The organism is Heliomicrobium sulfidophilum (assembly GCF_057715735.1).
The window spans coordinates 802,096-858,641 of the sequence record NZ_JBVTZZ010000004.1; the positions used below are offsets into that span (position 1 = coordinate 802,096).

The window sequence follows — 56,546 nt, forward strand, 5'->3', positions numbered from 1 at the left end:
CTGCCGTTGGAAGGTTTTGCCCAGAACAGCTAATTCGACACAACAATGGAGAGCCCTCCTTTTTTCGAATCTTGCATGAATACAAATAAAATGGCCCATTTGGGCCAATAGATTAAGATTGCGCCGCTTTAATCCTAGATTATGAGTATTTATTCACCGATAATGCCATACAATTAAAAAAAGACCGGCCAAATTTGCCGGTCTTTTTTCTTAAATAATTTTTTCCGCAAGCTCCTCGCCCATCTTCAGACGGACGCCGGTCTCAATGCCAGGCTTCCAGCGGATGGCCCCTGGTTCATAGAGGAGGATTACCGTGGAACCGAACTCAAAGTAGCCCAACTCGTCCCCTTTTTCCAGGCAGGGACCCTCGGTCAGGGAAACGAGCTTCGCCCGTTTGCGGCGGTTGATTTCGGCGTAATCAACGCGGATGCTGCCGACCATCATGGCGCCCACCTTGATCACCGCGACTTGTCCCACATCGCTGTTCATGTAGGTGATCAGGCGCTCGTTGCGGGCGAAGAGATTGGGCACTCCCCGCACGCCTAGGTCGTTGACGGGATAGAGGCGCCCGGGCCAGTAGACGTACCCGGTCACCCTTCCGGAAAGGGGGGCATGGATGCGGTGGTAGTCACGGGGGCTCAGGTAGATGGTGATAAACTCTCCCCCGGTGAATCGCCGGGCTTGTTCAGCGTCGCCCAGGAGTTGTTCCAGCGAGTAGTTGATCCCTTTGGCTTGGATCAGGCGACCGGCCGATACGGTCCCCATCTGGGACACCTGACCATCGACAGGGCTCACGATGGTCCGCTCATCGGGACAGACGGGGCGCATGCCTGGCTTCAGGCGGCGGCAGAAGAAATCGGCCAGTGAGCGATACTCCTGCCAGGATTTTTCCGCTTCCTCCAGGTTCACGCCATAGCGGCGGATAAACCAAGGGATGGCCCTCCGGCTCCAGCGGGAAGCAGCCCACTTCCCGCTTTGGCGGGACAGCCAGGTTTGGGGCAGCATATGTAGAATGGCTAGTTTGACGCGTCGCAACCTTTTCCCTCCTGGCTGATTGTCTACCATCGTTCAGCATAACCGAGGGGAAGCATTCCTGTCAAATCTGATACAATGAATATGACTAAATGTTCGACCGCTTTTCCGCTTAGTGTTCTCCTAAAGGAACTTCATTATGGCGATTTCACCGGGTAAAAACAATGGAAAAGTTCGGCAAGGAGGTTTTTCGCGATGAAGAAGAAGAAAAACTAGCCAATTGACAAAGGCAGCGAAAAAGACCCGCGCATCCCGCGCGGGTCTTTTCTTGTTCCACGAAGCGGTCGATCGGTGACATGATCAATGCGCCGATACATGTCCGCTGTTGATAACAAATCTATTTCTTGACCCCTTTCAGGGCAGCAGCAAAGAGATCCACCGCTTCCTGGGGCACATAGACGGGGCTGTCTTCCTTGCCGCGGACGGTCAGGCCGGTCATCGTCGATGTCTTGTCGTTGATGGTGATGATATCGGTGCTGATGGGCAATTTGGCTTTTACGCCGTCTTTTTCTACGACGACGACGGGGTTTTTGGCGTCGGTGGCGTCGATTTCACACTTGGCGCCCAGTTTGGTGAAGGCTTCTTTGGCGTTGACCATCAGCTTCTTGTTCAGTTCGCCCAAATCGAAGCCTATCGCTTTTGCCATCACTCTGGCTGCGTCAGTGTTGTCCACCAGTCCGGACATGCTGTTAGGTCCGTAGCTGTAAACCATGACATCTTCACCGGTATGGCCGTGGGTCGTCCAGCCGATGCGTGCCCGCTTGCTCAGGATCCTGCCGATGCCATAGTCGCGGTCGCCGTCTTTGACCAGCCATTTTTTCACCTCTGCGAGTTCCTCGTCGGTCACGTCGGTGATGCTGTAGTACTTGGCGATGACTTCCTTGATTTGTTCATCTGTAGCGTCTTTCGGCAGCTCGCGGACGATATAATCGGAGGTGCGGCTCACCTTGAGCAGCGGCGTCATCACCGTATCAAGGGGCATTTTGTCGTATGAATCGTCGGAGAGGCCGTTGCCGATGGTGATGCCGCCGTTGCCATGGTCGGTGGTCACAATCAGCAGGGTGTTCTTGTCCTTTTTCGCGAAGTCAAGGGCCACTTTGACGGCGCGGTCAAAGGCGTTGATGTCGCTGATGAGGCCAACAGGGTCATTGGCGTGGGCAGACCAGTCCACTTCACTGCCTTCGACGAAGAGGAAGAAGCCATCTTTGTCTTCTCTGAGCGTGTCGATGGCTTTTTGGGTCATCTCAGCCAGGCTCGGTTGTTTGGCCGGGTTGCGATCGATATCGCGGTCCAGGGAGACATCGGCGAACATGCCCCAGATCTTGTCAGCAGTGGAGTTCTTCATCTTTTCAGTGTCGGTGACATAATCGTAACCGCGTTCCTTGATGATCTTGATCAGATCCTGTCCGTCAGCACGGTTCGGGCCGAGGTACTTGGCGCCGGCGCCGAGGACAACGTCCATGTCCTGATAGACCTGTTGTTCGGCGATCTCTTCATAGTTGGATCGCTTATACCAATGGGAGGATGTCGCAGCCGGGGAGGCGTGCTGGATCTGGGACGTAGAGACGATGCCGGTGGCCTTCCCCATCAGCTTGGCCCCTTCCAGCACAGTGGCAACCGGTTTGAAGGGTTCGTTGCCGCTGTATTCTTTGGCGCCAGGGATGTTGATCTGGTCGGGGAGGACCGATATGTAGCCGCTGTCGCTCTTGAAGCCCGTTGAAAAGGCGGTGCCGGCCGGCGCGGAGTCGGTGATGATCGAGTTAGAACCGTAGGTTCGCTGCAAGGCCAAATCAAAAGCGGGATCATCGAGGGTCAGACGGGCATTGGGATTCTTAGACTTGGCGATATTGTACCAGCGAGTCAGCGTCGTGCCGCCAATCGAGTTGCCATCGCTCAGCATGAAGATGACGTTTTTCGCTTTGCCTTTGTTAGCCTTCATGTCGGCGGCAAGAGCGGGCGTCAGGGACGTGAGCAGCATCGTCGTCCCCATCATGGCGGCGATCAGATTTTTTGTCGCCTTGTTCATTTTTTGACCTCCTCATCGGTTTTCAGCTTCTAACTTATCATTTAAATGTTAAATAAGGATGATGGAAGATTAAGATACATAGTAATTTTCATGATCGAATTTGTTAAAATTAGGGTCACTTTGCCAGAAGAAGTTAGGGGAACCCATCCGGATGCCGGATCGGCCCCCTAACTTCGTTTTTCTTTGGCTTTTCCATTGGTGGCGCTACGCATCTTCCTCGGATGCGCTGACGGCCGGTTGCAGCTCGATCTCCACGCTAACGCCCTGCCGTGTGCCCAGATTGGTCGCTGCCAGTGTATACCGTCCGGGATAACGGACATCCTGCCCCGTATTGCTAGACTGATTCCACGTCTCCTGGAATGCCTGATACTCAGTCGGCTGCAGGACGATGGTTTCTGCGATGGGATTGAAGGACCGGCCGCGGGACCAGCGCCAGACCTCGATGCCGCTCAATCCCAAATCGATGGACAGATCGTAACGCTGGGAAGAAGGGTAATCGAGGGTGAGTGGCTGTGTGCCTACATTGGTTTTGATGAAGGTGATCAGAACGGGCTCTCCCGGCCGGTAAACGGCCTTGTTCGTGTACAGGGTGTAACGGATGTTGTTGATCACACGGGTGATGCGGTGGCGTGGGGGCCGGGGCAGATCGCCGCAGGATTCCCCCAGGGACAACCAGGTCTCCAGATTGGCCCGCCCCGTTGGGTTGATCCCGACCTCGGCCTGGAACGTTCTCACGGCATTTTCCGTCGCCTGATCATAGACGCCGGTCACAGTGACGAGGTACTCGGCCGCATCAAGCAGCCTTTGCAGGCGCCTGACGGCCTCCCCTGTGCTCCCCCGGGCCAGGTCGGGACAGGTTGGCCCCGCCGGAGGAGTGGGCGCAGGCGGTGTGGGAGGCGTAGGCCGCGGCGTCGGCGGTGTCGGTCGAGGCGCGGGCGGGGCAGGCGGCGCCGGGCGGCGCGGCGGGGTCACTGGTGGTCGCTGTCCCGGCTGCCTTGGAAAAGGCGGAATGGGTGGACGGGCGCAGTTGACACCGAGGGCTTGCCATTCCGCCCTTTCGACCACGCCGGAGAGAGCCAGATTCTGGCGACGTTGCAAGCCGATAACAGCGTTTCTTGTCGCCGTACCGAAGATCCCGTCGACAGGTCCCGGATTGAAACCGGCCCTGGTCAGCAACTGCTGGAGCCGTCTCACCGACGCGCCCCGGGAACCGAGGGACAGCCTTGGACAAAGCCCGCCCGGCGATACCGGCAAGGGGACCATGATCGCCTGCCCAACCTGCAAGACATCGGGGTTAGGCAGCCCGTTAGCCGCCAGCAACTGCTCCAATGTCACGCCATACCTCTGGGCGATGGCGGTCATGGTGTCGCCTGGTCGAACATAATAGACGATCAACCGAGATCACTCCTTTCTATTCGGTTCCATGATATTCCAGTCACACCTGATTGGTCCGTGAAATAAAAAACAGACGCCCAACTGAGCGCCTGCCGCGGAGGCCAGAGATGACAAGAGGCCGCCTTCGAAACGACAGCCTTCGTTAACCTTCTTCGTTAACCTTACATCTTAGCGCCATATCAGCCAAAAAACGCCAATAATCAGGCTCCAAAGCGGCACACTGATCAACACCGCCACGAACAATCCCCTGAAAAAGTTTGCCGGCCATTCATCCACCCTTTTACACCTCGTCGAAAACCTTTTTGAGCGATAGTTTCGCCGAACCTACCGACCCGATAAACGTAGAAGCCCCGTCCTTTTGTTCATAGAAAGACGAGGCCTCTGCGTTATTTTCAATCTGCTCTTTTACAGTTCGCTCCGCCTACAGTTCCCCCCGCCGGAAGGCCTCCTTGATCGCGTCCGCCGTCCGCCAGGCCAGACACATGGCCGTAAGGGTTGGGTTAGAGGCACCGGAGGTGACAAAGAGGGATGTGTCGGCGATGAACAGGTTGGGGTGGTCGTGAGCGCGTCCCCATTTATCCACGACAGAACGTCCGGGATCGTCGCCCATTCGGCAGCCGCCCAGCATATGAGATGTATCGGGCGCCACAAACTCCACCTTGCCCCCGGCGGATTCGAGGATGCCCTTGCACATCTCTACACCGGCGGCGATCACCTTGTGGTCATTGTCGCCATAGGTGAAAGTCACCTGCGGCGCTGGAAGACCGACCTCGTCCTTCTGGTCGGACAGGGTGATCCGGTTGCCTTCGCTAGGCAGGGTCTCGCCGACAATGGACAAGCGGGCGAAATAGTTGTAGTCGCGGCTCACCTCGCGCAGGTTTTTCCCCCACAACTCGGCTGCCTTGGCGACGATGTTCATGAAGGCCAGCGGTCGGGAGCCGTGGGCCAGGATGGAAAAGCCGCGCGCCCGTGAGCCGTCGGCAGGGGTTTCGTAGAATTCCTGGGTCAACGCCAGGATGGGCGTTCCTTTGTAAGGAAGGATCTCCTCGGAAAATCGCGCCATGATCTCGTGGCCAGAGTGGAGCATGAAGCACTTGCCCACCATGCCGCTGCTGTTGGCAAGGCCCTGAGGGTGGCGGGCATCGGTCGACATCAACAAGAGTCTGGGCGTCTCGATGGCCGAAGCGCAGAGGATGACGGCCCGCGCGCGCTGGCGGTACTCCTGGCCGTTGAAAAGGAAGGCGACCCCTTCCACCCGGTCATCGGACCGGCAGATCACCCGGCTGACCATGCAGCCATGGCGCAGTTCCACGCCGGCGTCAAGGGCCTGGGGGATATGGTGGATCAGGGTGGAGAACTTGGAGTTGGGCAGGCAGCCCTGGGCGCAGAAGCCCCGGTTGATGCAGGGCGGACGGCCCCGGTAGGGAGCTGACAGGATGGCCAGGGGCGCTACGGAACTGCGGATGCCCAGTTTTTCGCAGCCGATGCGCAGGACCTGATGGGTTCCTGCGATGGGCTCCCGCTCCGGGTAGGGATAGGGGCCCTGAAAGGCGCCCCAAGGGTAGTGCTTCGGGCCGGAGACGGGGATCTCAGCCTCCATCTTGCTGTAATAAGGCGCCACATCCTCATAGGCGATGGGCCAGTCCTCCCCCACCCCGTCGGTGGAGCGGGTGCGAAAATCAGAGGGGAAGAAACGGGGCACGACGGCGGTGAAGTGGAGCGTGCCGCCGCCGACGCCCGAGCCGGAGGTGTTGTGGCCCAGTTCAGGCGGGTTCGTCCCGGCGGTCAGCCGCTTGTAGCGCCAGGCAGTCCGCCGCATGTGCAATTCGTCGCTGACGAAGTCGCGGCTCACTTCCCAGTAGGGTCCCGCTTCGATCAGCACGACACGCAAGCCCGCCTGGCCCAACTCACGGGCCACAACAGCGCCTGTCGCCCCAGCCCCGACGATGACGGCGTCCACCTCTTCATCAAGCCACTTCCAGGCCAGGCCTGTTTCATGGTTCATCGGTCAACCCTCCGCACCGGTCCCGGCCCGAAGCCATCCTTGGCCCGCTCCTCCACCCGCTCCGGAACGAGCCGCGGTTCCCAGGGGTCTTTCAAGCCGTATTCAATCCGGTAGTAACCGCGCGGGTAAGCCGGACCGCCGTAACCGATCTCGGACCAGATCTCCGGCTGGGAGTAGAAAAAGTCGATGGCTGTGCGGAGCATTTTTTTAAAGAAATCTTTCGAAGCCAGGCCCGTCCAGGTTACTTCCCCCCGCTGGGCCTTGCCAAGGACATCATCCATCTCCCAGGACGAGAGTTGCAGAAAAGAACGCTGGTAAAGCTGCAGGGCCGTGGCGTCCAGCCAGGCCAAACCGCCGCGCAGCAGTTGCTCCTCCGGCGGCTGGGTGACGGGATGATACCCCTGCCCCTGTTTTTCGGCCAGGTGGCGATCCAACTGCCCTACCACCCGGGCGAGCAGGTTTTCATCGCCCTCATCGACAAGCCGGCCGATGACCGCCTTCAGGATGGAAAACTCCAGAGGCGTGAACACCTGGGGAATGGCCGGCGGCTGCAACCTTTTTTCCACCAGGACGCGCGTGTTCTCGTCCCAATGGGGGCTCTCTCGCATCACATCATAATCGGGATAAATCGTCTTTACCGTCATGGCGCCCCCTCCTTACAGGTACAGGGCGAGCAGCCCCAGCAGCGACAGGGCCGACACCATGATCGGCAGCACTGGCGGCGGTCCCACCATGACGTTGTTCACACCCCAGCCGCCGACACGCTGACCGATCCCTTTGGCATGGTAGTAGAAACCGGCCAGACCGCTGACCAGTTCGCCGATGAGGGCGAAGAGAAAGAGCCAGCGCCAGATGGGGGCGTCGCGGATGGTCAGCGCCAAGCCGATCAAGGCGGCCACAGGCAGGCCGATGACCGGTCCCCACATGGCATAGTGGCGAAAATTCTGCCGGTAGTGAAAGAGGGTCACCTGGATGGCGACGAGGGCAAACGCCAGGGACGTGAACAGGATCAGGATCCGATCGATAGGCCATCCCAGCCAGCGATCCATATCGGCAAGCCTCCTTGCGCATCCACATTTTCACGTAGAAAACAGTTTGGCCGCGGCTTCTTCAGGCGTCTACATTGCCCCCGTAGGAGGCCAGCAATCCCTTGGCCTCCTCTTGCTTTTCGCCTTCGCAGACGACGGTGACCAGATAGTTCTCGCCGGTGACAAAGGTGGCGCCGTCGGACATCCCTGACGCCGTCGGCATGGCGGCGGCCATCACACGGGTGTCGTTGTCGCGCTCGATCCCTTCCACCAGCGAGGTCAGGCTGCGCCGCTCATCACCGGTCAGGGGACTGAAGTAGCGCTCCGCCGAATCAGGGTTGGGCATGTGGCTGACCCGGTCCACCTGAACCGTCTCATAGCCCTGTCCCGTGAGTTGACGTTTGGCCGCTTCAGCCGCCTCAGGCGAGCTGAAAAAGGCAAGAATCGTCTTTTCGCCCATAAAAAAACCCCCTTCTCTCGGCTAGTCTGCCGAAAAGAAGGGGGCCTTATCCTGTGTTGCAGGCGTTGCGGACAACTCGCCATGGTGTTGCGGACGAGACGCTGGCAACGGTTTCGGAAGCCCATGCCGGAGTCCCTACAAAACCGGGGCTGACGGTCAGCAACAGGGCCATCACGAAGCCAGTGAAAGCAGGTGTCCATTGCGAGCCTGCGCAACAGGCCGAGTCCCTTCACTTTGAGTGAACTGATTCAATTCACTCGTTATGTAGCGCAGCACAGCATCCCCTCCCTTGATCATGCATCCATATAGAATTGGCTGCCGGTGACACTGTTTTGACTGGGGCGCATCGTTCACCAGGAGCGTCTTCATCGCCAGGGGCGCCTCTCACCGTCTCTCCGGGGCCAGAGAGTCGATGAACTGTCGCGCCGTCCGGCCGGAACGGCCGTTGTGACGCATCTCCCAGCGCAGCGACCGTTGTCTCAGTTCTTCCGGATCCATGTCGATGCCCTGCTGCCGGGCCAACGTCTCGACGATCTCCAGATAAGCTTCTTGCCCAGGCGCGAGAAAAGTGACGGTAATCCCGAAGCGGTCGGCGAGAGACATCTTCTCTTGGTAGGTGTCGCCGGGGCGCAGTTCTCCATCATCGGTGAACTCCGGCCGGCGGTCGGCCGTCACCTCCCGGATGAGGTGGCGGCGGTTCGATGTGGCATAGATGGCCACATTGTCCGGGCGGACGGCGATGCCCCCTTCGAGGACAGCTTTCAGTTCTTTGTAGGAATCCTCTCCCTCCTCGAAAGAGAGGTCATCAATGAAGAGAATGAACTTCTGCGGCCGTTCCTTGAGCATGTCGACGATGAACGGGAAATCGGCGAGGCGGCTTTTGGGGACCTCCACCAGGCGCAGGCCCCGGTCGCCGAAACGGTGGATCAGCGCCTTCACCGTCGATGACTTGCCGGTGCCGCGATCACCGTAGAGCAGGACGTTGTTGGCCCGATATCCGGCCAGCAGCCGCTCCGTATTGCCGGTCACCTCGGCCCGCTGGCGCTCGTAGCCGACCAGTTCCTCCAGACGGATCGGGTCGGGACGGGTGAGGCCTGTCAGCCGCCCCTCCCAGCGAAAGGCGAGAAAATGGGCGAAGACGCCGGAACCAAATTGGCGGTGGTAACGGGCAAGGGATGGCGCCGCCTCGCGCCAGTCGGGGCAAGCGGCGAGCGCCTGTTTCATCTCCAACCGCGCCTTTTCAGGCAACGAATCGGTCGCTTCGGCAAGGGGACGGACCTCTTTCCAAGCTGGAACGAAACGTCCGCAAGCGGCTTGGGTTTGCGCCTGCCACCAGTCGGCAGACAGGCGGAAAAGGGTTTGCAGATTGGCCAGTTCCAGGGCGACCCCCTCCCGCATGGCCTCGCCCAGGCCTTCGTCGCCGAACTGGGCCTTCTTAGAAAAACTCGTCTCCATAACAAGCATGCGATCGAGGAGGTAGTTCTGCCAGGCGTCGCCGACAACCGGCGCCCGGCTCAACTCGCCGTAGCCGACGAGCCGCTCGAAGAGGTTCCAGTAGAGGCTTTGCGGCGAGGCCTCCCCGGCCCCCTGGGCGGAGATGCCGTAAAAGAGCTGACACAACCGCCGGGCCAGACGGATGGTCTCGTCCTCCAGCATGGGGCGGAAAAAGCCGAAGGCCTCCCAGGCCAGCAGGGCTTCCTGCAGGCTGGGCGCCGGCTGCTGGTCTGATCGCATCGGGATGGCCGAATGGGGGTTCTGCTGTTCCTTCGTTTCTCGCTGCTCCATTGTCATGTAGCGTCACCTTCCTTGTGTCGTTCCCTCCCATTGTACTCCATCGACGGCTTTCGACCAACGCCTACCGCTTCCAAATTGGCCTATCTTTGGGCATGGTTCCTGCCGGGGCATGGATGACCCCCTGCCTCCATATCTTCTAGCAGGTGAGGTGGTCGCCGTGGAAGCGCTGATCATGGGCTTTTTCCTGGGCGTCGCCATCTCCGCTTCCCCCGATCTGCCCAACCTGTACATCCTCGAATCGGGCCTCAGTTACTCCCGCAAGGAAGCGGTCAAGATGGCCCTGGCAACCCTGGTGACTGACAACCTGATCTTTCTCTGCCTGAGCGCCCTGTCGCTCGGCTTCAACCTTGAATGGAACCCCGGCGCCGTCTTCAAGCAGTTTTCCGGTCTCTTTCTCATCGTCATGGGACTGGCTTCCACGCTGAAAGCGAACCCCTTTGGCTTTCACACAGGCGGGTGCTGGCTCGGCGTCATCGGTTCCCTGATCAATCCCCTGGGCTACTTCCCCATCCTCCTGTTCATGTCATCCCTGCCTGAGGTCCACCAGAAAATCGCCGCCTATCTGGGCGCGTTGCTGGGCACCACCCTCTGGTTCGCCTTCCTGATTCTCTTTCTGTATTACCTGTCCCGCAGGCTGCGCTTGATCACCCGGCAGACCCTCTCGCGGGCGCTGTCGGTCCTCATCATCCTCGTTGGGGTATTTTTTGTCCTCTCGGGATAAAGCTAGAAAAAACGGCTCCGGGAGGCGCCAAGATGATGGAGTCAGAACCCCTATTTGAGGTAACCATCGACGGGCAACGCTTTAAAGGCCGCCTGGGAATGACCCTCTTTGAAATGGCCCGGGAAGTGGGCATCCCTATCCCTCACCTTTGTCATGAAGACAGCCTGCACCGTGAAGGCGGCTGCGGGCTCTGTGTCGTCGAGGAGGAACAGACAGGGCAGTTGCTCAAAGCCTGCGCCCTGCCGCTTCGGGACGGACTGGCAGTTAGAAATGACAGCGCTGTAGTCCGCGAGGAGCGCCGCGCCGCCCTGCAGCGAATGCTCCAGGGTCACCGGGTGGAATGCCCCGACTGCGAGAAGGAAGAGACCTGCCTGCTGCGCAGCTACGCCAATGCTTATGATGTGGAAATGGCCGGAGAACTGGCTTCTCTGCCGGAGCATTCGTCGCCGGGACCATCGTCCCTTCCGGCATCGCCAGCCGTCAGCATCCCGCCCCTTCCCCTTGCGCCGGACAACCCTTTTCTAAAACGGGATGAGCAAAAATGCACCGGTTGCGGATCCTGTGAACGGCTCTGCCCAGCCAACGAACTGATGTCCCATACCGTCGCAACTGGATTGTCCGGCGCACCGGGATTGCGCAGCGGCATTGTCGATGGGACAACCGCCTGTGACCACTGCGGAATCTGCCTGAACGTCTGCCCCACAGCGGCGCTGCTGGAACATTCGACCGCCCCCTCCGCCGCAAACGCTGCCGACGCAACGAAGGCCGCAAGCGCAACAAAGGCTGCAAAAGTTCCCGCAACTTTCGCCTCTGGAGATAGAATTGACGACGGGCTGGAAGAATGCCATGTCCCCTTGCCTGATGAAAAACGAGTCGCCAATCCGCAGGCGCAGGCAGGCAACCCCCCCAAACGCTCGCCGTCCATCCATCTGAAAAAGCCGGTCGTTCCCCGCAAGGGTCCCGTCGCCCTCAAGATCGCCAAGTCCAAGATTCCCGCCGACGCCCAGGGCGTCCGAACGACCTGCCCCTACTGCGGTGTCGGCTGCCAGCTACAACTGAAGGTGCACCAAGGCAGGGTGGTCGGTGTCGGCCGCGACAACTCGGGCGCCAACCGGGGACAACTCTGCGTGAAAGGCCAGTTTGGCTGGGAGTTTGTTCACCACCCGGACCGCCTTACAGACCCGCTGATCCGGCGCAACGGCCGCCTCGAACCGGCCAGTTGGGACGAGGCCCTCGATCTGATCAGCCAGCGCTTCCAATCGCTCCTCGACCAACAGGGCGGACATGCACTGGCCGGGTTCAGTTCCGCCAAGTGTACCAACGAGGAGAACTACCTCTTCCAAAAGTTCCTGCGCATCGCTCTCCAGTCCAATCATGTGGACCACTGCGCCCGCCTCTGCCACAGTTCCACCGTGGCCGGCCTGGCGACGGCCTTCGGCAGCGGCGCCATGACCAATGGCCTCAATGAGTTGCCTTTGGCTGACGTGATCCTGATCATCGGGGCCAATGTGACGGAGACACAGCCTGTGACCGGCTACCGCCTGCGTGAAGCCGCCAAAAAAGGCGCCAAGCTGATCGTCATCGACCCGCGCCGCATCGACCTGGTCAAAGACGCCCACCTCTGGCTCCGCCTCCGGCCCGGCACGAATACGGCCCTTCTCAATGGAATGGCCCATGTGATCCTCCGCGAAGGCTGGTGGAACCGAGACTTTGTGGCCACCCGCACCGAGGGCTTTGACGAATGGCGCGAGGGCCTTACGGACTATACGCCCGAGCGGGTCGAGGAACTCACCGGCGTCGCCGCCGCCGATCTCATCGAGGCCGCCCGCCTGTACGCCCAGGCCGAGCGTGGCTCCATCGTCTACGCCATGGGCATTACCCAGCACACGTCGGGAACGAACAATGTCTTCGCCGTGGCCAACCTGTCGGTCCTGTGCGGACAACTGGGCCGTGAAGGGACAGGCGTCAATCCCCTGCGCGGCCAGAACAACGTCCAGGGCGCCTGTGACATGGCCAACCTGCCCAACTACTTCCCAGGGTACCGCCACATCCTGGAAGAGGAAGACCGCCGGTTTTTCGCATCCTTCTGGGGAGTGGAGGCCCTGCCCGACTGGGTAGGCAAGACCGTGCCCGAGGTTTTTCACGGCATCCACAAGGGCGAAATCCGAGGGCTCTTCATCATGGGGGAAAACCCCATCCTGGCCGACCCGGACAGCAGTTATGTCGAAGAAGCCCTGCGCCATCTCGATTTCTTCGTCGTCCAGGACATCTTCCTCACCGAGACGGCCCGGCTGGCCCATGTCGTTTTGCCGGCAGCCTGCTTCGCTGAAAAGGATGGCACCTTCACCAACACGGAACGGCGGGTCCAGTTGATCCGCAAGGCCGTTGCGCCGCCCGGCAGCGCCCGCCCTGACTGGGAAATTCTCACGGCGCTGGCGAACCGCATGGGATTGTCCTGGCGGTATGACCACCCAAATGAGATCATGGAGGAGATCGCCGGCTGCACTCCCATCTACGGCGGTATCCGCCATGAGCGGTTGCAGGAGGGCGGGTTGCAGTGGCCATGTCCGGACATCGATCACCCAGGGACGCCCTTTTTGCACGAGGAACGCTTCACTCGCGGCAAAGGCAAGTTCCACCGGGTGGAACACCTGGCGCCCGACGAGAGCCCGGACCAGGAATACCCCTTGCTCCTGACGACAGGCCGCATCCTCTACCAGTACCACACGGGCAGCATGTCCCGCCGCGCCTCCAAGCTGTCCGAGATGGCCCCCGAAGAAAAAGCCCTCATCCATCCCGACGACGCCAGCCGTTCCGGCCTGAAAGACGGCGACCGCGCTTTCGTCGAGTCGCGGCGGGGGCGAGTCGTCACCTCTGTCCAGGTGACCGACGGTGTTCCGCCAGGCGTCGTCTTCATGACCTTCCACTACGCCGAAACGCCAACCAACCGCTTAACCAATGACGCTACCGATCCTATCTGCCGCATTCCCGAACTAAAGGGTTGCGCCATCCGGCTAGCGCCTGCCGGGGAACAGGAGGTTAGGCATTGATAAAACGATAAACAGCCCCTAAGCACAATGAACAGAAATCTCCTTTCGGATGCCCAAGCCTCTCTGTCCATCAAAAACAGAGAGGCTTTTTCTTTTCCTATATCTGACAAATATTTTTTCAAAGGAAAACACATCTTTTTGTCGAAAAACTCCATAAATCAATTATCTTTATATCACCGCTTGTGCTATTGATGTTTTTCTCATGAAGAAAGCACTACGTTTTTTATTGAAGAAGGGAGTTGCAATGGAATGAAATTAACTGTCGGCAAAAAGATCAATCTCGGCTTCATTATCATGCTGTCTCTCGTGTTGCTCCTGGGCGGAAGCTCCTACTACTCGCTCCAATCGTCTTCCAGCCATCTCGATGAGATGACGATTGCCAACGAGCGGCAGGTTCTCGTCCTGACCATCGAGGCCGAGTACCAGGGCGCAGTGGCCGATGTGCGCGGCTACATGACTTATGGCGACCAGAAGTACCGCATCCAGTATGAAGAGAAGATCGCCAAGGTCCTCGCCATGGAGGATAAACTCCACGAGATGGCCCTGGTTGAACGGAAAGAAAAGGTTGTCCAGTTGAAGGCGGCCACGACCGACTGGCGCAACGGCGTGCTCAACGAACTGATGCCCTCCGTCCAAGAGGAGCACGCCGCCCTCAGCCGCGGTGACATCGAGGGGTACCGGACCCATCATGATCGCTCCCAGGCAATCGCCAAAACGCTGGTGCCGAAAGCAACCCAGATCATGGCAACCCTTCGCGATTTTGTCCAGTTCAATCAGGATCTTTTCAATCAGAGCGTGACTGGCACAAAGACTGACGCCAGCCGCATGGAGACCATCTCCATCACCCTGGCCGTGATCGCCATGATCACCGGCGCCGCCTCCCTCATCCTCTTCCCTCGCATGATCCGCCGCCCCATCGAGCAGATGGTGGCAGGGGCCGACAAGTTCGCCGCCGGCGATCTGCGCGCCGCCATCGACATCCATTCGGACGATGAGTTCGGCCAGCTCGCCTCCGCCCTAAACCGGATGCAGGGGAATCTGAAGGAACTGATCGGCAAGATCAAAGTTTCCTCGACCGACCTGGCCGAGTCATCTTCGCAGTTGTCTGACGCGGCGGAGCAGTCGGCCCAAGCGTCGGCCCAGGTGGCGGAAGCGATCTCCTCTGTGGCGGGAGGAAATGATGCTCAACTACAGGCGATGACGGAAACGGCATCGGTGATGGAGCAGATCGGCACCCGCACCGACAAGGCCGTTGTCATCACCCATGAGGTGTCAGCTTTGACTGGCGAAACGTCGCAGGCCGCCGAAGAAGGCCGGACAGCCATCGGCGCCGCCACGAATCAGATGAACCGGATTGAAGCGACGGTTACCGGTCTGGCCAAGGTCGTCGCCAACCTGGATGAACGCTCCCAGGCCATCGGCCAGATCGTCGACCTGATCGCCGGCATCGCCGGGCAGACGAACCTGCTGGCCCTGAACGCTGCCATCGAAGCGGCCCGGGCCGGTGAACAGGGCCGCGGCTTCGCCGTCGTCGCCGAGGAGGTCCGCAAGCTGGCTGAGCAGTCACAGGACTCGGCCAGCCAGATCGCCGTCCTGATCGAAGAGATCCGCCGGGAGATCGATGCCGCAGTCAAATCGATGAATGACGGCTCCCGGGAGGTCACCGAGGGCGCCCAGGTCGTTCACCGGGCGGGAGAAGCCTTCATGACCATCTCCGATCGGGTTGTCCTAGTAGCCGCCCAGGTGAAGGAGATCACGATTGCTGTGGAGCAACTGGCCGCAGGCGGCAAGCAGATCGCAGCCATGGTGCATAAAGCCGACGGCATCAGCAAGGACATCGCTGAACAGTCCCAGTCGGTCTCTGCCGCCACAGAGGAGCAGAGCGCATCGATGGAGCAGATCTCGGCTTCCAGCCATAGCCTGTTGAAGATGGCCGATAATCTTCGCGAAGCTGTGGAACGGTTCCAGGTCTGATCTCCATCCCCGCAAAAAGACTCATGATCCGATGACACACCGGATACGATCACGCCGGCCTGACTTAACCGACCGATGGCACCGGACCGCCGCCAGAATCAAGAGGCGGCGGTTTTTTACGCCAATTAGCACTCTAGTCCGACACCATTATCTCCTGCTATACTGAATCGATAGTGTAAAAAGGGGGGGAGCCGCCTGAAACTGCTCATTCCAATCCTGCGCTTTTTATTTTCACGCCTCTTTCGCCTGCGACTGCTGCATTTTGAACGCCTCCGCACGGAAGGGCCGCTCATCGTCATGCCCAACCATGTCTCCTTTCTCGACGCCCTGATTTTAGGTTTGTTCCTGCCGGAGGACATCGTCTTCGTTGTCAACACCGACATCGCCGCCAAGATCTCCTTCGCGCTCCGCTTTCGCAAGCATATCCCCATCGACCCCTTAAATCCCTACTCCATACGAGATATCGTTGCCGCCGTCAAGGGCGGCATGAGCGTCGTCCTCTTCCCGGAGGGGCGGATTACGATGACAAACAGCATCATGAAGATCTATGACGGCATCGCCTTCATCGCCCAGAAGACGGGCGTTCCCGTTTACCCTGTCGGCATCAACGGCCCCCAGCACTCGCGCTTTTCCCGCCTGGAAGGCAAGATGCCGCTGCGCTGGTTCCCGCAGATCACCATCTATGTCGATGAGCCCTTCACCCTTCGCACGGTTAAGGGGCAGAATCAAAAAGACCAAAAGACCGCCGGAAGCGACCGGATCCTGAAAGCCCTGGAACAGGCGCTCTTTCGCAGCCGCCACCGCAAAGAGGTCAATCTCTTCAATGAGTTGCTCGACGCGGCCCAGTTGTACGGAATGAACAAGGATACGATCGAAGATATCAACCAGAAGCTGACCTACCGCAAACTGCTCCTGGGGATCTACGCCCTGAGTGAACCCCTTGCGCGGCGACTCGCCGGCGAGCAACGGGTCGGTGTCATGCTGCCCAACGCCGCCGCCCATGTGGTCACCCTCTTCGCCCTCTTTCGCGTCAACATCACCCCGGCCATCCTGAATTTTACGAGCGGCCCCCAGGGGATCGTCGACAGCTGTGAGACGGCGGAACTGAAGACAGTGATCACCTCCCGCCAGTTCATCGAAAAAGCGGGCCTGCAGGCCCATGTGGAGAAAGCGGCTGAGAAGGCACGCATCCTGTACCTGGAGGATGTGCGGGAAGAGGTGACTTCCTTCGGAAAACTGAAGGCCCTCCTGAACGTGGTTCTGAAGCGCCGGACGCCGCCGGGACAGGAGCGGCTCATCCTCTTTACCTCGGGAAGCGAAAGCAAACCGAAAGGCGTCATCCTCCGCCACGACAACATCCAGGCCAATGTGATGCAGGCCTGCACCGTCGTCGCCCTGACGGCGAAGGACAAACTGCTCAACGCCCTGCCCATGTTCCACAGCTTCGGGCTCCAGGGCGTCTTCATCCCCCTCCTCTGCGGCTTTGAAGTCTTCCTCTACCCCACACCGCTGCACTACAAGGTCATCCCGGAGATCGCCTATGACCGCAACGCCACCATCATCTTCGGAACAGGCACCTTCTTGCAAGGGTATGGCAAACATGCCCATCCCTACGACTTTTACTCCATCCGCTACGTTGTCACCGGCGGGGAAAAATTGAAAGAAGAAACGCGCCGCCTGTGGCTGGACAAATTCGGCCTGCGCTCCCTGGAAGGCTACGGTTGCACAGAGGCCTCCCCCTTCCTGGCCATCAACTCCCCCCTCTGCTACAAGGCGGGCAGCGTCGGTCGCATCTTCCCCGATGTGGAACACCGCATCGAACCGGTGCCAGGGATCGAACGGGGCGGCAACCTTTTCGTCAAAGGGCCCAACGTGATGGAAGGCTACCTGATCCATGGCAAGGGCTTCGTCCCTGCCGGCGAGTGGTATGACTGCGGCGATCTGGTGGAAGAAGACGCCCGGGGATTCATCACCGTCCTCTCGCGGCTCAAGCGCTTCGCCAAGCTCGGCGGCGAGATGGTCTCCCTGAACCTGATTGAGGAACTGGCCGCCCGCTGTTTCCACTCGACAGAGGTGGCCGCCGTCAACGTTTCCGGCGGAAAAAAGGGCGAGCAGGTGGTGCTCTTTACGACCGTAAAAAATGCTTCCCGGCAGGCCCTCCGCGATTTTATCGCCAGTTCGGGCCAGTCGCCCCTGCTCGTTCCGGCGCGGCTCTGCCACCTCGACAGCCTGCCCCTGCTGGGCAGCGGCAAGACAGACTATGTGACACTGAAGACGGTTTACGCTGAAACCATGGCCGGCGTTGGCGCCGATGAAGACGACGATGAGGACGCCGACGGGAGGGAGGGCGGACAGATTGCCTGACCTGCCGGAAAATGCACTTAGACAAGGGCCGGGAGGCCCTGAAGGGTCACGAGGTTCTGGAGGGCCAGCGATGCCCAGGCTTCGCCCGCTGACGGCGCTCCTGGCGGCCCAGTTTTTTTCCGCCTTTGCCGACAACATGATCCTCTTCATCACCCTGGCCATTATCAAAGTGAAGGGACTGCCTGACTACTACCTCCCCCTCGTCCAGGTGGCTTTTCTCTTCGCCTATGTCATCCTGGCGCCCTGGGTTGGCCGGCTGGCTGACCGGGAGGCCAAGTCGCGGATCCTGCTCATCGGCAACGCCGTCAAGCTGGCCGGGATCGCCCTGCTCTTGGCCGGCGTCGATCCCGTCATCAGCTACGCCATCGTCGGTGTCGGCGCTGTCACCTACTCGCCGGCGAAATACGGGATCCTGCCTGAACTGACCGATTCGGAAGCGAAACTCCTGAAGGCGAACTCGCTCATCGAGAGCTTCACCATCCTGGCCATCCTGACAGGCTCTGTCGCTGGCGGCATCCTGTCCGACCGTTCGATCCCCCTCGCCCTGCTGGCTTGCGCCGCCCTCTACGGCACATCGATGGCCCTGACCTTTTTCATCCCGTCCAAAGCCGGCAACCGCGCCATCACCATCGATTTCCGCGCCATTCCAGCCTTTTTCAGCGACATCGCTCAGCTCTGGCGGCTGTCGGCCTGCCGGTTTTCCCTGATCGGCACCGGCGCCTTCTGGCTCTCCTCGGCGGTGCTGCGACTCGTCGTCATTCAATGGATCCCGGTCACCTTGGGGATCGTGACGAACACCTCCATCTCTCTGCTGATCTCGGTCACCGGTGTGGGCATCGTCCTCGGCGCCGCCGTGACGCCAAAGCTGATCCGCTTCCAGGATTATGAGAAGTCGCGGCTCTACGGCGTCGTGATGGTCGCCATCATCTTTACCTTTCTGCTCATCAAGACAGTGCCCTTTACTATCGCAGCGTTGCTGGCCGTCGGCTTCACCGGCGGCGTCTTCATCGTGCCGATGAACGCCGTGCTCCAGCATGAGGGACATGGTTCCATCGGCGCCGGCAAGACGATCGCCATCCAGAACTTTGTGGAAAACACGCTCATGTTCTCCGGTGTGGCCCTCTTGACAGTCGCCACAAAGGCGCAGGTTCCCTTGACGGCCATCATCACGGCCACCGGAACGATCATGGCCCTCTTGGTCGGGCTCCTCTTTACCGCCTCTTCCGGCGCGCTCAAACGCTCCCTCTAACACTGTTTTTCAACGAAATCTTGAACTGAGTCTTGCATCTTGCAACGAGATGAGCGCAACAACAAAGGATCGGCCTTGCAAAAACTTTGTCGAACGAGGCGAGGCACATGTACGTTCATTGCCGGAACAACTGCTTTATCTGGGCGAGTGGCTGGACGAAGCTGCCAAGCTCCACCACTTCGAAATCTATGTGCAGATGCGCCATGTCTCCGGTTTGCCCCAACCTGGGTTTGACCCTGAAGAACCAGCGCAGATGATCGTGGACTGCCGATTCTGGTGTCCCGAGGAGGTGCGGACCGCACCGTTGCCGGTCTACCCCCTGATCCTCCGCGACCGCTTCTGGGATGACCTTGCTGCCGGTTTTTACGGTCATCCGGTCTACCTGGGCCGGGAAGAGCACATTTAAACCACGCCTTATTCGCATAGGTATAGTAAAGCCGACCCCTGTTTAAGGCGGTCGGCTTTTGCTTTAGGATTTCCCTTGACTTATGGATTTTTTAAGGTTACTTTTTGCCCTTTTTGCTGATCGCCTGTTGCGGGCAGATGCGGATACAGAGCCCGCAGCCCGTGCATTTGCTTTCGTCGATTTCCCACCGGTCCACCTTGCGCTTGAAGAAGCCTTCCCCGCCGACAGGAATGATCGCTTGCACCGGGCAGCGCCGCGCAGGCGGGCAACCTTTCATCCGGTCACATATGCTGTGATCAATCGTCACCATCATTAATACCCCCTGCCGGTATTATACGCGTCTCTGCGGCGATACGTCAACAGGCAGAAATCTCCCCCCTCTTTCTTTCGGGGATAGGCATCCGGCAATAGGGCGAAAATGACAGGGACGGCATTTTCCTGAGAAAGGAATGGGTCGATGAAGCTCCTTACCTGGGCATTCTGGCTGGTGGCTGTCCTGGCGGCCCTCCTGATGTTGCTTTTAGCCCTTGACTATCCGCCTATCCTGCGTGTGATCGTCCGCAATCTGAAATATGAATTATCTCATCCGATGCTGAAAGCGCCCAGTCCACTTACATTGCCGTTGGGGCCGGCAAGCGACATCCACTGCGGCTGGATCGGTCATTCCACATGGATCATCGAATTTCAGGGCGTCCGACTGATCACCGACCCCGTTTTTTCTGACCGTGTGGCCTTGATGCGGAGACGTACTGCCGCCGCCATCACGCCTGAACAGATCGAGCAACTGGATGGTGTCCTGGTTACGCACGCCCACGTTGACCATCTTGACCCGAAGAGCCTGCGCCAGCTTCCCAAGGGAACGCTGCTGCTGCTTCCGGAAGGGGACGACCCTTCTGTGTCCGGCATCCCGCTCACCCTCGCGCCGATGCGCGGCGACGACACTTATCTGTTAAAAGATGTCAAGGTGACCGCCTTTTCCTCCAACCACGCCGGTCGACGCCACTCCCTGACAACGCCGCGAGAAACCCTCCTCTACCTGTTGCAAAAAGACGGTCACAGCATCGCCTTCTTCGGAGATACCGCCTTTGCCCCTGGCCTTGCCGAGGCAGTCCGCTCGGCCTGCCCCGGCGGTGTCGACGCGGCCTTTGTTCCCATCGCCGGTTACGCCCCCGAGGCCTTCCACCGGGAGCACGCCACACCGGAGGAAGCCTTGCAAATGGCCCTGGCCATGGGCGCACGCACGATCATCCCCATGCACTACGAGACCTTTATCCTCTCGCAGGAACCGATCGATGAGCCGCTGCGGCGGCTGCTGGCGGCGGCCAAGGAGGCCGGTGTCGTCGACCGTGTGAAGCCTGTGCCTGTCGGCGGCGTGTTGCGCCTGACCGGCGCCGGATGACCCTGATGCAACAATAGAACCTTATGAGATGATAAACCCTGATGTGACGATACACATCTATGTAACAATGAGCGGCTTGGCTGGGTGATGGGCGGCAGCCTCTTTGACCAGTCGGTTAAGCAGTTCCTCTGTGAGGTCTTCTTCCGAATAAACGGGAATCCCCTCCTGGCGCAGCAGCGCTGCTGCCACCCCCTGCCCGGCGATCCGCTTTCCGGCAAAAGCGCCGTCATAGATGATGTTCACGCCGCAGGAGGGGCTCCGTTCCTTAAGGATGGCCGCTGTGGCCCCAAAGAGTTGGGCCATGCGGAGTGTTTGTCGGGCGCCTTCGATAAAACCGGCCGTCACGTCGACGCCGTCACCGTTGACGGCGATGGCCTGCCCATCCAGCACCGCCTCTCCGCCTCCCTCCCCTTGCAATTCAACAGGCGGGCGAGGGGTGGAAAAGCCGCCTAGTTGCTCCGGACAGACAGGGATGACAAGGCCTTGGCTGCACAAATCGAGGAGGCTCTGGACGGTGTTTTGGGAACCGTCATACTTCGCTCGGATGCCGAGCAAGCAGGAACTGACGAGAATCATCAATGATCAGCCACCTTCGTTTTATTTGGAACGATATTTTTTACTAAAACCACCGCTTGCGGCGGAAGTACGCCAGCAGCAACCCGGCGATGAGGGCCATCACAACCATAACAGCGTAGTAGCCGTAAGGCCAACGCAGTTCCGGCATGACCTCAAAGTTCATGCCATAGACGCCGACGATAAAGGTGAGCGGTAAAAAGACGGAGGTCACCACGGTCAGCTTTTGCATGACCTGGTTGCCTCGCTGTCCCTGGAGGGTGACCCGGAGTTCCATCAGGCCCTGCAATGCCTCACGGAGGCCTTGCATCTCGAAGGACAGTTCGTTAATATCTTCTAAGAGATCCCGTAGTTGCTGCAGCATTTCGGAACCGCTCTGTCCGCGCAGGTGGAGGTGCTCAATGAGCTTATTCACCAGACGTCGCTTGGCGAAGGTGTCGTGATGGAGCGCCAGGATACGCTTGCGCAACCCAAACAGCCGGTCTAAGGAGATGGTCGTTCCCTGAAGGGCGATGCGTTCCTCCAGCGAGTCCAACTCTTCTTCGATCCGCCCGTACGCTTGCAGATTCCGGTCAAACAGTTCTGACAGGAAAAAGAATACGATGCGGTGAGCCGGGTGAAATTCTCCCGCATCGGCCACAGTCAAACGCCGCTCGATCACGGGAAGGGTGATCTTCGAGTACAGGATAACCCGTTCTTCATCCCAAGCGATGAAGACGGGCACAGCCTCGTCGCCTTCCTTCACCAGGCAAGAAAGCGTTAACGCCAGCATCCCCCCGTCATCAGACAGCAAGCGGTTGCCCCGGAGATTCGGCCTCACGAAACCCTGCGCCTCTGGCGGAAGTTCCGCCGGTTCGGTAGTATACATCAACGCAATTCCGCCGGAATCAACCTGTCGCAACCATGCTCGCCTCCCTGCATAAGGCTTGCCCACGGCGTCACTTATAAGGGTATTGTACTTCTTTTTCGGAGGCTTTTTCCATGATTCTTCCCTTTTCCCCTCGTTTTTCTTCCATACCAGTCGGTCGCTACGCGCCGAGCCCGACAGGGCAACTGCACCTGGGCAACGCCAGAACAGCTTTGCTGGCCTGGCTGCAAATCCGCCGGCTCGGCGGCATCTTTATCTTGCGCATGGAGGACCTCGACCCCGCTCGCTCCATCCCCGCCTATGCCCGCCAGATTCTTGAGGATCTGCGCTGGCTCGGCCTCGACTGGGACGAGGGACCTGATGTAGGCGGCCCTTGCGGCCCTTATACGCAAAGTGAGCGCCAAGGTTTTTATGATGCCGTTATCGATCATTTCCGGCGGTCGGGGCGCATTTTTCCCTGCGCCTGCAGCCGTAAAGACCTGTCCGAACTGGCCCGCGCGCCCCATGGCTTGAACGAGGAAGGCCCCCCCTACCCGGGGCTCTGCCGCGACCTGTCCCCGGAGGCCTGGGAGGCGAAGGTTCGCAAAAAAGGTCAATGTGCCTACCGGTTTCACGTACCGGAAGGCGAGCTGTCCTTCACCGATGCTGTGGCTGGCCTTGTCAGCCAGGATGTGCGCCAGGCCGTCGGTGATTTCGTCGTTCGCCGCGCCGACGGCGTCACCGCCTATCAGTTGGCTGTTGTCGTCGATGACGCCCTCATGGGGGTCACCCATGTGCTGCGCGGCGATGACCTGCTCTCCTCGACACCCCGCCAGATCCTGCTCTTTCAGGCCCTGGACATGCCGCTCCCCCTCTTTTGCCATGTTCCGCTCGTTCTCGGCCCTGATGGCGCCCGCCTGTCCAAACGGCACGGGGGCACAGCCATTGCCGCCCTTCGGGAACAGGGGGTTTCGCCGGAGAAGGTAGTCGGCTTTCTGGCCTCCACAGCCGGCCTGCTGCCGTCGCCTGAACCGGCCCGACCGCAGGAGTTGGTCCCCCTCTTTGCAGAAACAAAACTCCCGCGCCAGCCCTTCCAGGTTAGCGACTTGGCGCTGGCTGAACTGGGCCTCGCTTCCGAAAAAAACCATTGACCGCTGGCTTTTTTTCGCAGTAACATATGAGTAGTTATTCATATGTTCTTCGAAAGAAGGTCACGTCATGGCAAACACATGCAACGGCAGTTGCGCCTGCTCATGCAGTTCTTCCCCAGGGGCAGAAGTTGGCGACTCAACCTCTGCGAATCCGGCATCGGCAGCCCCTGCGCCGAAGGTCGGTGTGCCAGCAGAGGGCGCGCAAGCGGCGGCTGGCATCATCAACTCCGTTGTCGCTGAAGCGGCAGCCTCAGTCGCTCCAGGGACAGCATTCACCCCGGCAAAAAGGGCTGCTTCGGGAACAGCGGCTGCGGAGCCAATACTTCGCTACTATATCGACGGCCTCGATTGCGCCGACTGCGCGGCCAAAGCCGAAAAGATCCTCTCTCAACAAGCGGGCGTCCGCTGGGTCCGCATCGATTTCGGGGCTGGCGCGCTGACCCTTTCGCCCGTCGAACCGGCTTTTTCCCTAGAAAAGATTACATCGGTCGTCTCCAGCCTCGGCTACCGCTTGCGGCTGCCCGAAGTCACCGGTGGACAGGCGACGGGACAGGCAGCCAGCCAGGGGCCGGGAACGTCTATAGGTGACGAGCCACTCTGGCGCCGCATCAACCTCCGCGCCGCCGGACCAGTCCTCTCCGGCCTCGGCCTGGCTACGGGCCTCCTCCTTGACCAGACCGCCCTGACCGCCGTCTCTCCGATCGCCTACACCTTCGCGATCCTTGCCGGAGGCTGGCCCATCGCACGCGCCGCCTGGACCGCCTTGAAAACGTTGACGCTGGATATGAACGTGCTGATGACCCTGGCCGTGATTGGCGCCATCGCCATTAACGAATGGTCTGAAGCGGCGGCCGTTGTCTTCCTCTTCAGCCTGGGGGCGGCGTTGCAAGCGTCGACGCTGGACAAGACGCGCCGTTCCATCCGCTCCCTCCTCTCGCTGACGCCGCCGGTCGCCACCGTCTCCCACGCTGGCGCCGAATCGACCGTCCCGGTGGAACAGGTCGTTCCCGGCGACGTGATCATCGTCCGCCCCGGCGACCGGATCCCCCTGGACGGTCAGGTCCTGCGCGGCGCATCATCGGTCAACCAGGCGCCGGTGACCGGCGAATCAACGCCAGTGGAGAAAGAGCCCGGCGATGTCGTATTTGCCGGGACTGTCAACGAAAACGGCCTCCTGGAAATCCAGGTCACCCGGCCAGCCACAGACAGCGCCGTGGCGCGCATCATCCGCCTCGTCGAGGAGGCCCAGTCCCGCCGCGCCCCCTCCCAGCAGTTTGTGGACCGCTTCGCCGCCATCTACACGCCGGCCGTGATTGTTCTGGCCGCGCTGGTGGCTGTCGTGCCGCCACTCTTCGGCGCTCCCTGGGAGGAATGGTTCTACCGGGCCCTGGAACTGCTGGTCGTGTCTTGTCCCTGCGCGCTGGTCATCTCTACGCCGGTGGCCATCGTGGCCGCTATCGGCAACGGCGCCAAGCGGGGCGTCCTGATCAAAGGCGGCGCCCACCTGGAAGAACTGGGCCGGATCAATACGGTCGCCTTCGACAAGACAGGGACCCTCACCATGGGCCGGCCCGAAGTGACCGGCTTCCTCAACCTATCGCCGGCAGGTCAGCGTGACGACCGGGAACTGCTTGCGATCGCCCACCACCTGGAGCGCCGCTCAACTCATCCGCTGGCAGCAGCTATTGTCCGCTTCGCCGAGGCACAACTCCCGGCGTCCTCAGATACAACAGCCGGCCCGGAAGGCTATATGGCCCTGCCGGGGGCTGGTGTGGCCGGGAGCATCGACGGAATTCGCTACTCCCTCACATCACCAGGCCGCAGCCCGGTCGCGCCGGTACTTCCGGAAACCCTGCTTGCGCAGATCGATTCATGGCAGCGCGACGGCGTTACAGTCAGCCTGCTCGCCGATGAGAACCAGCCGCTGGCCCTCTTCGCCCTCTCCGACGCTTGCCGTTCCGAAAGCGGACACACCCTGGCGCGCCTGAAAGCGGCCGGTGTCAACCACATCGCCATGCTCACCGGCGATAACGGTCACACGGCCCGCCGCATCGCTGCCGAACTGGCTGTTGACGAGGTGCGGGCCGAACTGCTGCCGGCGGAAAAAGCGGAGATCGTCCAATCGTTGATGCGCCCTGGGCGGCGCGTCGCCATGGTGGGCGACGGGATCAACGACGCGCCGGCGTTAGCGGCGGCCAATCTCGGCGTCGCTATGGGCGGCTACGGTTCTGACATGGCGATGGAGACGGCCGATGTGATCCTCGCCAGCAGCAGCCTCGAACAACTTCCCTTTGCCATACGCCTTGGTCGATCAGCCCTGGCGATCATCCGGCAAAACATCATCTTCGCCCTCGTCGTCAAGGCTGTGGCGCTGCTCTTAATCCTCCCCAACTGGCTCAACCTGTGGCTGGCTGTCCTAAGCGACACTGGCGCAGCGCTGATCGTCATCGTGAACGCCGTCCGCCTGATGGGCGTGCGTCCAGAAAGCGAGTAAGACAGTGTAACGGCACATCCATCACCGTAAGCGCAGCCTTGCTGGAAAAACGAAGGGCTGCCTCATTCATGGGAATGGGGCAGCCCTTTTTTCTTTCCGCCGGATTTATCCGCTATCACTTATACCTTTATTTATTGACCAGTTCGTGAATGACCCTGGCCCGTTCGACCAACTCGCCAATGGGCAGTTACCGATTGGAACGGGAAACATTCCCCGATCAATACCCCTTTTCCAGATCAACCACGTTCAGCGGCAATGGTTTTTCCGCCAAGAAGGCTTCTAGGTTCGTTTCGAAGATCTCCAGCGCCCTGTCGAGGTAGCGTGGGGAGCGCCCGGCCACATGGGGCGTGATGATCACGTTGTGCATTTTCCACAAGGGGCTCGCGGCGGAAAGGGGCTCTTCCACAAAGACATCGAGGGCAGCGCCGGCGATCTGTCCCTCTTCCAGCGCTCGCACCAGGGCCGGCTCATCGATCACCTTGCCGCGGGCGATGTTGATCAGGATGGACGACCGTTTCATCACAGAGAACTCCTGAGCGCCGAAGCGCCGTTCCGACGCCGCCGTCAGCGGCATCGATAAGACGACAAAGTCAGCCTCGGCGATGGCCAGGTCGATCTGGTCGCGAGGGTACGTTTTATGTACGCCCTCTACACTCCGACCGTCACTGTTCACCCCGGTGACACGCATCCCGAAGGCGAGGGCGCGCGCAGCGATCTCCATGCCCATGGCGCCGAGCCCGACGATGCAGACCGTCTTCTGATGAATCTCATCGAGCTTGACATGGTCCTCCCAGCGACCTTGCTCCTGCATGCGGACGAAGAAGGGCAACTGGCGGACAAAGGCCAGCATGACGCCCAGGGTGTGTTCAGCTGCTTGAATCGCATGGACACCCTTGGCATTGGTCAGCGTAATCTCCCGCTCTTTCAGCACATCGAAGGGGATATGTTCGAGACCGCCGGCGAAGGATTGAATCCAGCGCAGCTTCGGCGCCCGCCGCAACAGCTCCGCCGTCAGCCCGTCGCCATAGGTGACAAGGACATCCGCCCCTGGCAGGAATTCAAGGGCCTCGCCGGTGGAGCGGCAAATCCGCCACAGTATGCCGGGGTATGTTCGTTCAAGACGTTCGCGGTGCCATTCGGGAAAAGGCATCGTTGTGAGGATCTTCATTCTGTTTCCTCCCCTGTCTCTTGTTTCAGCCCTGTATGTTCCCGGCATTGTTCGGCCAACCGGCAGTCACCGCAGGCCGGTTGGCGGGCGTGGCAAACCTGGCGGCCATGAAAAATCAGCCAGTGGTGGGCCTTCGCCCAGAGGTTCCGGGGAATGTTGTTCATCAGTTCCTGTTCCGTCTTGACCACATCTTTACCCCGGGCCAGTCCCAGGCGATTGGAGACGCGAAAGACGTGGGTGTCCACGGCGATGGCTGGCTCCTGAAAAGCCTCTGCCAGCACCACGTTGGCCGTTTTTCTCCCGACCCCCGGCAGCGCTTCGAGACCCTCCCGGTAACCGGGCACCTGTCCGCCGTGTTTTTCCACCAAGGCCCGGCAGGCTGATAAGATATTGCGGGCTTTGTTCCGGTAGAGGCCGATGCTTTTGATCAGGTCCTCTAACTCCTCCTGGCTGAGCAGGAGCATCGCCTCCGGTGTAGGGGCTTTGGCGAAAAGCGCCGGGGTGACACGGTTGACAGACTTGTCCGTCGCTTGGGCAGCGAGCATCGTGGCGATGAGCAGTTCGAAAGGGTTATGAAAGTTCAAGGCACAGCAGGCGTCGGGGTACATATCGGCGAGGGTTGCCAGGATTTGCGAATGCCTGTCCAGTCTGAGCCACCTCCGGTGGAATCGTCCGGAAAAAGGTAATTTTCAGATTCTTAGTTTACCACATTCAGCGCTTTTGAAAAAGCGGGAGACGCTCTGGGAATTGGCCCCTTTCCACTGTCACCAAATCTTAACGGCTGTGAAAGGGAGGCGCTCGAAACCATACTAACGATGGACCGTTCTTCAAGAGGGAGCCAAGAAAAAGGAGGTCACTTACGGTGACGGATCAACAGCAGTACAGTCAAGGACAATATCAAACCGCAACGGGCGCGACAGGAATGACGAATCAACCGGTAAAAATTCGTCCCCTGCTGGGAGACGGCCGCGATGTGACGATCGTCTATGACGGGATCCTGAGCAAGTCCGGCGCCCAGCAGGTCTACCTCCATGCGGGGTACGGCAAAAACTGGAGCAATGTCTACGACCACCGGATGGAGCCCACCGGTTCCGGTTGGCAGTGTACAATCAACATGGAACAGAATGAGCTCTTATTCTGCTTCAAAGATTCGGCCAACAACTGGGATAACAACAGCGGAAAGAACTGGAGCTACAATTCCCAGGGGACGAACCCTCGCCATTGATCGAAAAGCGGCGGCAGGAAGCCGCCGCTTTTCCGTGAAAACACGATCCGCCTGGTAGAGAAGCCTGATTGCTGCATTTACGGCATGCGCTGGAGCATTGAGGTATTCTTTAAGTCCACGATATTGGCTGATCTAAGGTGCCAAGTTTGAGTTTGTAAGAAAAGAAAATGAGGCTATTGTTGTCATTTTGTTGTATGATTCATCTATGTAAGGCGACAGCGATGCCATAAACCCTTATTCATGAAGGAGGAAGGAACTTTGTCCATCACCAAGGAACTCATCGAGCGGATCAACTACCTGTCGCGTAAAAGCCGGACCCCGGAGGGGCTGACGGAAGAAGAAAAGGCGGAGCAGGCCCATGTGCGCCGTGAATATGTGGACGCTATCAAGGCTCGTGTCAAAGACACCCTTGATCGGGTTGAAATTGTCGACGCCGATCAATTAACCAAGACAGAAGCCCCCCAAGGGCCTAACGGGCAAGGGAACGCTGGTGCACCCGTCACCGCCCAGGGAAATGGCTGCGGATGTCCGACCTGCAGCACAAAGGGCACAACGCCCCATCACTAGACAATCTCTTTACGTAAGGAGCAGAGAAGCCACCGAAAGGGTTTCCTCATCGGCAGCTTCTCTGTCATTCCGGCAAGATATCGCCGGGCAGGAATCCTCCAGGAATCAGTGCAGGGCCTGTTTTCCGTAACGAAGCAGGATGTTGGCCAGCACTTTTTTTTCGTCTTCCGTGCTCACTTCCCATAGTTCTTTCATGAGCTTTTCCTCAGGTTTGTCCGCCTTGAAAAAATGCACGGCAATGTCGCCTAGGTTGACGATGCCTTCTCGCATGACCTCATCAGAGATCCCGTGCTGTTTCCCCTCTTCGATCCGCTGGGCCAGTCGTTCTCGAAAACCTTCCATATCGACCATCGGTCATTCCCTCCTCAACAGTGCATTCAGCTCTAGCATTTCCCGGCGCCCCCCGGCCTATGCCGGATAGATCGGCTGCTGCTCTAGCCGTTCCTAATCCTTTTTGTCCTTCAGATTGAGGTTTGCTTTGCGCTCCCCTTCCTCTGCCAAGGCTCGTTCAGCCGTCTCCACCATCTGTTGGCGCACATAGGTTTCGAGACCGTCGCGGGCCATACCCAACTCCACATTGTTGTCCAGCGGCTCGTTGGTCCCCATTTCCTTGGCCGTCTCCCATTTCAGGCGGTCGATCTGGCGATGGGTGCGCAGATCCTCATTCTGCTTCTTGTGGCTCATCGAAATGCCTCACCTCAACGCTAGCTTCCCTCACCAGAAACAAGTTATGTGTAAAAAAAGAACCCTCTGCGCGCTCTTCCCTTTTCCAGATAGAGCGACAGGGGGTTCTCTTGTTCGAGCCAGGCGCCGATTCAGCAAAAACAGTCAGATGTCGACTGAATCTTTAGCCCCATTTGCCTTTGTTCATATGGCCCTGGAGCTCGGCCTTGATCGACTGGCGATACTCGACAGCCGACTGGCGAAGCCGGTCAAAGAGCTTGTTGCAGCCGGGATCAAGGTCTTCCTCACGGCCTTCCTCGGCCAAGAACTGGATGTTCTCCAGCAGGCTCAGCAGTTGGACATGGATGTCATTGGTGATCCGAGAGCGTTCGACCAGGTTGGCTGCCTCTTCCGAGAGGGCCGCGAATTTTTCCTTGGGCGCCCCGCATTTGGGGCACTGGTCCGGCGCCGCTTCTCCCTCGTGGATGTAACCGCATAGGCCACACTTGAACATAGGAAGATACCACCTTTCTTTCGATCACATCATCTTTACAATCCTTCGCTTGAGCAAGATGTTGCGATCCCTTATCCCCTTTTCTTTACTCCATCAGATCTCGTCATCTCTAGTGCTATTCATTCGCCATTCTACCCTATTTTTCCTCCTTTACGCCAGGATCGTCCAAATGGGCATGGGCCTCTTTGAGCATGTCCCGGATGGGCAGGTCATAGGGGCAACGGGCCTCACAAACACCGCATTCTCGACAGGCGTCGGCCTTGACCCCCACGGCCCTATACCGCTCTTGCGCCCAGCCTTGCAGGTTGTAACGGGTCCAATAGCCATGGAGGAGGAAGGTCAGGGGGATATTAACGCCGTGGGGACAGGGCATACAGTACTCGCAGCGCCGGCAAAAGCGCTCGCCCATGGAGCGAAGCGCCTCCCGCACCTGGGCCGTCTCTTGCGCAGTCAGGGGATGCCCCTCATTGCCAACGCGACAATTGGCTCTCACCTGGTCAAAGGAATCCATGCCAGGGATGACGACCGACACGGGTTTGTCGAGGAAAAAGCGCAGCGATTGTTCCGCCCAATCGGGACCGAGAGCGCCTCCGGCGAGGGGCTTCATGACGATGATGCCCAACTCCTGTTCGGAGCAAGCCGGCAGCAGGCGTTCCTCCACCCCTGTTTCGATGATATTATAGGGGAACTGGCAGGTGACAAAACGGCCGGTGGCTATGGCCTTTTCCAGGACTGCCGTCACATGGCCAGTGATGCCAATTTCTTTGATCCAACCGCGCCGGCGGGCTTCCTCAGCTCCTTCCAGGGCGCCGCCCGGCCCGAGCACTTGTTCCAAGGAGCCATCGTCCTTGACATTGTGCAGCTGATATAGGTCGATGGTCTCAACTCCGAGATTGGAGCGGCTTTTTTCGATATCCGCCAGCATCCCTTCGGCCGTCCGCTCCATGCTTTTTGTGGCGAGGAAAAAGGAATCCCGGGGGATGCCTCGGATCCCCAGGCCGATCTTCTTCTCACTGTCTGAATAGCCGCGGGCGGTATCGATGAAATTGACGCCTGCCGCCAAAGCGGCGACGACGACGTCTACCGCCGCGGCGTCGTCAAGCCGTTGGATGGCGATGCCGCCAAGGCCGATGAAAGAAACAGGCCAGCCGAGCCGGCCTAGTGCGCGCTTTTTCATGCTTCGATCCCTTCTTCTTCAATAGATGTGAGATAGGCTTCCTCATTGAGCAATCGTCGGCTGCCGACCAGGCCGGTCTGCTTGATCAGCCGGACAACGCCGAAGAGAAAGCGCAACTCTGCTTCGTTTAAATCGTAGATCATGCGCAACGTCTGTTGGATCGGCGGTTCCCCCAGCAAACGGATCAGGTCGTCGCCGAGCACCGGCAACAGGTTTTCCAGGGAAGGCTGGGGCACCAGGAAGTAGCAAGGCGTCACACCGACCGCCTCCGCCACCCGTTCGATTGTGCGCAAGGACGGCTGCACCTTCCCCTGTTCGATCTGTCCGATCAGACCGGGCGAGACACCAGCCCGCTCCGCCACCTCGGCCTGAGTCAAGCCGAGTTGTTCCCGGATGCTGCGCAAGCGGGTGGCGATGGCGGTTAACGATCCCATCAACTGCGGGATGGAGACATTCAGGTGATCGGCCAGTGACCGCAAGGTGTCGACGCCGGGGCGCAGGCTCTCCTCTTCGATCTCTTTCAGCATTTCGGCGGTGATGCCGGCTAACCGGGCCAGTTCCTGCAGTGAAAGCCCTCGTTCCTCCCGGAGCAAACGCAATTTTTGACCGAGGCCGATCTCCCCCCCTTCAGGGTTCCCCTCCTCTCGTTTGAAGCCGAAGGCGGCAGCGATTTTTTCTATGATCCGAGGCGCCGGTTGCTTGGCGCCCCGCTCGATCTCGCTCAGATAAGATACGGAGACGCCGGAGAGGCGGGAAAGCTCCTGCAGCGACAGTCCTTTTTCCTCCCGGGCATGACGAATCCAGCTATGGTCCATGAGTGGCCCCCTTGCCGGTTGATGATTTGCTATGTACTCATGTCCTTTCAACTACCAGGTCGATTCCTATTCTATTATCCTCCTCGGTCACCCTCATCTGCGCGATTTAAACCCCGTTGCCATTTCAGACAACGGGGCTTTGTCTTAATATCTCGCCGCCACCGGCATCCGGCGGCCCACGCCGAAGGCCTTGGTGGTCACCTTCAGTCCCGGCGCCGCCTGGCGGCGCTTGTACTCGCTGCGGTTGACCGTCTTGATCACCCAGTCGACCGTTTCAGCGTCAAAGCCGCGCGCCACGATTTCTTCGCCGGCTAACCCCTCTTCAATGTAGAACTGCAAAATCGCGTCGAGCGTCGGATAAGGCGGCAATGTGTCCTGGTCCTTCTGGCCGGGACGCAATTCCGCCGATGGGGCTTTCTCGATGATCTCCCGAGGGATAACCGCTCGCTCCCGGTTGATGTACTCGGCCAGTTCATAGACGAGCGTCTTGGGCACGTCGGAGAGGACACTCAAGCCGCCGCTCATATCGCCGTAGAGGGTGCAGTAGCCGGTGGCCAACTCGCTCTTGTTGCCTGTCGAGAGGAGCAGGTGGCCGAACTTATTCGAGAAGGCCATGAGCGTGTTGCCGCGGATGCGGGCTTGCAGGTTTTCCTCGGTGACATCAGCCTTCCGTCCCTCGAAATGCTCCTCCATGGTGAAGATATAGGCGTGATAGATATCGGCGATAGGGATCACCTTGAAGGGCACGCCCAGGTTGGCGGCCAACAGCCGTGAGTCCTCGACGCTGCCGATGGAGGAGTAGGGCGACGGCATGGAGATGCCGAGCACGTTCTCCGCCCCCAGCGCCTCCGCGGCGAGGCAGCAGGTGACGGCTGAATCGATGCCGCCGGAGAGGCCGACGACGGCCTTCGTGAAACCGCACTTGCGCAGGTAATCGCCAATGCCCAGGACGAGGGCGTCATGGACCGACGCCACCCGGTCCCGGGGAGCGAAGGCCGCCGGCGCCCCCGCTGTTTCCTGCGCGCTCTTTTTCACGTCGACGATGGTGAAATCCTCCTGGAAGGCGGGGCTGAGCGCCAGCGGCGCCCCTTGAACATCCAGGGCGATGCTGCCGCCGTCGAAAATCAGTTCATCATTGGCGCCCACCTGATTCACATAGATGAACGGAGTTCCATACCGGACAGCATGGTTGCGGAGCAGCCGGTAGCGCGTCTCTTCCTTGCCCATCTCAAAAGGAGAGGCCGAGATATTGATCAGCACCGTAGCGCCCTGCCGGGCCAATTCTTCGATAGGGTCCCGGTCATATCGCCGGCGCTGGGGCCAAAAGTCGGAGTCGTTCCAGGCATCCTCGCAGACGGAGATGCCCAGCACCTCGCCGCCGAAGGCGACAGGCTTGGCGACGGTAGCCGGATCAAAATAGCGCGCCTCATCAAAGACATCATAGGTCGGCAGAAGCGATTTCGCCTGCCGGTGCAACACCTCCCCTCCACCGATAAGCACGGCGGCATTGGCCAAGCCCTTGCCGGCAGGGTTGTCCCCGCGGAGGGGCGCGCCGATGAGGATGGCCGTATTCTTGAAGTCAGCGGAACGCCGGACCAGTTCGTCCAGGGCCGCCTCGATCCGGTCGATGAACCAGGGCTTTTCCAGCAGGTCCTTCGGCGGGTAGCCCGTCAGATACAGTTCCGAAAAAACGATCAGGGAAGCCCCTTCCCGGGCCGCCCGGGTCCAGGCGTCGACGGCTTTGGCCAGGTTGACTTCAATGTCTCCCACGACGGGGTTGAGTTGAGCGATAGCGATTTTCACGGTTCCCCACTCCCGGCTGATGTATGATAGGTAGTAAGTCCTTATTATGGTATCATCCCTCCGGGGCGTTGCGCAAACCTTTGTCGCTATTGCCCGATCAAAAGGGAGACGCCGGCGCCGACGGCGGCCAGAAAAACAGCCCAAGGGGCGATCGCCACCGCCTGGGTCCAGAGATAGCGACGAAAAGGCACATGGTAGAGCGGCGCCAGATATTTTACGATATCCCCACCGATGAAGGGAATCAAGCGGACACCGATGAGAAACACCGGTGAGGCGACGGGAAAGTCGCGCAGCCAGCGGGGCAGCTTGGCGAAGTGCTCCGGCAGGGAGACCTCTTCAGCGCTCCGGCGAATCAGCCAGTAGCCGGTCACAGCGCCCCCCATGGAGCCGAGCCAGTTGGCCACAGCGCCAAGGGCCGTCCCGTAGATGAAGCCATTGGTGAGGGCCACCGGGTCGGAGCTCATCGGCGAGATGCTGAGAAGAATATGGGCTGGAATGGTGAAGAAAAAGGCCCAGGGGCCTTGGGCGCGCATCCAGTCGACGGCGCCTTTAAGATCAAAGCCGAGCGCCGTCACAGCCAAAGGCAACGCCATCAGCGCAACGAACAGCACCAGTGTCTTGTAACGCATTTTCTCCCCTCGTTCCCTACTCCCCAAAAGTCATAACCGGTTCAACATATCCCGCAAGGCGGCTGTCCAGGCGCTACCGGAAACTTCTGTCGGCGCGGCGGCGATGACGGCTTCCGCCGGCCTGCCCATCGGGTAATAACGTGACTCGGGCATGTGAATCTGGAAGACAGAGGCGCCCATGAACCAGGGCTGATGCCAAAAGACGCGAAAGAAGGCGGCGAAGCAATCCCGCTGCTCTTGCAGGTTCTCCTTTTCGGATGGGATGGCGCTCCAGGGCATGCAGTTCGTGCCGGCCCGATCCACATAGCCCACTTCCCCAAAAAAGATCGGTTTTTGCCACTGTCGATGCATCTCTTTCACCTGTTCCAGGATGGGCTGCCGGCGCAGGTAGCGGGTCGAATAGCGCCAGGCGTCGACCAGTTCCTTCTCCGGCGGCCCCTCCCGGTTCGTCAGTTCAAAGTAGGCCGATATGGAGATAAAGTCCAGCTTGCCGAAGAGCGGGTTTTGCAGCTTGCGCCGGTATTCGAGGAAAGAGACGGGATTGGCCCAAGAGGTATACCACCACTGGGTCCGGTAGGTGATCTGCCCCCGGTAAATCTTGCGGATATCGTCGATCAGCGCGATCCATCGCTCGGGGTAGGGCTCCAGGTGGCTGATGCCGTCAGAGATGACGAGCGTGTCGATCCCTTCCTGGTGGGCAAAGTAGGCGGCTTGGAAGCAGATCTTGCCCCATTCCTCGAACCAGGCATCCACATCGCCGGGATTCCAGGCTGTCTCGGCCAGGCCGCCGGCCTGCACCCAGGGAAAGGGTTCGAGAAAGGCCGCCAAGCCGGCCCGGCGGATCTCCTCCATGGCCTTGGCGGCCTGATCAAAGGCCTGACCGTGCAGCGTCATCGCGGCCGCCCGGGGATCCGGCACATCAACCCGGAGGGGGACGTTGAGCCGGTTCAGCTTCAAACGGCGGGCATTTTCCAGCGGCAGGCGGATATCATCCATCCGGTCCGGCAGCAGGTTCCCCGATTTGATTTTTCTTGTCACACCCAACGGCCCCACTCCCCCGCCGCCAAGCGGCTGAATTCTCATTGTCTGTCACTTTCTTTTAACATTCTATTCAAGAAGACGCGACGTCCACCCTATCCCGCCTGGGCGCAGTATGGTATTCTCTTGGTAAACAGCGAAGCGGACAGCCCTTTTTTCGTTGTCCGGCAGGAAGGAGATCACCCATGGCAAACCAAAAAAAAGCCCGGCCGCAAAGCGAGCCGGAAAAGAGCAGCTTCATGACGATGATCCCCGGCTTCCGTTCCCAAACCCCCTGGAAGATGGGCGCGGCAGGCGCCTTTTATCTGACCATGCTCCTCTACATCCTCGTTTTAACAGGAATCATCCCCAACCCGCCGCGCTAGGGTAAAAGGGCGCTATTCTTTGATGTCCACTCCTGCTGCTTTCACTTTGGCGAAGACAAAGTCGATAGCGCGATCGATCAACACAACCGCCTCTTCTCGCGTCAGCGGGTCAGCAGGGCGGAAACGGCTGTCGCCGTCGCCGCGAATGAGGCCGCGCTGCAAGGCTTTGGCGATGGCCGCTGCTGTCGGACGGTCTGAGGGAACGTCGGCAAAAGGACCCGACGCCGGCTTAGGCGAACCGGAACCGGGTTTTTCCACAGGAGCGTCAATGCTGAGGAACGCACCGATCCCCCGGGCGATGGCTTCTGCCGCTTTCGCTTGAAAATCCGGTGAACGCAGCAGCGCTTCTTCGGCTGCATTGGTGATAAAGGCCAGTTCGATCAGGACAGCCGGCATGGCGGTCCGGCGAAGAACATAGAAGTTGGCTTCCTTGACCCCGCGATCACGCAACCCCGAGGCAGGAACCAGAAAGCTGGCGATCGATCTCGCCAGTCGCTCCCCTTGACCGCCGAACTTGTAACAATAGACCTCTGCACCGTTAGCCGCCGGACTGTCGGCGGCGTTGCTGTGGATGCTGACAAAGTAATCAGCGCCGGCGTTATTGGCGAAGGTCGCCCGTGCCTGCAGATCGCTGTTGACGTCTGTGCCCGGAGAAGTATCACCCTCTCTCGTCAGGATGACTTCGATCGACGGCGCCAGCAGGCTGGCGACGCCTTTCGCCACAGCGAGATTAACATCGGCCTCCCGCAAGCCTGTCGGCCCTAACGCCCCCGGATCAAACCCGCCATGACCCGGATCGATGACCAATTTCACCAAGGAAGATTCCCCCTTTCGGTCCCTGGTTTCCAGTGTATGCCGCCTTTTTCGATAGGGGAACTCTGCCGCTCAGGCTCGCTTCGACGCAAAAAAATCACCCGCCGGGGCGATTTTTTTCAACATAAATTTAATGTTTGCTTCGTAACCGTTGACTTCTCGGCGATGGCGTTGATTTTGCCAGCAACTGACTTTTCATATGTCCGCGAGCATCCACCACAGGAAAAGATTCATCGCGCCGTAGAGCAGCAAGAAATATCCGATTCCTCCGGCGATCCACAACAGCTTGATTCGCATGGGCTCACACTCCTGGGTCTCACTTTACTGCCAGTTTGCCCAGGAAAGGCAGCCCCTTATCAGGGGCGCTCATCCGGCGGGAGGTTGGGCCGGGCAGCGGCCGCCGTGGCCAGCTTGTCACAGCGCTCGTTCTCCGGGTGACCAGCATGTCCCTTCACCCAGCGAAATTCGACTTGATGCCGGTCGAGCAGATGGAGCAATCGCTCCCAGAGATCGACATTCAAGGCTGGTTCCTTTTTATTGCGCATCCAGCCGTTAGCCTTCCATCGCTTCGCCCAGCCCTTGGTGACAGAATCGACAAGATAACGGGAGTCGCTGTGCAAGACGACCTGGCAGGGCTCCTTCAATGCCTCCAGCGCCTTGATGGCCGCCAGCATCTCCATGCGGTTGTTGGTGGTGTCTCGAAACCCCTCGGAGAGTTCTTTGCGGTGCTCCCCGTAGATCAGCACCGCGCCATACCCGCCCGGTCCCGGGTTGCCTGAACAGGCGCCGTCAGTGTAGATGGTGACGGCCTTTCTCTTATCTTGCGTCATGGCTATGAATGACATCCCGTCGCTATGCACTCCTTACCCTGGCGGAAGACCCGCTTGTAATGTTCGAGGATGACTTCCATAGTGCAGATGCGGGCCCACTTCTTCTGCTCGCCGGAGATGATGTGCCAGGGGGCGAGGGCCGTATGGGTCTTTTCCAGCATCTCTTCAATGGCTTCCTTGTATTCCTCCCACTTGTCGCGGTTGCGCCAGTCCTCTTTCGTGATCTTCCATCGTTTGTAGGGGTTCGACTCACGGTCGCGAAAACGGCGAAGCTGCTCCTCCGGGGAGATGTGCAGGAAAACCTTGATCAACAGCGTGCCGTCGCTGACGAGCATCTTTTCAAACTCATTGATCTCGGCGTAGGCGCGCTTCCAGGCCTCTTTCGGGCAGAGCTTCTCCACCCGCTCCACCATCACCCTGCCGTACCAACTGCGGTCAAAGATCCCCATCTCGCCAGCTTTGGGCAGGCGAAGCCAGAAGCGGCGCAGGTAGTGATGACGCATCTCTTCCGGGCTCGGGGCGCCGATGGGGTGGACATGATAGGTCCGGGGGTCCATCTGCTCGGTGATGCGCCGGATGACGCCTCCCTTGCCCGAGGCATCCCAGCCTTCGAAAACGAGGAGGACGGGGACTTTTTCCTCGATCATGCGAAACTGGTATTTCAAAAGGTCCAACTGCAGTTTCCGCAACCGTTCCTCATACTCCCGCTCGGGAATGCGGGCTTTCAAATCCACATCAACGAGACGCATGGCGCTTCCTCCTCCAAAACCTTCCTTTTTCATCAGTATACCATGGGCGCGCAACCCTGAGGAACAACCTTGGGAAAATTGCCGAAGGATGGAATTTCAGAAAGGATAACGAGAAAAACAAAGAAAGACCGGCTACCTGAAAAAGCCGGTCCTTTGTTCGGATTGATTATTTTTTTATCGGGCCGATGAACACTGCACGCCGACGCGCTTGCGTTCATTCTCGCACAAGGCAGTGACGACAGGCTTGAGCATCTGTAAGCCTTCCACGATCTTGCGTTCCGTCAATTCATTGTATTTTTTCTCTGCATAGGAATAGGCCGCCGCCCCGGAAAGCAGTGTCACTACGAGCTTGCCAATCATCTGTCTCCACCTCGATTCACATAGGGGCTCATCTCTATTTTAAGTGTTTGTGAGAACAAATACAATTTAGACGGACTATGATCATTCCTGCCACAAAACACCTACATTTTCCAGCCCCTCTATCGGCAACGGCGCCCGCCCACGAGACCAGCCCTCGTTACGACAACTGTAACAAAACTGTCACAAGGTCGTTACCGCTTCGTCATTTTAAAGGGGTATACTAGGATCAAAGCAAAGGATCGCACAGCGGTCCGGAGGGTATCTGTCTTAGATTGCGAGGAGGTGCGACAGTGATGAAACGAAAATGGATCATCGCCGTAGCGATCATGCTGGCGCTGACGGTGGCCCTGCCGACAGCCTATGCGGCGCTGACTGAGGCGCAACAGCAGGAGGTCAGCAAATTGCACCAGCAGATGCTGGAAGTCCGCAAGCAGATGATCGACAAGTATGTCGAGTTCGGTCAACTGACGCCGGAACAAGGCCAGCAGATGAAGGACCGCATGGACCAGATGTCTGAATACCGTATGAAAAATGGCCTTGGCAGCGGCGGCCCCGGGATGGGAAGACGGGGCGGATTCGGCCCCGGCGCCGGCGGATGCCTCGGCAGCGGCTTCGGACCTGGCAACTTCGGTTCGGGACCGGCGGCAACACAACCGTCCAATTAAATCCACGGAAAAAGCGGAAGGTCACCCTTCCGCTTTTTGCTTCCTATCGCTTTTTCCATCATGCAGTTCGGTCTGTCCTGGCCGTGTCACTGAGGCAGTTGGGCCAGCGTTGTCTCCAGTGTCAATGCCTCGCCATAGCGGTGAACGCCCAGGCTGATCCCATCGCCGACAGCATGGTCGGCGATCAGGTTGGAGAACTCGCGAGCGCTCCCAAAGCGAGTGCCATCGATGGACTCGATGATATCGCCCTGCCGGAGACCGGCGGCGGCAGCGGGACTTCCCGGCGAGACCCTCCGTATGTAGAAGCCCTGTGGCACTTGGTAATACTGGGCGGCCCTTTCGGTGATGAAGACGCCCTCCACACCGAGCCAGGGGCGCGTCACATGGCCTTGCTCGATCAACTGCTGTACGATCGGCTTCGCCACATTCACTGGGATGGCAAAGCCCATCCCTTCGACACCTTCGATGGAGATTTTTGCGCTGTTGATGCCGATCAGTTCGCCTCGGGTGTTGAAAAGGCCGCCGCCGGAGTTGCCAGGATTGATGGCGGCGTCCGTCTGGATCACCTTCAAATGGACGTCGTCCACATCCAGGGTCCGGTCCAAGGCGCTCACGATCCCGTGGGTGACGGTGCGGGCGAACTCTTTGCCCAATGGGTTGCCGATGGCCACCACCAGTTCCCCCACCTCCAGGGTATCTGAATTCCCCATTGCAACGGCGGTCAGGTTGTCTGCATCGATTTTGACGACAGCCAGATCGGAACGGGCGTCGCGCCCGACGATGCTGCCTTTGACGGCCCGTCCATCGGCCAGTTCAACTTGGAGGGAACGGGCTCCTTCCACAACATGGTTGTTGGTGACGATGTATCCTTTTTCAGCATCGATGATCACGCCTGAGCCGGATGACTGCTCCACCATCTTTTCAAAGATGCTTTCGCTTACATTGGTGATGGAGACAATGGCCGGTCCGGCTGATTTAGCGATGCGCGGCACAGGCCAGTTGAAGACGCCTGGATAAGGCGAATCATTGGCCCAGGCGCCGGGAAGGCCGGCGGTGCCCGGCGGTATAAATCCGAGCAGGGCCGCGACAAAAAGCAATGGGAGAACCATGCTATGAAGGCTTCGTCTGCTCAATTCTGACACCCCTTATTGTATTTTTTCGTAAAAATTATAATACCAGAGGAAGATCGCATCAAGGCCATCGCATGGAAGCGGGAAAATTTGTAGAATAAAGGCAAGAGGAGGTGTTCCCCCTGAAGGCGGACACAACGGTGTTAATCGTAGAAGACGAGGAGAAGATCCGGCGCATGCTGCGCCTCTTTCTGGAACAGGAGGAGTTTATCGTCCTCGAGGCGGAAGAAGGTCGTCCTGCATTGGACATCCTGCGGCGTCAGGTCGTCGATCTGGTCATCCTGGATCTGATGATGCCCGGCCTAGACGGTTGGACCACCTGCCGCAAGATCCGAGAGATATCGGAACTGCCGATCCTGATCCTGACCGCCCGGGGTGAAGAAGCGGACCGCGTCCTGGGCTTTGAGTTGGGCGCTGACGACTATGTGATCAAGCCCTTCAGCCCCCGCGAGATCGTCCTCCGCGTCAAAGCGTTGCTTCGCCGACGCGCGCCGGCCGCCCCGTCGAAGGCGGAGACAACGCCATCGACGGAGAAGAGTCTCCACTTCCCAGATCTCCGCCTCTATCCGGAAGGGCGCAAAGCGGTGATCAAAGGAGAAACGCTCTCCCTTTCGCCGCTGGAGTATGACCTGCTGCTCTACCTCGCCCAAAATGCGGGCAGGGTGTTAAGCCGCGATCTGCTTTTAGAGCGGGTCTGGGGCTATGATTTTGCCGGCGACAGCCGGACAGTGGACACTCATGTGCGCCGGTTGAGGGAAAAACTGTCCCGCCTCTCCCCCGCCGCCGCCGGCTACATTGGCACTGTTCGCGGCGCTGGCTATAAATTCGAGGTCGATCCATGAAGATCACCCGAAGCATCGTCGGCAAGTTTTGGCTCACCCTGGCCGGATTTTCGCTGGTCCTTCTGCTGCTGGCGGCGTGGCTCTTCTCCACTTTCTTCGCCAATTATTACATCCAAAGGGAAACGGATGAACTGGTCAGCCAAGTCACTCTAATCGCGATGGAAGAGGATCCAGCCTTAGCGAGACGGCTGGCTATCGCCATCGCCGCTGATTCGGAGGCCCTTATCGTCCAATGTGATCGAGAGGGAAACGTGACCGATGTGCTCAGCCCCTATGGGGGCCCACCGTGGTTGTCGGCCTCTCCTTCGACCCCTTCGACGACCCCATCTCCCCGAGGCGGCCCTCGCTTCCGCTGGGGCGCTTGGCGGTTTTGGAGCAATTCATCAGAGGAATACTGCCCTCCCTCAACGGGAACGGACGCAAACCCCTCTGACAATGCAGATTCCGGAACCGGACGCGGTCCCAAGATGGGCGCCGGAATGGGACCGATGCGCGGTCCCATGTGGGGCCAAAGCGCTATTGTTCAACCGGAAGCGCAAAATCAACCGAAGAACCTCTCCCTTGACTTTCCAAAAATAGAGTTGACACACCCGGACAAAGAACGCTTGCAACGCGGCGAAATCATCGTTCGCCAAGGGCCCTTCGCTGCTTCTGGAACCTCTGCCGGCGCCGATGGTGAAGGCGCTAAAGATTCCCCGGCAGAGGGCACTACCGGAACCTCGTCCAGCGTCGCCAGCAAAATTTCCGCCCTTTCCGTAGCCGTTCCCCACCGAGCAGGGAACGATGTGGACAAGGTCATCTTCGCTTTTCGGCCCTTGCAGCCGATCAACGAGACCATTCAGGACGTTCGCCTCTGGTTGTTCGGCGCCGGCGCCTTGACCCTGCTGTTTTCTACCCTTGTCGCCTACCTGCTTTCTAAAAAAGTCGCCCGGCCCTTAACGACGCTCCATGCGGCGGCGGAGCAGATGCGCCGCGGCCAATTCAACGAGCGGGCGCCGGTGGAAGGCGACGATGAACTCGGCCGACTGGGGGAAACATTGAACTCCTTGTCGAGCGAACTGGCGATCAGCCTACGCCAGTTGGAAGATAAAAATGACCAGTTGGCTCGAGGGATGCAGAGCATGCGTGACTTGGCGGCCAATGTCTCCCATGACCTGCGCACTCCCCTGTTTCTGATCCAGGGCTACGCCGAAGCGCTCCGGGATGATATGGCCAAGACGCCCGACGATCGCCGTCAGATGGCCGAGATTATCCTGGAGGAAACAGACCGGATGCAGCGGCTTGTCCAGGATATGCTACAGTTGGCCCAATTGGAATCAGGATACTTCGCTTTGCAGCGAGAAGCAATTGCTCCAGAGGCTTTGATCAGCCGCGTGGCTCGCAAGCTCGCCGGAGCGGCGGAAGAACGACAAGTACGGTTGACGTGCCCGGTTTGCCATAGCGAACTCGCGCTCCCTGTCATCGATGCCGACCCCGACCGGCTCACCCAGGCTTTGGTCAACCTTGTCGACAACGCGCTGCGCCATACGCCAGCTGGCGGAGAGGTTACATTAGGTCTGGCGGCACAGGCCCATGCGGTGCGTTTTTCCGTAGACGATACCGGTCCAGGATTAGCCGAAGAAGATTTCAGCCGTGTCTGGGAGCGCTTTTACCGGGGAGAAAAATCGCGGAGCCGCAAAACGCCCGGCACAGGATTGGGTCTGGCCATCGTCAAGGCGATCGTGGAAAGCCATGGCGGCCAGATCGGCGTGGAAAACCGGCAAGGCGGAGGCGCCTCCTTCTTCTTTACGATCCCCGTCAGTCCCGCCCAGTGAACTCAAAAAACGTCCAAATAAAAACTAGGCAACATGGCGAGGCGGCAAATCCAAAAACACAAAAAAAAGACCCGACACAAGTCGGGCTACGCAGATGGGTATTGAAAGAAGGCACCTTCATCATAATCGCATTTAAGCGGAAAAGCATCGGACCCAGGACCCGGTTTTTGCCGGGACTTGTGTCCCATTTTTTAGCAAAAACCACTGACATTGAAAGCCTAGTTGAGGTAGCGCAACCAAAGGTAGATATGGGATATGACGATGCTGACGAGCATCAGCGGAAAGGCCACCTTCATAAAGCGGAGGAAAGAGATGGCGACGCCGTTTTTCTCGGCCATGCCGGCGACGATGACATTGGCCGAAGCCCCGATGATGGTGCCGTTGCCGCCTAGACAAGCGCCGAGGGCGAGGCTCCACCAAAGGGGCATCGTATCCATGCCGCCCATCTCCCCCATGGCTTTGATCAGCGGTATCATCGTAGCCACGAAGGGGATGTTGTCGACAAAAGCCGAAGCGATGGCCGAGAGCCAGAGGATCAGGATGGTCGTCGGTCCCACAGCGCCGCCGGTCAGGCGCAACCCCGCCTCGGCGATCCAGCGGATGACGCCCACATGTTCGAGAGCGCCGACGATGACGAACAGACCGATGAAGAAAAAGAGAGTCGGCCACTCGACGGCCAGCAGGATATCTTCTGGCTCCTCTCGCGTGAACAGGAGCAGGAAGGCGGCGCCAGCCAGGGCGATGGTGGCGGATTCAAGATGAAGCAGACCGTGAAGCATGAAGCCGAGGATGGTCAGAGCGAGCACAAAGGCCGCCTTGCGCAGCAGGGCTCGGTCTTTGATCGCCTGCGACTCGTCGAGGGCCATGATCCGGGCTTTGCTGGCATCGTCCGCTTGCAGTTCCCGGCGGTAGATCCACTTGAGGAGCAGCAAGGTGACGGCCATGATCGGTACAACGATCGGCGCTAGATTGAAAACGAAGTCGTTGAAACTAAGCCCGACAGCGCCGCCGATCATGATGTTCGGCGGGTCGCCGATCAACGTCGCCGTGCCGCCGATGTTGGCCGCCAGAACCTCAGAGATGAGAAAGGGCACAGGGTCCACATCGAGGGTATCTGTAATCGAAAGGGTGACTGGAACGATCAAGAGCACCGTCGTCACATTGTCCAGGAGGGCCGAGGCCACCGCCGTGACGATGGATAGCAGGATCAGGATACCGGTAGGGCTACCTTTCGCCGCTTTGGCGGCTTTGACGGCAAAGTACTCAAAGACACCTGTACGCCGTAAAATGCCGACGATGATCATCATGCCGATCAACAGGCCCAGGGTGTTAAAGTCGACAGCATGGACCGCCTCCTCCTGGGAGAGGATGCCGAGGAGCAGCATGACGACGGCGCCGAGCAGGGCCACCGTCATACGGTGGATTTTTTCAGAGATGATCAGGCCGTAGGAAAGCAAGAAAATCGCGATGGCCGTCATCACCTGCCATTCATGGGGCATGGAAAAGAGTCCCTCCTAGCGGATTGGTTTTCCTCAATGCTATCACGAAAATCGTTGAAAAAGCATTTTCATGAATTGAATAACTACTCCTTCACACTACCATTGTCTCCAAAAGCGCCCCGTCTTCCTCTTACTTCCCTGGTTCTCTTATTCGGGGGGAAGCCCCGCATCCTCCAGCAACTGCTGAACAGTGGGGTAGCGCCGGTCCGGATCCTTTTCCAGGCAGCGGAGGATGAGGGACTCCAGCTTTTCGGAGAGCAATGGGTTCAAACCCCGCGGTGTGACGGCCGCCCGGCCGCTCTGATGGAGTTCGCGCAAGCGCGACAGATCGCCTGCCGCATCGAGGGACAAAGCCAGTTCCTCGGGCCGCTGAAAGGTCGTCGTGATCACCCTGTCCATGAGCGCCTGGATGTTCTCTTCGCTGTCATCGCCAGTGGTAAAAGGCGGGTAGCCGGTGACCGCCTCGAAGAGGGTGGCGCCGAAAGAAAACAGATCAGCTCGTTGGTCATGGCGCCCGTCGCCCCAACCGGTCTGACAGCGAATCACCTCCGGCGCCGTGTAGGGGGGTGTTCCCAGGTTTCCCAAAGTCTCGATGGGCGTAAAGCCGGGGTTGCGGGGGAGTTTGTCTGATAAGACCGGTTTTTCCCGGAAAGGCCTTTCGCGCAACGGCTCCTCTTCATTGTACAACTCCCTGGAGATGCGCAGCGTGCCCAGGTCGGCCAGGCGGATCTTCCCGAGGTCTTCGGTGATGAGAATATTGTCCGGCTTGATATCGCGGTGGATGTATTCAGGACCGAGTCCATGCACATAGGCGAGCGCCGCGCCGACAGCCCCAATGAGCCGGAACGCCTCCCGCTCAGAGAGGGGACGCCGTTCGACGATCTTACCCTCCTGATCATAACGGTAGAGGCGATTTTTGAGGGAACTGTCGAGCAGTTCGACGACAAAGCTGAATCGGGTGAAATCGACGCTATCAGGAAAACCTTGGATCAAATTATGGACACCGCCCAGGCTCATCGTCAGGATGGCCTCGTTTTTGAAGCGCTTGCGAGCCTTCTCTCTACCGAGCAGGTTGGCCTTCAGCATCTTCAAGGCGCCCAGTTGACCGGTCACCCGGTGGCGAACTTTCCAGACCTCAGCAAAGCCCCCCTCCCCCAGTTTGAGCAACCGCTCCCAGTCACCGCGCAGGTGATCGCCGGCGAGGGGATCCCAGGTGAGCGCCTGTCGCTGAATCGTTTCTGCCTGGAAAAGGTTTTCCCGGCGCCGGTAGACCTCGCCGAGGTAGAAGAGGGCACGCGCCAAGTGGGTGCGGTTCTCATCACTGTCGGGGACGATCCGGGAAGCCGCCTCGGCCAGCAGTTGTTCAGCCTCAGCAAGTTGACCGCCCCGAAAGAGCAACCGACCGAGCTTGGCCGACGCGAGACCAGCGACCGGGTTGCGCGTCGGCTCTTCCTGTGCTTTTTCCTTAGTTTTTACCTTTTGCGGCGTTTTTTCACTGCCGGCGAGAACATTCACATAAAATTCCTTCGCCTCGCTAAGGGCGCCTTCTTCCTCGGCCATCTCCCCCAACGCCAACAGAGCCATCCCGTTGGAGGGTTCCATTTCCAACACCTTCAGCCAGGCTTTTCTGGCGTCGAAGCGCACCCTGCGGTATCCCGACGATGTCGTTTGTTCGTGCTGCCAAGCGGTCAAGGATCGCGCCAACTGGATCTGAAGGGGCAGATCCCTTTTTTTCCTCAAGGCGGAGCGCTGGAGCCAGAAGACCGCCTTCCCCCACTGTCTCTGCTCAAAATAGAACTGGCCGAGCTTTTGTTCCGCCTCTAGCTTCTCGCGCAGGCTGAGGTAACGGATAGCCTCCTCCAACAGGGCCAGGTGAGATTCGTCTGGTTTTTTTTTGGCTAACACCCAGCGGGCCAGGAAACGCTGGATGCGGATTCCCATCTCTTCATCATGATCTCCGCGATGGCGAAGGTAGCGCCGCAGCCAGGCCACATCCCCTTCGTCTGGTTCGCTCTTGCGCAAGCGCGCCGTGACGAGACGGTCGTCCCAGAGCCGCCGCAATTCCCATTCGGGGGGGAATCGCCCGGCTTCCCACAGGTCGGCGCCGAGCACCCGGCGCAGTTCCCTCGACAAACGGGGAAAGTGAGTGAAAAGGGGATCGCCGCTCAGGAGGTCGCCTGGGTCGTACTGAGCCAGCATCTCACCGGTGACCGCCAACGCCCGCTCATAGAGGTCGAGCGCCTCAGTGTCGGTCCGGTTGCGGTCGGCGCAGCCGACAGCGGCCGCCCAGAGGGCGAAGGGGTTTTCCGGAAGGTGGCGAGCGGCTGTCACGAAGATAGGCAGAGAGCGGGGGTGCAAGCCCCGGTATCCCAGTTCACCGTGACAGCGCAACAACAGCCAGGCTGTATCTATCGTTTTCGTCTCATCATCCCGGCCTGCATTCGCCATCCGCTTTTGCTGCGCAGGATTTCCGTATTCCTCATCCCACAGGTCGGCCGCCTCATAAAAAGCGATATAATCTCCATTGAGAACAGCCAGAGCCAAGGCGAGCTTGCCCTCTTCGGGCCCCTCCTCCGGCGCAATCGCCTTCGCTGCCGCGCCGTAACGGCCCGTGGAAATCAACAGCTTGAGGTACACCTTTTTGCTTTCCGTCAACATCGTCTCTTATGGTCCCCCATCACGGCGAAATGAAAAAAACCGGGTCTCCCCGGTTTTTGGCGCCTCCGGCGTGCCCGCCGACCAGCGATATAGAATCAAAGACAAGTTATGATTGTCCACCGCCGAATCCCATGGCGCCGCTGCGCAGGAGTTCCTGCTGACGGTTGGTGAATTGCGATACCTGATCAGGATTCATGATGTTGCTGCCCACCAGTTGACTTTGCAGTTCACCGACAGGCAATTCCCGCCACTGATCAAACTGGGATTGATTGATCAGACCGTTGTGGAGCAGGTTCTTCAGAATGACACCAGCCAAAGGGTCCTTCGAAACGTCAGGGCTGTTGAAACCGCCGGCAAGCTCACAAGCCGCTCCCTGCGGCCCCGCCATGATATGCCCCGGAGGAACCGTCGGAGGGATATAGGTTCCTCCCGGCCCAGGAGAGTTCAGCAACCGTTCGGAAAGGTTCGCCCTGTAGATATAATAACCAATGGCTGCGCTGATGACCAGAAGAATCAACCATACCATTCCCATTCCCATTCCTTGAACTGTCCCCTTTCTCGAAGTCTGTAAAAAACTTCGGCCTTTCCTGTAATAATCTCATTATACAAACCGAAGCGGCGCTTGTCGATGTGATTATGCAATCTCTTGGGATGGACGTTTTTATGCTTGAAGACAATTTCTCATCCTGGTACAATCTTTATGTAATTACTTCTATTGCCAGGAGGTCTATCGCGATGCAATTTGCGGAAGAATGCAGCGATCTTTTTTCCATCGAACCGGACGCGCGACAGTATATCCTGGACCGAGGCGGTGTCATCCATATCACGATAGCCAGCGCCACCGTCACCCCCTCCCAGGCGACGACGCTCCTGATCGATATCGGTGTCCCGCGGGGCGCGGGAACAAAATACCTACGCTTCGACCAAGATGGCCTGATCATCTACCTCTCAAAAAACCTGTCCGGCGCCGACGGTCCCTACCGCATCACCCTTGATACCTTATGGCGTTTGAAAAAATTAGCCGTCCAGGTGACCGACCAGCCGGGGCAGTAATGTTCCAACTTTTTTGAAAGACAAAGTGCAAAAAAGGCTTGACCCGAACAGAGCGGGCAAGCCCTTTTTTCATTTCTTTGCAGTTCTTATCTTCATTCACTTGGCGATTCACTTCGTTAATGCCCTTCACGCCGTCCCTTCAGACGGTAAGGGTTAGGCCACAACGCAAATATTAATGTCCTCGGCCATCCGGCGGCCGATGGCCAACTCCTGATGCCGCTTTCGCACGATCACCGGACCAGCGGGGATAACCTCTTGTACGGTCACCGTCTCGCCCTCGGAGATGCCGAAGCGGATCGCCTGAGCACGCACGAGGGGGTGGCGAATAGCCATAATGCAGACCGTCTGCCCTTTCAAACCGCAATCGAGCGTCATCACAATTCCTCCCTTTTTTCGTTTACCCTTTCATCTGTTTACGCTTTTTCTTTCGTTATCGCCTTTTTGCACGTTTCCTTATTTCGAACAGCTCCCGCAATTGCCGCAACCGCCGCAACCCATGGCGGGCCGGAGCAGGGTGTTGCAGCGAGGGCATCGATCACTTGGCAGGTGCTTTCCGTCTCCCTGACCTTGCTGCCATGCCCGCACATCGAGACCGCAGCCAGGGCAGGCATCCACATACGGTCCGGAAGCGCAAGCGCTGGCTGTCTTTTGTTTCGAGGAAAACCATCCCACGGCAGCGCCCTCCCTTAAGAAGCCAAGTATAGCCGATGCGCCCCCTTTTGCCGGAACGCATCTTGAGCATCCGGGTCAATCGGGATTAAGTCGAGGTTTAATCGGTCTGGCAACAGGCGTCGGCGCTGGCGCAGTCGTCCCGCTTTTTCGGCGCGAAGAGGAGCACAGCGCCCACCAGTAAGCCCATCAAACCGGCGAAAGCGGCGACAGTCAGGTAGACCTCTTCCAGACGGGCGTACAGTTGAGCCACGATCCCGCCGACCAGGAAGGCGATGACCCAGGTGGAGAGCCACATGACGAGGGCTTCCTTCTTGGAACGCTCCTTGAAGAGGATCAGCACGGTGGCGATGCAAGGGACAAAGAGGGTGATGACGGCCAGGGCCACAACGGCCTGGTGGGGTGCGAGGGTCATGTCAGCCAGGCCGGCAGCGCCGAAGTCGCGGCGGACGAGGCCCATGATGAAGACGGTGGCCGTCTCCTTCGGCAAGCCGAGCCAGCCAACGGTGAGCGGCGCTAAAGCGTCCTGGAGCGCTTCCAGGGCGCCCGTCACCTGGAGGACACTGATAATCAGCGAGCCCAGGGCGAAAAGCGGGAGCGCCTCTTTGACGAAGGCGTAGGACTTGATGCCCGTCTTTTTCAGCACGTTGACCACGCGAGGCAAGCGGATGGGCGGCAGTTCGATCAGCAGGTCAGAGGAGCGGCCGGGGATGACCCGGTCCATGATCATCCCTACGCCGATGAGGATAGAGAGGATGATCAGCACATACATGAAGACGAAGGCCGGTTCGATGGCAGCCAGAATGCCGGTGATGACACCCAACTGGGCCGAACAGGGGATGGCCAGGCCGAGCAAGAAGATGGCGATGCGTTTTTCCCGCTCTGAGGCGAGCAGCCGGGTGGTGATGGTGGCCAGGGTGACACAGCCGAAGCCGAGGATCAGAGGGATGACGGCCCGGCCGTTCAAGCCCAGGTAGGTGAGCACGCGGTCGGTCAGTGCGGCCACCCGGGGCAGGTACCCCGAATCTTCCAGGGTGGACAAAGAAAGATAGAAGGCCACGACAAGCGGCAGCAGCAGGCCGAAGACATAGGTGACGGTCATCGTCACGAGGCCGAACTCGCCGAAGAGGATCATTCCGACGGCCGATTCGGGGTCAATCATCGGTGACAGCAGATCGCGCACAAAGGGCTCATAGTAGGCGAGGAAGATGCCTTCTTCGGTCAGTCCAACGATGTCGCCGGCGACCCAGACGCCGATCAGTTGGTACATGAAGTAGAGAACTGCCGCGAGGATGGGGATCCCGGTGATGGGGCGGACCATCCAGTAGCCGAGCTTGACGGAGAAGTTCGCCCCCTGGGTCGTCTCAGTGACGACGGCCTGGCAGACTTCGTTGACGCGCTGGCGCCGCTCCAGGTAGATCTCTTCCCTGCGGGAGGATGTCGTAATATGGTAGGTCTGCCGGATGCCTTCGTCTCCTTCCAGGGCCAACAGCGCCTCGCCCCGATTGACCGTCACGGCGGCCACTGCGTCTATCTCTCTGGCGAGGGACGCGCTGGTGCGGCCCGGTCGGGCGTCGGCGAGGGTCTTTTCCACTTCCTTAAGCCCTTGTCCTTCGATAGCCACCGACGGGACGACAGGAACGCCCAGCTCCTGCGAGAGGCCTTCAAAATCGATGTGAATCCCCCGCCGCTTCGCCTCGTCGACCATGTTGACGGCGATGACAACAGGAACGCCGGTGTCGATGATTTGCAAGGAGAGGAAGAGGTCCCGCTCCAGGTGCAAGGCGTTGACAATGTTCAGGACCATGTCAGCCTGGAGGATCACGTCACGGGCGATGCGCTCCTCATCGTTAAAAGAAGAGAGACCGTAGATACCGGGGGTGTCCATGACCACCCAGTCCTTGTAACGGCCGTGAGAAATGTCGAGAGTGGTGCCGGGGTAGTTGGACACATCGACATACATCCCGGTCAAGTGATTGAAAAAGACTGATTTGCCTACATTGGGGTTGCCGGCGAGAACCAGCTTCTTTTCCCCTTTGCCAATATCAAGTTTAATCGGTGCGCCGTGACAGGTCGCCGCCATGGTGTCTCCCTCCTTGTGGGTCTGAGCAATAAGGCTAAGTCCCCACTAATCCCAAATGAGAATGAATTTCTTTTTTATCTGCGACTTCATATTAATTGAATTTCATTCTCAACGCAATACCCAATTTGTCGATTCACGCCAAAAAAAATCCGCCCTAGAAAAGAGCGGCAAAAGCGTGAGAAAAAGAACCAACGTAACGCAGGATTTTTTAATGATATGGATAATTATTACGAATAGTCCGCTATACTACCTGATCCCGCAATGGGTTATCTCAACGCTCCTTATCCCGTCATCCGATTTTCCTTTATCTCGTTTTCCCTTATTCCGTTTTACTTATCGCATGACAACTGATAATCTTTTCAAACAAGGGAGCTTCGCCATGATCATTCTCGAATCACTGACAAAAGCCTTTGAAAAGCGCACCGTCGTGGACAACCTCTCCCTCGTCATTGAGACGGGCGAGTTTTTTGGCCTGCTGGGACCCAACGGCGCGGGAAAGACGACGACGATCCGCATGCTGATGACGCTGGCCAAACCGACATCTGGCCGGATCATCATCGACAGCCGGGACATGACCCGCGATTCCATGGCCATGAAGTCCATGATCGGCCTCGTGCCTCAGCACATCAACCTGGACGGCGAACTGACGGCTAGGGAAAACTTAGAGATGCATGGACGCCTCTTCGGATTGACCGCCCGTGCGCGCAAGGAGCGCATGGAAGAACTGCTGACCTTCGTCGAAATGGCCGACCGAGCCGACGAGCCGGTGCGACGCCTCTCGGGCGGCATGAAACGGCGCATCCTCATCGCCCGCGCCCTCATGCACCGGCCATCGATCCTGCTCCTCGACGAGCCGACGATCGGCCTCGATCCGATCAGCCGACGCCGCATGTGGGATCTGGTCCGCAAGCTGAATACAGGCGGCCAGACGATCCTGTTGACGACCCACTATTTAGAGGAAGCCGACGCCCTCTGCAACCGCGTGGGGCTCTTGAACCGCGGCAAACTGGTCGAACTGGGCACGCCGGCGGAACTGAAATCGCGCATCGGCGCCTTCGTCGTCGAGGTCGATAACGGCGGCAAACGAGACAGCCATTTTTTCCCGACCCGCGAAGCGGCCACAGGTTTTATCAGCGAAATCCAGGACAAAGTCGATTCGGTGTCTCTGCGCCAGACGAATCTGGAGGATGTGTTCATTCAATTGACGTCCGGAGAAAGGTTGGGACAGGATTGAATCCACCGTTGCAGCATGTACCGCAACCGCATTCACAACCGCGGCATTCGCCTCTGCTGGCGGGCATCAGCACCATCCTCTGGCAGGAGTACCGGGTCTTCACCCGGCGCTTCTGGCGCAACACGGCCTCGACGATGGTGACGCCGCTCCTCTACCTCTTCGCCTTCGGCTTCGGCCTGGGACGGGGGCTTCGCTTTGAAGGCGCTTCCTATCTGGAGTTCGTTATTCCAGGCATCGTGGCCTTGACGACGATGACCTCCTCCTTCAACGCCGTCGCCACGCCACTCAACATCTCGCGCCTCTATGACAAGACCTTTGAAGAATACCTGACCGCCCCGATCCCCATGGCGGCCATCACCATCGGACGCATCCTGGCCGGCGCTTGCCGGGGGCTTTTTTCGGGCTTTGTGATGCTGACCCTCTCTCTCATCTTCGGCGTCAGCCTCCACCTGGACGGGCGCTTCCTGCTGCTGCTCTTTCTCAACTGTTTCGTCTTCGCCGGCTTCGGCTTCTGGGCGGCCTTGACGATCCAGTCCCACTCAGACATCAACAAGTTCAACGCCTTCGTGATCAGCCCCATGTCCTTCCTCTGCGGGACCTTCTTCTCACTGCAGAACATCCCGCCGCTCCTGTCGGCCTTCTTGCACCTGCTACCCCTCACCCACACCACCCAAGGTCTGCGCTCAATCGCGCTGACCGGACAACTGCCATGGGAGAGCTTAGCCGCCCTCACCATCTACGGCCTAACCTTTTTCTTTTTGGGGTTGCGGGCCTGTTATCAGGTGGAAGAGTGACGGCAATCGTGAGTCGTACGGGTACTGTCTGGAGAAAACACGGTGAGCCTCCCTGGACAGACTGACACCTCCCATGGCAGGGACGGCCCCACTTCCCCATCCAGGTCCGTTTCAAGGTCGGATGAACCGCTGATGCGAAAGGCTGCCGCCTGGTGATAGGTCACCAACGGCGAGCGGATGTGCTCTCCTTGCAGGACCCGGACGAAGAGCCCCACAAATTCGCTGATGCTGCAGGCGCGGAAGATGAGCAGGTCCAGCAGACCATCATCCAGCCTGGCCGACGGCGCCAAGGTGGTGAAGCTGCCTGCGCCAGCGCCATTCATGACAAGAAAGAGGAGCGTCTCACCGGAATAGGTGAAATCATCGCCCGGCGTCTCGACAGTCAGGTGAAAGGGACGGAACTCGGGCAGTTGTTCCAAAGCCTTCAAGTAATAGGCCAGCTTGCCCATGTTGTGCTTGAGCGGCTGGGCTACCTTGTGGGATATATCGGTCATCAAACCGCCGCTGGCGACATTGAGAAAAAAACGCGTTCCCAACTGGCCTACGTCGATCACGCGAGTCTTGCCTTCGACGATGATCCGGCAACAGGTCTCCACATCGCGGGGCAAACGCAAAAAGGACGCCAGGTCATTGGCCGTGCCCGCCGGAATGATGCCGAGACTCGGCGGGGCAGTTCCCTGATCGGAAAGACGCATCAGACCGTTGATCACCTGGTGGAGGGTCCCGTCGCCGCCAACCGCTACGACGGTGGAACAGCCCTCGGCCAGCGCAGCCTCGGCTGCATCGGCCGTATCGCCTAGCGTCTCTTGCGTCCGGTGGGCCAGCACCTGCCAGCCCCCTTGCTGAAAAATGGCGATTGCCCGGTCCAGATGACGGCGAAAAGCACCGACGCCAGCTTCCGGGTTATAGATCAGCTTCATCCGTTTGGCCATGTCGTCCTCCCTTTCGGACCGGCGTCGCGCCGGGAAGGTGATGGCACCGCAATCGACCATCGTTCACGTGCCAACTAGATATAAAACTGCTCACATCATCCCGTAATGTTTAAGGATCTTCAGGGTCAACTTGTTCATGGGCAACCGGGAGCGGTCCTCGGAAGTGCTCCATATCCAAGGACGCCCGAATCCTACGTTATCGGCCCGACCCCGTAGGCATAGCCCATCTTGCGAGAACACAGCTTCCGCCATCGCCTCTTGCGCCTCTTTTTCTTCCGGTATTGATTTTGCTTGCTTCTTTTCTGAATTCACCTTTTCCGCCACGACTCCTGCCATCATCAAGCCATCGCCGCCGCTCCAGCGGGCAGGGTAAACATCGACCACCCAGGTCAGGTGGGAAAAGACATGGCGGAACTGGCTCGGCTCGCTGCGGTCGATTTCCAGTCGACCCGCCTCCCACGAGGGCATTCCTTCCAAAGAGGGCAGTTCCCACATCCCCGCCAGGAGCCCTTCTTGGGAGCGCTGGTTCAACAACAGTCTTCCCTGACCATCGGTGATCAACAGGGCCTTCCAATGGAGCACAGGGGTTTCCTTGCGTGCTTTGCGTACCGGCAACGCCTCAACAGTTCCGTCCTGCAAGGCGACGCAGTGAGCCGCCAGGGGACAGCCTTCGCAACGAGCGGAACGGGGCAGGCAGACGAGAGCGCCCAGTTCCATCAATGCCTGTGTCCAGTCGGCCACCCGCTCGCGCGGCAGGCGGTCCAACTGTGCCTGGGACGCCTGTTGCGCCTGCCGGAGCAGAGCCGGGCTGCCCACCGGGTCGCTCCAGCCGAAGAAACGGGAAAAGACGCGGCAAACATTGCCGTCCACCGCCGGTATCGGGAGGGCGAAGGCGATGGACATAACGGCGCCGCAGATATAAGGTCCCACGCCGGGAAGGGAACGAAACTGTTTCGGGTCAGCCGCGATCGCCCCGCCGTCACGCTCTACGACCTGACGAGCGGCGGATTGCAGGTTGCGCGCCCGCGAGTAGTAGCCGAGACCTTCCCAGGCTTTCAACACCATCTCTTCGGGCGCCATGGCCAGCGCCGCCGGGTTGGGAAACCTCGCCAAAAAGGCGTCGTAGTACGGGATCACCGTCTCTACCCGCGTCTGTTGCAGCATCACCTCAGAAACCCAGATCGCGTAAGGGTCCTTCGTCCGTCGCCAGGGAAGATCGCGATTGTTTTTGTCATACCAATGCAACAGTTCTTGCGCCCAATTCATCTGTGTCATAAATCCTCATCATAAATGTAATGTGGTAAAGGCAGTTACGTATTCGTAGGAAACGAGTTGGGGACTTCTACCGGTCGATACCTGTTGCTATGCATCCATCATTTAAACCTGATCCACTTCGATTATAGGGCCATTTTGCGTCCATGTCCAAAGGATTGGAAATCAAAACAAAAAAATTGCCTTTTTTTTCTGGCTTGCGTATAATATAACCAACCATCGGTTCGAAGTGTCCGCCTACCGCAAAACGTCAACCCGTCCTTGTTTCGGCGCTGTCCGGGGAACGGTTGGTATTGGTTTTTGGGGATCTAGGCCACGACCCGGACCAGGGAATATCATTTGTCCGAAGAAAGGACGGGATTTCTTGTGTTTGAAGATCGTACGCTGACCTGCAAGGAATGTGGCGTGGAATTCCTGTTCTCCGCGCGGGAACAAGAGTTTTACGCGGAAAAGGGCTTCCAAAACGATCCCAGCCGTTGCCCCGACTGCCGGGCCGCTCGCAAGCGCCGCATGGCCGAATCGGGTCAAGCCCCGATGCAGCAACAGCGGGAGATGCATGAAGTTGTCTGCTCCTCCTGCGGCGTCACCACCACCGTTCCCTTCCGTCCCTCCGGTTCGCGCCCCGTTTATTGCCGCGAATGCTTCCAAAGCCAACGCTCTTATTAATTATGTAACTGCATGATAAGAAACTTTGAGGCGCCGGTGTCCCCGGCGCCTTCGCTATTGGCGTAGGGGGGTGGCTGTCATCGCAACATCGAAGCAAGCACGTCCGCTCTTGTCCTGGTCAGAGGTCTCCTTACGCGCTTCCTCCATCACTAGCGTAACGACGGAGGAAGGGCAACGGGAACGACGTCTCTTAGACGGTGTCAGCGGTTCTTTGGCATCAGGAGAAATCTTGACCCTGTTAGGCCCCTCCGGTTCGGGCAAAAGCACCCTCCTCCGGACGCTCAACCGTTTGTTCCCCATCGACGGCGGCCAGATCCGGTTTCAAGAACAGCCGCTGGAAAGCTGGCCAGTGACCGAACTGCGGAGGCGCATCGCCTTCATCGCTCAGCAACCGGCCTTTTTTCCTGGAACGACGGAGGAGAATCTGACTTACGGCGCGCGCCTCTGGAACCTACCCTGCGACCCTATTCCGTTGATGACTGCCGTGCACCTGGAAGCGGACCTGCTCTGTCGACCCGTCGACACCCTCTCTGGCGGCCAGCAGCAGCGTC

Annotated in this window: 55 protein-coding genes (1 of these 55 running past the window's edge); 21 read left to right on the forward strand and 34 right to left on the reverse strand. The window is 59.0% G+C overall.

Annotated features, from left to right (window positions below):
* Positions 1-210 precede the first annotated feature (210 nt).
* The 7 genes from asd to AC0CW1_RS05535 all read right to left on the reverse strand — a co-directional run bounded on the left by asd (position 211) and on the right by AC0CW1_RS05535 (position 7,946).
* Entirely contained in the window at positions 211-1,035 is an 825-nt protein-coding gene (gene asd, locus AC0CW1_RS05505; protein ID WP_488182040.1) for an archaetidylserine decarboxylase, read from the reverse strand.
* 334 nt (positions 1,036-1,369) lie between these two features.
* Entirely contained in the window at positions 1,370-3,058 is a 1,689-nt protein-coding gene (locus tag AC0CW1_RS05510) for an alkaline phosphatase (RefSeq protein ID WP_488182041.1), read from the reverse strand.
* Positions 3,059-3,262: 204 nt separating this feature from the next.
* Positions 3,263-4,453, reverse strand: a complete 1,191-nt coding sequence (locus AC0CW1_RS05515) for a peptidoglycan-binding protein (RefSeq protein ID WP_488182042.1) — start codon at positions 4,451-4,453, stop codon at positions 3,263-3,265.
* Between the two features lie 421 nt (positions 4,454-4,874).
* Complete coding sequence (locus AC0CW1_RS05520) at positions 4,875-6,458, reverse strand: GMC family oxidoreductase (protein WP_488182043.1); 1,584 nt, start codon at positions 6,456-6,458, stop codon at positions 4,875-4,877.
* The gene (locus AC0CW1_RS05525; protein WP_488182044.1) at positions 6,455-7,102 is read right to left on the reverse strand and encodes a gluconate 2-dehydrogenase subunit 3 family protein; all 648 of its coding nucleotides are present in this window, start codon (positions 7,100-7,102) and stop codon (positions 6,455-6,457) included. Before AC0CW1_RS05525 ends, AC0CW1_RS05520 begins: the two co-directional genes overlap by 4 nt.
* Before the next feature lie 12 nt (positions 7,103-7,114).
* Positions 7,115-7,507 carry a hypothetical protein gene (locus AC0CW1_RS05530; RefSeq protein ID WP_488182045.1) on the reverse strand — a complete coding sequence of 131 codons (393 nt, stop codon included), beginning with the start codon at positions 7,505-7,507 and terminating at the stop codon, positions 7,115-7,117.
* 61 nt (positions 7,508-7,568) lie between these two features.
* Positions 7,569-7,946, reverse strand: coding sequence for a hypothetical protein (locus AC0CW1_RS05535; RefSeq protein WP_488182046.1), 378 nt, complete (start codon positions 7,944-7,946; stop codon positions 7,569-7,571).
* A 53-nt stretch (positions 7,947-7,999) separates the two neighbouring features.
* Here AC0CW1_RS05535 and AC0CW1_RS05540 point away from each other — a divergent pair, with 53 nt between their 5' ends.
* A complete protein-coding gene (locus AC0CW1_RS05540; protein ID WP_488182047.1) occupies positions 8,000-8,188 on the forward strand; it encodes a hypothetical protein in 189 nt (62 codons plus the stop codon).
* A 142-nt stretch (positions 8,189-8,330) separates the two neighbouring features.
* Here the strand turns inward: AC0CW1_RS05540 and AC0CW1_RS05545 are convergent, their stop codons facing one another.
* Entirely contained in the window at positions 8,331-9,737 is a 1,407-nt protein-coding gene (locus AC0CW1_RS05545) for an ATP-binding protein (RefSeq protein ID WP_488182048.1), read from the reverse strand.
* 160 nt (positions 9,738-9,897) lie between these two features.
* On the opposite strand from AC0CW1_RS05545, the gene AC0CW1_RS05550 reads away from it, so the two are divergent.
* From AC0CW1_RS05550 to AC0CW1_RS05575, 6 genes are all read left to right on the forward strand, one after another.
* A complete protein-coding gene (locus AC0CW1_RS05550) occupies positions 9,898-10,461 on the forward strand; it encodes a hypothetical protein (RefSeq protein WP_488182049.1) in 564 nt (187 codons plus the stop codon).
* 32 nt (positions 10,462-10,493) lie between these two features.
* Positions 10,494-13,511: a formate dehydrogenase subunit alpha gene (gene fdhF, locus AC0CW1_RS05555; protein WP_488182050.1), complete on the forward strand. Its 3,018-nt coding sequence runs from the start codon at positions 10,494-10,496 to the stop codon at positions 13,509-13,511.
* A gap of 249 nt (positions 13,512-13,760) precedes the next feature.
* Entirely contained in the window at positions 13,761-15,485 is a 1,725-nt protein-coding gene (locus AC0CW1_RS05560) for a methyl-accepting chemotaxis protein (RefSeq protein ID WP_488182051.1), read from the forward strand.
* 255 nt (positions 15,486-15,740) lie between these two features.
* Positions 15,741-17,849, forward strand: a complete 2,109-nt coding sequence (locus tag AC0CW1_RS05565) for an AMP-binding protein (RefSeq protein WP_488182128.1) — start codon at positions 15,741-15,743, stop codon at positions 17,847-17,849.
* 70 nt (positions 17,850-17,919) lie between these two features.
* A complete protein-coding gene (lplT, locus tag AC0CW1_RS05570; protein ID WP_488182052.1) occupies positions 17,920-19,098 on the forward strand; it encodes a lysophospholipid transporter LplT in 1,179 nt (392 codons plus the stop codon).
* Positions 19,099-19,216: 118 nt separating this feature from the next.
* Complete coding sequence (locus AC0CW1_RS05575) at positions 19,217-19,504, forward strand: hypothetical protein (protein ID WP_488182053.1); 288 nt, start codon at positions 19,217-19,219, stop codon at positions 19,502-19,504.
* 97 nt (positions 19,505-19,601) lie between these two features.
* Here the strand turns inward: AC0CW1_RS05575 and AC0CW1_RS05580 are convergent, their stop codons facing one another.
* On the reverse strand, positions 19,602-19,814 hold the full coding sequence (locus tag AC0CW1_RS05580; protein WP_488182054.1) for a 4Fe-4S binding protein: 213 nt from the start codon (positions 19,812-19,814) through the stop codon (positions 19,602-19,604).
* Positions 19,815-19,961: 147 nt separating this feature from the next.
* Between AC0CW1_RS05580 and AC0CW1_RS05585 the strand changes: the two genes are divergently transcribed.
* Positions 19,962-20,903 carry an MBL fold metallo-hydrolase gene (locus AC0CW1_RS05585; protein WP_488182055.1) on the forward strand — a complete coding sequence of 314 codons (942 nt, stop codon included), beginning with the start codon at positions 19,962-19,964 and terminating at the stop codon, positions 20,901-20,903.
* 57 nt (positions 20,904-20,960) lie between these two features.
* On the opposite strand, the gene AC0CW1_RS05590 is transcribed toward AC0CW1_RS05585, so the two are convergent.
* Positions 20,961-21,479 (reverse strand): 2-thiouracil desulfurase family protein, encoded by a 519-nt coding sequence (locus AC0CW1_RS05590; RefSeq protein WP_488182129.1) that lies wholly within the window; start codon positions 21,477-21,479, stop codon positions 20,961-20,963.
* A gap of 43 nt (positions 21,480-21,522) precedes the next feature.
* Positions 21,523-22,377, reverse strand: coding sequence for a magnesium transporter CorA family protein (locus AC0CW1_RS05595; protein ID WP_488182056.1), 855 nt, complete (start codon positions 22,375-22,377; stop codon positions 21,523-21,525).
* Between the two features lie 80 nt (positions 22,378-22,457).
* On the opposite strand from AC0CW1_RS05595, the gene gluQRS reads away from it, so the two are divergent.
* Both gluQRS and AC0CW1_RS05605 read left to right on the forward strand, forming a co-directional pair.
* Positions 22,458-23,474 (forward strand): tRNA glutamyl-Q(34) synthetase GluQRS, encoded by a 1,017-nt coding sequence (gene gluQRS, locus AC0CW1_RS05600; RefSeq protein ID WP_488182057.1) that lies wholly within the window; start codon positions 22,458-22,460, stop codon positions 23,472-23,474.
* Between the two features lie 67 nt (positions 23,475-23,541).
* Positions 23,542-25,968 carry a heavy metal translocating P-type ATPase gene (locus tag AC0CW1_RS05605; RefSeq protein WP_488182058.1) on the forward strand — a complete coding sequence of 809 codons (2,427 nt, stop codon included), beginning with the start codon at positions 23,542-23,544 and terminating at the stop codon, positions 25,966-25,968.
* A 217-nt stretch (positions 25,969-26,185) separates the two neighbouring features.
* Here the strand turns inward: AC0CW1_RS05605 and AC0CW1_RS05610 are convergent, their stop codons facing one another.
* Entirely contained in the window at positions 26,186-27,136 is a 951-nt protein-coding gene (locus AC0CW1_RS05610) for a D-2-hydroxyacid dehydrogenase (protein ID WP_488182059.1), read from the reverse strand.
* Entirely contained in the window at positions 27,133-27,783 is a 651-nt protein-coding gene (gene nth / locus AC0CW1_RS05615) for an endonuclease III (RefSeq protein WP_488182130.1), read from the reverse strand. Before nth ends, AC0CW1_RS05610 begins: the two co-directional genes overlap by 4 nt.
* 215 nt (positions 27,784-27,998) lie before the next feature.
* Here nth and AC0CW1_RS05620 point away from each other — a divergent pair, with 215 nt between their 5' ends.
* A complete protein-coding gene (locus AC0CW1_RS05620) occupies positions 27,999-28,361 on the forward strand; it encodes a carbohydrate-binding protein (protein WP_488182060.1) in 363 nt (120 codons plus the stop codon).
* Positions 28,362-28,601: 240 nt separating this feature from the next.
* Positions 28,602-28,928, forward strand: coding sequence for a DUF896 domain-containing protein (locus tag AC0CW1_RS05625; RefSeq protein WP_488182061.1), 327 nt, complete (start codon positions 28,602-28,604; stop codon positions 28,926-28,928).
* 105 nt (positions 28,929-29,033) lie between these two features.
* Here the strand turns inward: AC0CW1_RS05625 and AC0CW1_RS05630 are convergent, their stop codons facing one another.
* The 8 genes from AC0CW1_RS05630 to AC0CW1_RS05665 all read right to left on the reverse strand — a co-directional run bounded on the left by AC0CW1_RS05630 (position 29,034) and on the right by AC0CW1_RS05665 (position 35,567).
* A complete protein-coding gene (locus AC0CW1_RS05630) occupies positions 29,034-29,279 on the reverse strand; it encodes a DUF3243 family protein (protein WP_488182062.1) in 246 nt (81 codons plus the stop codon).
* A gap of 93 nt (positions 29,280-29,372) precedes the next feature.
* Positions 29,373-29,612, reverse strand: coding sequence for an alpha/beta-type small acid-soluble spore protein (locus AC0CW1_RS05635; RefSeq protein ID WP_488182063.1), 240 nt, complete (start codon positions 29,610-29,612; stop codon positions 29,373-29,375).
* 163 nt (positions 29,613-29,775) lie between these two features.
* A complete protein-coding gene (locus AC0CW1_RS05640) occupies positions 29,776-30,105 on the reverse strand; it encodes a rubredoxin-like domain-containing protein (RefSeq protein WP_488182064.1) in 330 nt (109 codons plus the stop codon).
* 136 nt (positions 30,106-30,241) lie between these two features.
* Complete coding sequence (locus AC0CW1_RS05645) at positions 30,242-31,282, reverse strand: aldo/keto reductase (protein ID WP_488182065.1); 1,041 nt, start codon at positions 31,280-31,282, stop codon at positions 30,242-30,244.
* Positions 31,279-32,097 (reverse strand): helix-turn-helix domain-containing protein, encoded by an 819-nt coding sequence (locus tag AC0CW1_RS05650; protein WP_488182066.1) that lies wholly within the window; start codon positions 32,095-32,097, stop codon positions 31,279-31,281. The genes AC0CW1_RS05645 and AC0CW1_RS05650 overlap by 4 nt, the downstream gene beginning before the upstream one ends.
* Positions 32,098-32,241: 144 nt before the next feature.
* Positions 32,242-33,900, reverse strand: coding sequence for an NAD+ synthase (locus tag AC0CW1_RS05655; RefSeq protein WP_488182067.1), 1,659 nt, complete (start codon positions 33,898-33,900; stop codon positions 32,242-32,244).
* A gap of 86 nt (positions 33,901-33,986) precedes the next feature.
* The gene (locus AC0CW1_RS05660) at positions 33,987-34,529 is read right to left on the reverse strand and encodes a TVP38/TMEM64 family protein (protein ID WP_488182068.1); all 543 of its coding nucleotides are present in this window, start codon (positions 34,527-34,529) and stop codon (positions 33,987-33,989) included.
* Between the two features lie 30 nt (positions 34,530-34,559).
* A complete protein-coding gene (locus AC0CW1_RS05665) occupies positions 34,560-35,567 on the reverse strand; it encodes a glycoside hydrolase family 113 (RefSeq protein ID WP_488182131.1) in 1,008 nt (335 codons plus the stop codon).
* A gap of 185 nt (positions 35,568-35,752) precedes the next feature.
* Between AC0CW1_RS05665 and AC0CW1_RS05670 the strand changes: the two genes are divergently transcribed.
* A complete protein-coding gene (locus tag AC0CW1_RS05670) occupies positions 35,753-35,932 on the forward strand; it encodes a hypothetical protein (protein ID WP_488182069.1) in 180 nt (59 codons plus the stop codon).
* 12 nt (positions 35,933-35,944) lie between these two features.
* Here AC0CW1_RS05670 and AC0CW1_RS05675 read toward each other — a convergent pair whose 3' ends face one another.
* From AC0CW1_RS05675 to AC0CW1_RS05690, 4 genes are all read right to left on the reverse strand, one after another.
* Positions 35,945-36,745: an N-acetylmuramoyl-L-alanine amidase gene (locus AC0CW1_RS05675; protein WP_488182132.1), complete on the reverse strand. Its 801-nt coding sequence runs from the start codon at positions 36,743-36,745 to the stop codon at positions 35,945-35,947.
* Between the two features lie 356 nt (positions 36,746-37,101).
* On the reverse strand, positions 37,102-37,575 hold the full coding sequence (gene rnhA / locus AC0CW1_RS05680; protein ID WP_488182070.1) for a ribonuclease HI: 474 nt from the start codon (positions 37,573-37,575) through the stop codon (positions 37,102-37,104).
* Positions 37,576-37,577: 2 nt separating this feature from the next.
* Positions 37,578-38,324 carry a polyphosphate kinase 2 family protein gene (locus tag AC0CW1_RS05685; RefSeq protein WP_488182071.1) on the reverse strand — a complete coding sequence of 249 codons (747 nt, stop codon included), beginning with the start codon at positions 38,322-38,324 and terminating at the stop codon, positions 37,578-37,580.
* Positions 38,325-38,498: 174 nt separating this feature from the next.
* The gene (locus AC0CW1_RS05690; protein WP_488182072.1) at positions 38,499-38,684 is read right to left on the reverse strand and encodes a hypothetical protein; all 186 of its coding nucleotides are present in this window, start codon (positions 38,682-38,684) and stop codon (positions 38,499-38,501) included.
* Between the two features lie 293 nt (positions 38,685-38,977).
* Between AC0CW1_RS05690 and AC0CW1_RS05695 the strand changes: the two genes are divergently transcribed.
* Positions 38,978-39,349 (forward strand): YckD family protein, encoded by a 372-nt coding sequence (locus tag AC0CW1_RS05695; RefSeq protein WP_488182073.1) that lies wholly within the window; start codon positions 38,978-38,980, stop codon positions 39,347-39,349.
* A gap of 86 nt (positions 39,350-39,435) precedes the next feature.
* On the opposite strand, the gene AC0CW1_RS05700 is transcribed toward AC0CW1_RS05695, so the two are convergent.
* Complete coding sequence (locus tag AC0CW1_RS05700) at positions 39,436-40,482, reverse strand: S1C family serine protease (RefSeq protein ID WP_488182074.1); 1,047 nt, start codon at positions 40,480-40,482, stop codon at positions 39,436-39,438.
* Between the two features lie 173 nt (positions 40,483-40,655).
* On the opposite strand from AC0CW1_RS05700, the gene AC0CW1_RS05705 reads away from it, so the two are divergent.
* Both AC0CW1_RS05705 and AC0CW1_RS05710 read left to right on the forward strand, forming a co-directional pair.
* Entirely contained in the window at positions 40,656-41,321 is a 666-nt protein-coding gene (locus tag AC0CW1_RS05705) for a response regulator transcription factor (protein ID WP_488182133.1), read from the forward strand.
* Positions 41,318-43,135, forward strand: a complete 1,818-nt coding sequence (locus AC0CW1_RS05710; protein WP_488182075.1) for a sensor histidine kinase — start codon at positions 41,318-41,320, stop codon at positions 43,133-43,135. Before AC0CW1_RS05705 ends, AC0CW1_RS05710 begins: the two co-directional genes overlap by 4 nt.
* Positions 43,136-43,353: 218 nt before the next feature.
* Here AC0CW1_RS05710 and AC0CW1_RS05715 read toward each other — a convergent pair whose 3' ends face one another.
* The 3 genes from AC0CW1_RS05715 to AC0CW1_RS05725 form a co-directional block, all read right to left on the reverse strand.
* A complete protein-coding gene (locus AC0CW1_RS05715; protein ID WP_488182076.1) occupies positions 43,354-44,634 on the reverse strand; it encodes an ArsB/NhaD family transporter in 1,281 nt (426 codons plus the stop codon).
* A 147-nt stretch (positions 44,635-44,781) separates the two neighbouring features.
* Positions 44,782-47,292 (reverse strand): protein kinase domain-containing protein, encoded by a 2,511-nt coding sequence (locus AC0CW1_RS05720; protein ID WP_488182077.1) that lies wholly within the window; start codon positions 47,290-47,292, stop codon positions 44,782-44,784.
* A gap of 106 nt (positions 47,293-47,398) precedes the next feature.
* A complete protein-coding gene (locus AC0CW1_RS05725) occupies positions 47,399-47,818 on the reverse strand; it encodes a hypothetical protein (RefSeq protein ID WP_488182078.1) in 420 nt (139 codons plus the stop codon).
* A 209-nt stretch (positions 47,819-48,027) separates the two neighbouring features.
* Between AC0CW1_RS05725 and AC0CW1_RS05730 the strand changes: the two genes are divergently transcribed.
* A complete protein-coding gene (locus AC0CW1_RS05730) occupies positions 48,028-48,345 on the forward strand; it encodes a CC/Se motif family (seleno)protein (protein WP_488182079.1) in 318 nt (105 codons plus the stop codon).
* A gap of 153 nt (positions 48,346-48,498) precedes the next feature.
* Here the strand turns inward: AC0CW1_RS05730 and AC0CW1_RS05735 are convergent, their stop codons facing one another.
* The 3 genes from AC0CW1_RS05735 to feoB form a co-directional block, all read right to left on the reverse strand.
* On the reverse strand, positions 48,499-48,720 hold the full coding sequence (locus AC0CW1_RS05735; protein WP_488182080.1) for a FeoA family protein: 222 nt from the start codon (positions 48,718-48,720) through the stop codon (positions 48,499-48,501).
* Positions 48,721-48,798: 78 nt separating this feature from the next.
* Positions 48,799-49,017 carry a hypothetical protein gene (locus AC0CW1_RS05740; protein ID WP_488182081.1) on the reverse strand — a complete coding sequence of 73 codons (219 nt, stop codon included), beginning with the start codon at positions 49,015-49,017 and terminating at the stop codon, positions 48,799-48,801.
* A 97-nt stretch (positions 49,018-49,114) separates the two neighbouring features.
* A complete protein-coding gene (gene feoB / locus AC0CW1_RS05745) occupies positions 49,115-51,097 on the reverse strand; it encodes a ferrous iron transport protein B (RefSeq protein WP_488182082.1) in 1,983 nt (660 codons plus the stop codon).
* A 379-nt stretch (positions 51,098-51,476) separates the two neighbouring features.
* On the opposite strand from feoB, the gene AC0CW1_RS05750 reads away from it, so the two are divergent.
* The gene (locus tag AC0CW1_RS05750) at positions 51,477-52,331 is read left to right on the forward strand and encodes an ABC transporter ATP-binding protein (protein ID WP_488182083.1); all 855 of its coding nucleotides are present in this window, start codon (positions 51,477-51,479) and stop codon (positions 52,329-52,331) included.
* Entirely contained in the window at positions 52,328-53,125 is a 798-nt protein-coding gene (locus AC0CW1_RS05755) for an ABC transporter permease (RefSeq protein WP_488182084.1), read from the forward strand. The genes AC0CW1_RS05750 and AC0CW1_RS05755 overlap by 4 nt, the downstream gene beginning before the upstream one ends.
* Here AC0CW1_RS05755 and AC0CW1_RS05760 read toward each other — a convergent pair.
* Together AC0CW1_RS05760 and mutY are read right to left on the reverse strand one after the other, a co-directional pair.
* The gene (locus tag AC0CW1_RS05760; protein WP_488182085.1) at positions 53,110-54,057 is read right to left on the reverse strand and encodes a diacylglycerol/lipid kinase family protein; all 948 of its coding nucleotides are present in this window, start codon (positions 54,055-54,057) and stop codon (positions 53,110-53,112) included. The genes AC0CW1_RS05755 and AC0CW1_RS05760 overlap by 16 nt on opposite strands.
* A 90-nt stretch (positions 54,058-54,147) precedes the next feature.
* Complete coding sequence (gene mutY / locus AC0CW1_RS05765) at positions 54,148-55,332, reverse strand: A/G-specific adenine glycosylase (RefSeq protein WP_488182086.1); 1,185 nt, start codon at positions 55,330-55,332, stop codon at positions 54,148-54,150.
* Between the two features lie 363 nt (positions 55,333-55,695).
* Between mutY and AC0CW1_RS05770 the strand changes: the two genes are divergently transcribed.
* Both AC0CW1_RS05770 and AC0CW1_RS05775 read left to right on the forward strand, forming a co-directional pair.
* A complete protein-coding gene (locus AC0CW1_RS05770) occupies positions 55,696-55,995 on the forward strand; it encodes a zinc-ribbon domain containing protein (RefSeq protein WP_488182087.1) in 300 nt (99 codons plus the stop codon).
* A gap of 70 nt (positions 55,996-56,065) precedes the next feature.
* On the forward strand, positions 56,066-56,546 hold the 5' portion of the coding sequence (locus tag AC0CW1_RS05775) for an ABC transporter ATP-binding protein (protein ID WP_488182088.1). 371 nt of this gene lie beyond the right edge of the window; the window shows 481 of its 852 coding nt (coding positions 1-481); its start codon is at positions 56,066-56,068; its stop codon lies beyond the right edge, outside the window.

Bases quoted from the DNA above. Each gene is read 5' to 3' on its own strand.
- AC0CW1_RS05510 (WP_488182041.1), bottom strand. From the start codon at position 3,058: ATGAACAAGGCGACAAAAAATCTGATCGCCGCCATGATGGGGACGACG.
- AC0CW1_RS05520 (WP_488182043.1), bottom strand. From the start codon at position 6,458: ATGAACCATGAAACAGGCCTGGCCTGGAAGTGGCTTGATGAAGAGGTG.
- AC0CW1_RS05525 (WP_488182044.1), bottom strand. From the start codon at position 7,102: ATGACGGTAAAGACGATTTATCCCGATTATGATGTGATGCGAGAGAGC.
- AC0CW1_RS05530 (WP_488182045.1), bottom strand. From the start codon at position 7,507: ATGGATCGCTGGCTGGGATGGCCTATCGATCGGATCCTGATCCTGTTC.
- AC0CW1_RS05535 (WP_488182046.1), bottom strand. From the start codon at position 7,946: ATGGGCGAAAAGACGATTCTTGCCTTTTTCAGCTCGCCTGAGGCGGCT.
- AC0CW1_RS05545 (WP_488182048.1), bottom strand. From the start codon at position 9,737: ATGACAATGGAGCAGCGAGAAACGAAGGAACAGCAGAACCCCCATTCG.
- fdhF (WP_488182050.1), top strand. From the start codon at position 10,494: ATGATGGAGTCAGAACCCCTATTTGAGGTAACCATCGACGGGCAACGC.
- AC0CW1_RS05560 (WP_488182051.1), top strand. From the start codon at position 13,761: ATGAAATTAACTGTCGGCAAAAAGATCAATCTCGGCTTCATTATCATG.
- lplT (WP_488182052.1), top strand. From the start codon at position 17,920: ATGCCCAGGCTTCGCCCGCTGACGGCGCTCCTGGCGGCCCAGTTTTTT.
- AC0CW1_RS05580 (WP_488182054.1), bottom strand. From the start codon at position 19,814: ATGGTGACGATTGATCACAGCATATGTGACCGGATGAAAGGTTGCCCG.
- AC0CW1_RS05585 (WP_488182055.1), top strand. From the start codon at position 19,962: ATGAAGCTCCTTACCTGGGCATTCTGGCTGGTGGCTGTCCTGGCGGCC.
- AC0CW1_RS05590 (WP_488182129.1), bottom strand. From the start codon at position 21,479: ATGATTCTCGTCAGTTCCTGCTTGCTCGGCATCCGAGCGAAGTATGAC.
- gluQRS (WP_488182057.1), top strand. From the start codon at position 22,458: ATGATTCTTCCCTTTTCCCCTCGTTTTTCTTCCATACCAGTCGGTCGC.
- AC0CW1_RS05605 (WP_488182058.1), top strand. From the start codon at position 23,542: ATGGCAAACACATGCAACGGCAGTTGCGCCTGCTCATGCAGTTCTTCC.
- AC0CW1_RS05610 (WP_488182059.1), bottom strand. From the start codon at position 27,136: ATGAAGATCCTCACAACGATGCCTTTTCCCGAATGGCACCGCGAACGT.
- AC0CW1_RS05625 (WP_488182061.1), top strand. From the start codon at position 28,602: ATGAAGGAGGAAGGAACTTTGTCCATCACCAAGGAACTCATCGAGCGG.
- AC0CW1_RS05630 (WP_488182062.1), bottom strand. From the start codon at position 29,279: ATGGTCGATATGGAAGGTTTTCGAGAACGACTGGCCCAGCGGATCGAA.
- AC0CW1_RS05635 (WP_488182063.1), bottom strand. From the start codon at position 29,612: ATGAGCCACAAGAAGCAGAATGAGGATCTGCGCACCCATCGCCAGATC.
- AC0CW1_RS05640 (WP_488182064.1), bottom strand. From the start codon at position 30,105: ATGTTCAAGTGTGGCCTATGCGGTTACATCCACGAGGGAGAAGCGGCG.
- AC0CW1_RS05645 (WP_488182065.1), bottom strand. From the start codon at position 31,282: ATGAAAAAGCGCGCACTAGGCCGGCTCGGCTGGCCTGTTTCTTTCATC.
- AC0CW1_RS05650 (WP_488182066.1), bottom strand. From the start codon at position 32,097: ATGGACCATAGCTGGATTCGTCATGCCCGGGAGGAAAAAGGACTGTCG.
- AC0CW1_RS05660 (WP_488182068.1), bottom strand. From the start codon at position 34,529: ATGCGTTACAAGACACTGGTGCTGTTCGTTGCGCTGATGGCGTTGCCT.
- AC0CW1_RS05670 (WP_488182069.1), top strand. From the start codon at position 35,753: ATGGCAAACCAAAAAAAAGCCCGGCCGCAAAGCGAGCCGGAAAAGAGC.
- rnhA (WP_488182070.1), bottom strand. From the start codon at position 37,575: ATGACGCAAGATAAGAGAAAGGCCGTCACCATCTACACTGACGGCGCC.
- AC0CW1_RS05685 (WP_488182071.1), bottom strand. From the start codon at position 38,324: ATGCGTCTCGTTGATGTGGATTTGAAAGCCCGCATTCCCGAGCGGGAG.
- AC0CW1_RS05690 (WP_488182072.1), bottom strand. From the start codon at position 38,684: ATGATTGGCAAGCTCGTAGTGACACTGCTTTCCGGGGCGGCGGCCTAT.
- AC0CW1_RS05695 (WP_488182073.1), top strand. From the start codon at position 38,978: ATGAAACGAAAATGGATCATCGCCGTAGCGATCATGCTGGCGCTGACG.
- AC0CW1_RS05705 (WP_488182133.1), top strand. From the start codon at position 40,656: ATGCTGCGCCTCTTTCTGGAACAGGAGGAGTTTATCGTCCTCGAGGCG.
- AC0CW1_RS05710 (WP_488182075.1), top strand. From the start codon at position 41,318: ATGAAGATCACCCGAAGCATCGTCGGCAAGTTTTGGCTCACCCTGGCC.
- AC0CW1_RS05715 (WP_488182076.1), bottom strand. From the start codon at position 44,634: ATGCCCCATGAATGGCAGGTGATGACGGCCATCGCGATTTTCTTGCTT.
- AC0CW1_RS05720 (WP_488182077.1), bottom strand. From the start codon at position 47,292: ATGTTGACGGAAAGCAAAAAGGTGTACCTCAAGCTGTTGATTTCCACG.
- AC0CW1_RS05725 (WP_488182078.1), bottom strand. From the start codon at position 47,818: ATGGTATGGTTGATTCTTCTGGTCATCAGCGCAGCCATTGGTTATTAT.
- AC0CW1_RS05730 (WP_488182079.1), top strand. From the start codon at position 48,028: ATGCAATTTGCGGAAGAATGCAGCGATCTTTTTTCCATCGAACCGGAC.
- AC0CW1_RS05735 (WP_488182080.1), bottom strand. From the start codon at position 48,720: ATGACGCTCGATTGCGGTTTGAAAGGGCAGACGGTCTGCATTATGGCT.
- feoB (WP_488182082.1), bottom strand. From the start codon at position 51,097: ATGGCGGCGACCTGTCACGGCGCACCGATTAAACTTGATATTGGCAAA.
- AC0CW1_RS05750 (WP_488182083.1), top strand. From the start codon at position 51,477: ATGATCATTCTCGAATCACTGACAAAAGCCTTTGAAAAGCGCACCGTC.
- AC0CW1_RS05760 (WP_488182085.1), bottom strand. From the start codon at position 54,057: ATGGCCAAACGGATGAAGCTGATCTATAACCCGGAAGCTGGCGTCGGT.
- mutY (WP_488182086.1), bottom strand. From the start codon at position 55,332: ATGACACAGATGAATTGGGCGCAAGAACTGTTGCATTGGTATGACAAA.